The 57,671-nt window shown below is 37.8% G+C and carries 57 protein-coding genes, 1 other RNA gene and 2 pseudogenes (1 of these 60 running past the window's edge); 47 read left to right on the top strand and 13 right to left on the bottom strand.

What is annotated here, in order from left to right:
• The 23 genes and pseudogenes from BLW31_RS20400 to BLW31_RS20280 form a co-directional block, all read left to right on the top strand.
• Window positions 1-495, top strand: partial view of a DUF1972 domain-containing protein gene (locus BLW31_RS20400; RefSeq protein WP_010538581.1) — the end only. The gene continues 579 nt to the left of window position 1, outside the view; 495 of the gene's 1,074 nt are visible here — the last part of the coding sequence; its start codon lies beyond the left edge, outside the window; it ends in the stop codon at window positions 493-495.
• A 143-nt stretch (window positions 496-638) separates the two neighbouring features.
• Window positions 639-1,187: a dTDP-4-dehydrorhamnose 3,5-epimerase gene (rfbC, locus tag BLW31_RS20395; RefSeq protein WP_010538580.1), complete on the top strand. Its 549-nt coding sequence runs from the start codon at window positions 639-641 to the stop codon at window positions 1,185-1,187.
• 660 nt (window positions 1,188-1,847) lie between these two features.
• Window positions 1,848-3,218: pseudogene (locus tag BLW31_RS20390) on the top strand (BT4734/BF3469 family protein); the annotation flags it as partial.
• A 29-nt stretch (window positions 3,219-3,247) separates the two neighbouring features.
• Window positions 3,248-5,011, top strand: a complete 1,764-nt coding sequence (locus BLW31_RS20385) for a recombinase family protein (RefSeq protein ID WP_004321960.1) — start codon at window positions 3,248-3,250, stop codon at window positions 5,009-5,011.
• Between the two features lie 214 nt (window positions 5,012-5,225).
• Entirely contained in the window at window positions 5,226-5,414 is a 189-nt protein-coding gene (locus BLW31_RS24940; RefSeq protein WP_010538578.1) for a hypothetical protein, read from the top strand.
• Window positions 5,415-5,438: 24 nt separating this feature from the next.
• Window positions 5,439-6,191, top strand: coding sequence for a hypothetical protein (locus tag BLW31_RS20375; RefSeq protein WP_009038835.1), 753 nt, complete (start codon window positions 5,439-5,441; stop codon window positions 6,189-6,191).
• Window positions 6,192-6,723: 532 nt separating this feature from the next.
• Entirely contained in the window at window positions 6,724-7,716 is a 993-nt protein-coding gene (locus tag BLW31_RS20365; protein ID WP_010538576.1) for a hypothetical protein, read from the top strand.
• 692 nt (window positions 7,717-8,408) lie between these two features.
• On the top strand, window positions 8,409-9,434 hold the full coding sequence (locus BLW31_RS20360) for a DUF3871 family protein (protein WP_010538575.1): 1,026 nt from the start codon (window positions 8,409-8,411) through the stop codon (window positions 9,432-9,434).
• A gap of 283 nt (window positions 9,435-9,717) precedes the next feature.
• On the top strand, window positions 9,718-10,353 hold the full coding sequence (locus BLW31_RS20350; protein ID WP_072067139.1) for a recombinase family protein: 636 nt from the start codon (window positions 9,718-9,720) through the stop codon (window positions 10,351-10,353).
• 576 nt (window positions 10,354-10,929) lie between these two features.
• Window positions 10,930-11,415, top strand: a complete 486-nt coding sequence (locus tag BLW31_RS20345; protein ID WP_004321951.1) for a hypothetical protein — start codon at window positions 10,930-10,932, stop codon at window positions 11,413-11,415.
• A 12-nt stretch (window positions 11,416-11,427) separates the two neighbouring features.
• Complete coding sequence (locus BLW31_RS20340; protein WP_004321949.1) at window positions 11,428-11,667, top strand: hypothetical protein; 240 nt, start codon at window positions 11,428-11,430, stop codon at window positions 11,665-11,667.
• Between the two features lie 12 nt (window positions 11,668-11,679).
• A complete protein-coding gene (locus BLW31_RS20335; RefSeq protein ID WP_004321947.1) occupies window positions 11,680-12,051 on the top strand; it encodes a hypothetical protein in 372 nt (123 codons plus the stop codon).
• 9 nt (window positions 12,052-12,060) lie between these two features.
• The gene (locus tag BLW31_RS24550; RefSeq protein WP_004321945.1) at window positions 12,061-12,213 is read left to right on the top strand and encodes a hypothetical protein; all 153 of its coding nucleotides are present in this window, start codon (window positions 12,061-12,063) and stop codon (window positions 12,211-12,213) included.
• 25 nt (window positions 12,214-12,238) lie between these two features.
• Window positions 12,239-12,901, top strand: a complete 663-nt coding sequence (locus BLW31_RS20330) for a hypothetical protein (RefSeq protein WP_010538573.1) — start codon at window positions 12,239-12,241, stop codon at window positions 12,899-12,901.
• A gap of 97 nt (window positions 12,902-12,998) precedes the next feature.
• The gene (locus BLW31_RS20325) at window positions 12,999-13,604 is read left to right on the top strand and encodes a hypothetical protein (protein WP_004310244.1); all 606 of its coding nucleotides are present in this window, start codon (window positions 12,999-13,001) and stop codon (window positions 13,602-13,604) included.
• Window positions 13,605-13,611: 7 nt separating this feature from the next.
• Complete coding sequence (locus tag BLW31_RS20320) at window positions 13,612-14,907, top strand: hypothetical protein (RefSeq protein WP_004310246.1); 1,296 nt, start codon at window positions 13,612-13,614, stop codon at window positions 14,905-14,907.
• Window positions 14,908-15,362: 455 nt separating this feature from the next.
• Complete coding sequence (locus BLW31_RS20310) at window positions 15,363-16,061, top strand: DUF4468 domain-containing protein (RefSeq protein ID WP_229066710.1); 699 nt, start codon at window positions 15,363-15,365, stop codon at window positions 16,059-16,061.
• Between the two features lie 434 nt (window positions 16,062-16,495).
• Window positions 16,496-16,789, top strand: a complete 294-nt coding sequence (locus tag BLW31_RS20305) for a hypothetical protein (RefSeq protein WP_004321934.1) — start codon at window positions 16,496-16,498, stop codon at window positions 16,787-16,789.
• 51 nt (window positions 16,790-16,840) lie between these two features.
• Entirely contained in the window at window positions 16,841-17,494 is a 654-nt protein-coding gene (locus BLW31_RS20300) for a hypothetical protein (protein ID WP_004321931.1), read from the top strand.
• A gap of 134 nt (window positions 17,495-17,628) precedes the next feature.
• Window positions 17,629-18,375, top strand: a pseudogene (locus BLW31_RS20295) (VapE domain-containing protein); the annotation flags it as partial.
• 14 nt (window positions 18,376-18,389) lie between these two features.
• On the top strand, window positions 18,390-18,599 hold the full coding sequence (locus BLW31_RS20290; RefSeq protein WP_010538569.1) for a hypothetical protein: 210 nt from the start codon (window positions 18,390-18,392) through the stop codon (window positions 18,597-18,599).
• Window positions 18,600-18,712: 113 nt separating this feature from the next.
• Window positions 18,713-19,240: a DUF805 domain-containing protein gene (locus tag BLW31_RS20285; protein ID WP_010538568.1), complete on the top strand. Its 528-nt coding sequence runs from the start codon at window positions 18,713-18,715 to the stop codon at window positions 19,238-19,240.
• A 103-nt stretch (window positions 19,241-19,343) separates the two neighbouring features.
• Window positions 19,344-19,718: a RidA family protein gene (locus BLW31_RS20280; RefSeq protein WP_010538567.1), complete on the top strand. Its 375-nt coding sequence runs from the start codon at window positions 19,344-19,346 to the stop codon at window positions 19,716-19,718.
• Here the strand turns inward: BLW31_RS20280 and BLW31_RS20275 are convergent.
• Window positions 19,686-21,161: a bifunctional folylpolyglutamate synthase/dihydrofolate synthase gene (locus BLW31_RS20275; protein ID WP_010538566.1), complete on the bottom strand. Its 1,476-nt coding sequence runs from the start codon at window positions 21,159-21,161 to the stop codon at window positions 19,686-19,688. The genes BLW31_RS20280 and BLW31_RS20275 overlap by 33 nt on opposite strands.
• Window positions 21,162-21,292: 131 nt before the next feature.
• Between BLW31_RS20275 and BLW31_RS20270 the strand changes: the two genes are divergently transcribed.
• Window positions 21,293-22,618, top strand: a complete 1,326-nt coding sequence (locus tag BLW31_RS20270) for a PhoH family protein (protein ID WP_010538565.1) — start codon at window positions 21,293-21,295, stop codon at window positions 22,616-22,618.
• A 102-nt stretch (window positions 22,619-22,720) separates the two neighbouring features.
• Here the strand turns inward: BLW31_RS20270 and BLW31_RS20265 are convergent, their stop codons facing one another.
• From BLW31_RS20265 to BLW31_RS20250, 4 genes are all read right to left on the bottom strand, one after another.
• Entirely contained in the window at window positions 22,721-23,701 is a 981-nt protein-coding gene (locus BLW31_RS20265) for a dihydroorotate dehydrogenase-like protein (protein WP_010538564.1), read from the bottom strand.
• Window positions 23,702-23,716: 15 nt separating this feature from the next.
• On the bottom strand, window positions 23,717-24,391 hold the full coding sequence (locus BLW31_RS20260) for a YggS family pyridoxal phosphate-dependent enzyme (RefSeq protein WP_010538563.1): 675 nt from the start codon (window positions 24,389-24,391) through the stop codon (window positions 23,717-23,719).
• Between the two features lie 6 nt (window positions 24,392-24,397).
• On the bottom strand, window positions 24,398-24,877 hold the full coding sequence (locus BLW31_RS20255; protein ID WP_008762440.1) for a DUF4494 domain-containing protein: 480 nt from the start codon (window positions 24,875-24,877) through the stop codon (window positions 24,398-24,400).
• A gap of 83 nt (window positions 24,878-24,960) precedes the next feature.
• A complete protein-coding gene (locus BLW31_RS20250) occupies window positions 24,961-25,524 on the bottom strand; it encodes an HdeD family acid-resistance protein (protein ID WP_010538562.1) in 564 nt (187 codons plus the stop codon).
• A 136-nt stretch (window positions 25,525-25,660) separates the two neighbouring features.
• Between BLW31_RS20250 and tpx the strand changes: the two genes are divergently transcribed.
• The gene (tpx, locus tag BLW31_RS20245) at window positions 25,661-26,164 is read left to right on the top strand and encodes a thiol peroxidase (RefSeq protein ID WP_010538561.1); all 504 of its coding nucleotides are present in this window, start codon (window positions 25,661-25,663) and stop codon (window positions 26,162-26,164) included.
• Between the two features lie 119 nt (window positions 26,165-26,283).
• Window positions 26,284-27,168, top strand: coding sequence for a DUF3078 domain-containing protein (locus tag BLW31_RS20240; protein ID WP_010538560.1), 885 nt, complete (start codon window positions 26,284-26,286; stop codon window positions 27,166-27,168).
• Window positions 27,169-27,256: 88 nt separating this feature from the next.
• Here the strand turns inward: BLW31_RS20240 and BLW31_RS20235 are convergent, their stop codons facing one another.
• From BLW31_RS20235 to BLW31_RS20220, 4 genes are all read right to left on the bottom strand, one after another.
• On the bottom strand, window positions 27,257-27,895 hold the full coding sequence (locus tag BLW31_RS20235) for a DedA family protein (RefSeq protein ID WP_010538559.1): 639 nt from the start codon (window positions 27,893-27,895) through the stop codon (window positions 27,257-27,259).
• 30 nt (window positions 27,896-27,925) lie between these two features.
• A complete protein-coding gene (locus tag BLW31_RS20230) occupies window positions 27,926-29,362 on the bottom strand; it encodes a tetratricopeptide repeat protein (RefSeq protein ID WP_010538558.1) in 1,437 nt (478 codons plus the stop codon).
• 197 nt (window positions 29,363-29,559) lie between these two features.
• Window positions 29,560-31,299, bottom strand: coding sequence for a glutamine--tRNA ligase/YqeY domain fusion protein (locus BLW31_RS20225; RefSeq protein WP_010538557.1), 1,740 nt, complete (start codon window positions 31,297-31,299; stop codon window positions 29,560-29,562).
• 51 nt (window positions 31,300-31,350) lie between these two features.
• Entirely contained in the window at window positions 31,351-32,163 is an 813-nt protein-coding gene (locus tag BLW31_RS20220) for a PstS family phosphate ABC transporter substrate-binding protein (protein WP_010538556.1), read from the bottom strand.
• A gap of 176 nt (window positions 32,164-32,339) precedes the next feature.
• Here BLW31_RS20220 and pstC point away from each other — a divergent pair, with 176 nt between their 5' ends.
• The 5 genes from pstC (at window position 32,340) to BLW31_RS23870 (ending at window position 38,080) form a co-directional block, all read left to right on the top strand.
• Complete coding sequence (gene pstC, locus BLW31_RS20215; protein WP_010538555.1) at window positions 32,340-33,536, top strand: phosphate ABC transporter permease subunit PstC; 1,197 nt, start codon at window positions 32,340-32,342, stop codon at window positions 33,534-33,536.
• Window position 33,537: 1 nt separating this feature from the next.
• On the top strand, window positions 33,538-34,413 hold the full coding sequence (gene pstA, locus BLW31_RS20210; RefSeq protein ID WP_010538554.1) for a phosphate ABC transporter permease PstA: 876 nt from the start codon (window positions 33,538-33,540) through the stop codon (window positions 34,411-34,413).
• 7 nt (window positions 34,414-34,420) lie between these two features.
• Window positions 34,421-35,179 (top strand): phosphate ABC transporter ATP-binding protein PstB, encoded by a 759-nt coding sequence (gene pstB, locus BLW31_RS20205; protein WP_010538553.1) that lies wholly within the window; start codon window positions 34,421-34,423, stop codon window positions 35,177-35,179.
• 57 nt (window positions 35,180-35,236) lie between these two features.
• On the top strand, window positions 35,237-35,926 hold the full coding sequence (phoU, locus tag BLW31_RS20200; RefSeq protein ID WP_010538552.1) for a phosphate signaling complex protein PhoU: 690 nt from the start codon (window positions 35,237-35,239) through the stop codon (window positions 35,924-35,926).
• A gap of 450 nt (window positions 35,927-36,376) precedes the next feature.
• Window positions 36,377-38,080 (top strand): tyrosine-type recombinase/integrase, encoded by a 1,704-nt coding sequence (locus BLW31_RS23870; RefSeq protein WP_010538551.1) that lies wholly within the window; start codon window positions 36,377-36,379, stop codon window positions 38,078-38,080.
• A gap of 128 nt (window positions 38,081-38,208) precedes the next feature.
• Here the strand turns inward: BLW31_RS23870 and BLW31_RS20185 are convergent, their stop codons facing one another.
• Entirely contained in the window at window positions 38,209-39,030 is an 822-nt protein-coding gene (locus BLW31_RS20185; protein ID WP_074759659.1) for a hypothetical protein, read from the bottom strand.
• 138 nt (window positions 39,031-39,168) lie between these two features.
• Between BLW31_RS20185 and BLW31_RS20180 the strand changes: the two genes are divergently transcribed.
• On the top strand, window positions 39,169-39,540 hold the full coding sequence (locus BLW31_RS20180) for an NUMOD3 domain-containing DNA-binding protein (protein WP_074759658.1): 372 nt from the start codon (window positions 39,169-39,171) through the stop codon (window positions 39,538-39,540).
• A 40-nt stretch (window positions 39,541-39,580) separates the two neighbouring features.
• On the opposite strand, the gene BLW31_RS20175 is transcribed toward BLW31_RS20180, so the two are convergent.
• The gene (locus tag BLW31_RS20175) at window positions 39,581-39,856 is read right to left on the bottom strand and encodes a hypothetical protein (RefSeq protein ID WP_010538548.1); all 276 of its coding nucleotides are present in this window, start codon (window positions 39,854-39,856) and stop codon (window positions 39,581-39,583) included.
• A 158-nt stretch (window positions 39,857-40,014) separates the two neighbouring features.
• Here BLW31_RS20175 and BLW31_RS20170 point away from each other — a divergent pair, with 158 nt between their 5' ends.
• The 8 genes from BLW31_RS20170 to BLW31_RS20135 all read left to right on the top strand — a co-directional run bounded on the left by BLW31_RS20170 (window position 40,015) and on the right by BLW31_RS20135 (window position 47,525).
• On the top strand, window positions 40,015-40,314 hold the full coding sequence (locus BLW31_RS20170) for a hypothetical protein (RefSeq protein WP_010538547.1): 300 nt from the start codon (window positions 40,015-40,017) through the stop codon (window positions 40,312-40,314).
• 111 nt (window positions 40,315-40,425) lie between these two features.
• A complete protein-coding gene (locus BLW31_RS20165) occupies window positions 40,426-41,013 on the top strand; it encodes a tyrosine-type recombinase/integrase (RefSeq protein WP_010538546.1) in 588 nt (195 codons plus the stop codon).
• 335 nt (window positions 41,014-41,348) lie between these two features.
• Window positions 41,349-42,011, top strand: coding sequence for a hypothetical protein (locus BLW31_RS20160; protein WP_141565424.1), 663 nt, complete (start codon window positions 41,349-41,351; stop codon window positions 42,009-42,011).
• A gap of 15 nt (window positions 42,012-42,026) precedes the next feature.
• Window positions 42,027-43,295 (top strand): leucine-rich repeat domain-containing protein, encoded by a 1,269-nt coding sequence (locus BLW31_RS20155; RefSeq protein WP_010538544.1) that lies wholly within the window; start codon window positions 42,027-42,029, stop codon window positions 43,293-43,295.
• 16 nt (window positions 43,296-43,311) lie between these two features.
• Window positions 43,312-43,920: a hypothetical protein gene (locus BLW31_RS20150; RefSeq protein WP_010538543.1), complete on the top strand. Its 609-nt coding sequence runs from the start codon at window positions 43,312-43,314 to the stop codon at window positions 43,918-43,920.
• An 824-nt stretch (window positions 43,921-44,744) separates the two neighbouring features.
• A complete protein-coding gene (locus tag BLW31_RS20145) occupies window positions 44,745-45,710 on the top strand; it encodes an AAA family ATPase (protein ID WP_010538542.1) in 966 nt (321 codons plus the stop codon).
• A gap of 617 nt (window positions 45,711-46,327) precedes the next feature.
• The gene (locus tag BLW31_RS20140) at window positions 46,328-46,930 is read left to right on the top strand and encodes a riboflavin synthase (protein ID WP_010538541.1); all 603 of its coding nucleotides are present in this window, start codon (window positions 46,328-46,330) and stop codon (window positions 46,928-46,930) included.
• 58 nt (window positions 46,931-46,988) lie between these two features.
• Window positions 46,989-47,525: a nitroreductase family protein gene (locus BLW31_RS20135; protein WP_010538540.1), complete on the top strand. Its 537-nt coding sequence runs from the start codon at window positions 46,989-46,991 to the stop codon at window positions 47,523-47,525.
• Between the two features lie 235 nt (window positions 47,526-47,760).
• Here the strand turns inward: BLW31_RS20135 and BLW31_RS20130 are convergent, their stop codons facing one another.
• A complete protein-coding gene (locus BLW31_RS20130; protein ID WP_010538539.1) occupies window positions 47,761-49,080 on the bottom strand; it encodes a YihY/virulence factor BrkB family protein in 1,320 nt (439 codons plus the stop codon).
• 34 nt (window positions 49,081-49,114) lie between these two features.
• An RNA gene (gene rnpB / locus BLW31_RS20125) (RNase P RNA component class A) lies at window positions 49,115-49,475 on the bottom strand.
• A 98-nt stretch (window positions 49,476-49,573) separates the two neighbouring features.
• On the opposite strand from rnpB, the gene BLW31_RS20120 reads away from it, so the two are divergent.
• From BLW31_RS20120 to BLW31_RS20090, 7 genes are all read left to right on the top strand, one after another.
• Window positions 49,574-50,560 (top strand): C40 family peptidase, encoded by a 987-nt coding sequence (locus BLW31_RS20120; RefSeq protein WP_010538538.1) that lies wholly within the window; start codon window positions 49,574-49,576, stop codon window positions 50,558-50,560.
• An 18-nt stretch (window positions 50,561-50,578) separates the two neighbouring features.
• Window positions 50,579-51,730 carry a dipeptide epimerase gene (locus BLW31_RS20115; protein WP_010538537.1) on the top strand — a complete coding sequence of 384 codons (1,152 nt, stop codon included), beginning with the start codon at window positions 50,579-50,581 and terminating at the stop codon, window positions 51,728-51,730.
• Between the two features lie 219 nt (window positions 51,731-51,949).
• Window positions 51,950-53,485 carry a trypsin-like peptidase domain-containing protein gene (locus BLW31_RS20110; protein WP_010538536.1) on the top strand — a complete coding sequence of 512 codons (1,536 nt, stop codon included), beginning with the start codon at window positions 51,950-51,952 and terminating at the stop codon, window positions 53,483-53,485.
• A 182-nt stretch (window positions 53,486-53,667) separates the two neighbouring features.
• On the top strand, window positions 53,668-54,528 hold the full coding sequence (locus BLW31_RS20105; RefSeq protein WP_002561589.1) for a sigma-70 family RNA polymerase sigma factor: 861 nt from the start codon (window positions 53,668-53,670) through the stop codon (window positions 54,526-54,528).
• Window positions 54,529-54,661: 133 nt separating this feature from the next.
• Entirely contained in the window at window positions 54,662-55,318 is a 657-nt protein-coding gene (locus tag BLW31_RS20100; protein WP_010538535.1) for a murein L,D-transpeptidase catalytic domain-containing protein, read from the top strand.
• Between the two features lie 76 nt (window positions 55,319-55,394).
• Window positions 55,395-55,796, top strand: coding sequence for a hypothetical protein (locus BLW31_RS20095; RefSeq protein WP_008762460.1), 402 nt, complete (start codon window positions 55,395-55,397; stop codon window positions 55,794-55,796).
• An 84-nt stretch (window positions 55,797-55,880) separates the two neighbouring features.
• Entirely contained in the window at window positions 55,881-57,098 is a 1,218-nt protein-coding gene (locus BLW31_RS20090) for a clostripain-related cysteine peptidase (protein ID WP_010538534.1), read from the top strand.
• The last annotated feature ends 573 nt before the right edge of the window (window positions 57,099-57,671 follow it).

Below are 57,671 nucleotides of genomic sequence, written 5' to 3'. Positions count from 1 at the left end.
AAAGAAGAATATTCATTTACAGTTTGTCGTATAGAGCCCGAAAATAATGTTCACATTGTGTTAGAAGCATTTGCTCATTCAAAAAGAAATCTGCTTATTGTTGGAAATTGGGAAAAGAATGAATATGGTATACATTTGCTGCATCAATATAAGAATTATACTAATATAAAAATGCTTTCTCCAATATATGATATTAGTATTCTTAATATTCTACGTTCTAATTGCTCGTTTTATATACATGGGCATAGTGCGGGAGGAACTAATCCTTCTTTAGTTGAAGCTATGTTTTTTGGAAAACCCATTATTGCATTTGATGTAATATACAATAGAGAGACAACAGAAAATAAAGCTGATTACTTTTCTTCTGTGGAAGAGTTAGAACGATTATTATCTCAAAATCGTGATTATTATTGTAATTCAAGAAGTATGTACGAAATAGCAAATAGAAAATATCGATGGAAAATAATAGCAGAACAATATGAAGCTTTATATTGAGTTTATGGAGTTGATGTTTATAGTATTAATAATTCATATGGATATTTTAGCATAGTGAGCAATTTATGATATTTTGCTTCTTAATTGGTGAATTGGGATAAAATGTTTACTATATATTAATGGTTTTTTAGATAGGATAGATGATGGAAGTTGTAGAAACTAATATAGAAGGAGTGATTATTATCGAACCCCGTATTTTTAAAGACGATCGGGGCTATTTCTTTGAATCATTTTCTCAAAGAGAATTTGAGGAAAAGGTTTGTAAAACGACCTTTGTTCAAGATAATGAAAGCAAGTCCGGTTATGGAGTATTGAGAGGACTACATTTCCAGAAACCTCCTTTTGCTCAAAGTAAATTAGTGCGAGTTATAAAAGGGGCAGTGTTAGATGTTGCTGTTGATATAAGAAAAGGTTCTCCTACATTTGGGCAATATGTATCAGTGGAGTTAACTGGTGATAATCATCGTCAGTTTTTTATTCCTCGTGGATTTGCTCATGGATTTAGTGTTTTAAGTGAAGAGGTTATTTTTCAGTATAAATGTGACAACTTCTATTCACCTCAGAGTGAAGGAGCAATAGCCTGGAATGATCCGGATTTAAATATTGATTGGCGTATTCCTGTTGAAGAAGTGATACTTTCTGAAAAAGACAGTAAGCATCCAAAGTTGAAAGATTTGCAGTGTGTATTTTAAAGTTTACTTCATTTGTAATTAGCTTGTTAATTCAACTCTTAGAGTTTTAAAACCACATTTTTGTCATCATCCGTCACTTCAACTGTTAACCAGTTATCAATCAATGAACTAAAAGTGACGGCAACCAGTGACGGCAAAGTGACGACAGAATAAATCAAAATTTTGCCGTCACTTTTCTTTTTATGTAGAGTTTAGATATTCAATTGATAATTGGATACTTATTACTAAGAGAGTTTACCGAATGCTTATTTCTGAACTATACTGCGTGCATTAGAACAAACACCAGTAACCTTATTATGCAGACAAGGCTTGACTAATATATTTTGTATGATGCATGTTCCCGTTCCACGTACGTGAAACATTCGGACCACGTATGTGAACCCACGGGATCACGTACATGAACCGATGGAACCACGTACGTGAACCGATGGAACCACGTACGTGAAGCGATTTTTTATTACTATAAAGATACATAAAACAAGCGTTGAAAAGAACTTGCTAAAACCGTATTCTACTATTAAATCGAGGAGCTTATGTAAAATTATAAGCCCAAAAATTAATTTAAAAGAATAACGCCAAAATCCTTTATAACTCGATATTTAATGACTACCTTTGAGACTCATAACCGTTTATAAATATAAAAAACAGGATAAGGTAGAAATGAAGATAACACAAATAAGAGAAACAGAAAGTGCGGAAGCAATTAGTGTATTTAATTTTGAATCGTTTGTAGAGAAAATAAAAGTAGAGACCAAAGCGCGTCCGGTATCCGGATTTCGTGAGGCTCTGCATTATGTCTTGCCCGGTGAACCTTGTCATCTTTCGGGCAAACTACCTAAAATAATTCCGGCAGTCGCATGCGGACGTGTCAATGGGGTGAAGCGGATGAAGGCTTACAATGGCATTGTTGAGTTGAGTGTCGGTCCCCTTGCAGGAAAGGCTGAGGTGGAGATCGTAAAGAAGAAAGCGGCGGAACTTCCGCAAACCAAACTTGCATTTATGGGATCGAGCGGAAAGACCGTCAAGATATGGACCTATTTTACCCGACCGGACGGGACATTGCCCCAGACACAGGAAGAAGCAGAGATATTTCATGCACATGCGTACCGGCTGGCGGTGAAATGTTATCAACCTCAGCTTCCTTTTGATATTCAGATGAAAGAACCGCTCTTGGATCAGTATTCCCGGTTGAGCTATGACCCCGAATTATTTTATCGGGAGGATGCGGTACCTTTCTATCTTTCCCAGCCTTTCGGAATGCCTGCCGAGAACAGTTATCGGGAAAAAACGATTGCAGAGAAGTCTCCGTTAAGTCGTGCCGTACCGGGGTATGATACGGAAGATGCGTTGGCTGTGCTGTATGAGGCGGCTTTGAGGAAGACATTTGAGGAAATGGAAGATGGCTGGAAGCGGGATGATGATTTGCAGCCGCTGGTGGTGAGGTTGGCGGAGAATTGTTTTCATTCCGGTATTCCGGAGGAAGAAGTGGTACGTCGGACCATTCACCGCTATTACAGGCAGCAACAGTCGCTGCTGGTCAGAGAAATGATAGGCAATGTGTATAAAGAATGCAAGGGATTCGGCAAGAAAGACTTGCTGACCAAAGAACAGCATCTGAATCTGCAAACAGAGGAATTTATGAATCGCCGATATGAATTCCGATATAATACACAGGTAGGAGAGGTGGAGTACCGCGATCGCTGCTCGTTCTTTTTTCGTTTTCGTCCTGTAGATAAGCGGATACAGAACAGTATTTTACTGGATGCCCAGAGCGAAGGAATTTCTGTATGGGATCGGGATATTGACAGATATCTGCATTCCAACCGCATTGCTGTCTATAATCCGTTGGAAGAGTTTCTTTTTCATTTGCCCAATTGGGATGGAAAGGACCGGATTGCAGAACTGGCAGGCAGAGTTCCTTGCGAAAACATACATTGGATGATGCTTTTTCATCGGTGGTTCCTCAATATGGTAGCTCATTGGCGCGGATATGACAATAAACATTTGCACATAATACTACCATTTATTATCTTTGTACTATATTAAAATAGCCAAGATTTATGAGAGGTGCAATTTACAGTAGAGTATCTACAGAAATACAAGATTATGGTAAGCAAACGGATGAATTGAAGGATTATGCTGCCCGTAATAATATTGAGGTAAAATATATTTTTGAAGAGAAAGTTTCTGGTTTTAAAGATGATAGAACAGAATTTAAGAAACTAGAGAAATTAACTAAAAATGATATTGATATTATTTTAGTGTGGGAATTATCCAGGCTTTCTCGAAGGTCTATCTTCATTCAGCAAACGGTGAAGAATTTCGCTAATAAGGGAATCTGTATCTTTACTAAAAAAGAAGGTCTCTATACTTTGAATGATGACGGCACGGAAAATAAGAACGCAATGTTTACCATTGGAGTAATATCAATGATAGCAGAGCAAGAAATAGAGACTTTGAAAGAACGAACAATTTCCAGTAAAAGAAGATATATTCTAAAAGAAGGTCATAGTTATACTCCTATAGCTCCCTATGGCTATAATTATAATTCGATAACAAAACAATTAACAATAAATGAAGATGAAGCAAAAGTTGTTAGAAGAATGTATCAACTATCTATAGACGGAGTATCAACCAATAGGATTAGTAAGATTTTAACTAGTGAGGGTATAAAAACAAAGAAGGGCAATCCTAATTGGAGTTTAGCAACAGTAAGAGATATATTGCATAATCCTGTATATAAAGGAGTGCCGAAATATACAATGACTATTAGAAATAAAAAAGTTGTTGAGTTAGTTTCAGCACCACCAATAGTAAGTGAAGAAGTATTTGAACAATCTGAAAAGGAATTGACTGAAAGAAGGAATAGAAGTAAGTCTGAAATGGTTAATAAACCATTGTTAAGAGCATTGATATTTTGTACAGATTGTGGTAGAAGGTATATATGCAACAGTGGTAGAAATATATATGCCTGCCAAACGAGGTTTGATAACATTAGAGCTAATTATGTTGCAGATTGTCATAGTGCAGGTATTAGTGCAACCAATATTGAACCTATAATTTGGAATTTAGTTGAGAGACTATTTAAGAGTACTATTGCATCCAGCAAGGCACAAGAACGGATTGAACCCTATCAAGAGCAATTATCTAAATTGTCAGAGTCGAAAAACAATTTTGAGATGCAAAGAGATAAAATCAATAAAGATGCAGCTAAGCTATTTGATACCCTTCTTTTAATTAGAGACACTAACCCTACAGTGTTTACTAGCAAAATGGAGGATTTTAACAAAATGAGTACGGAAGCTAACAATTATCAAAAAGAAATAGACATTATTGAAAGTAAAAAACAGGCAATTCAAAGAAGGATAAAAGCCATTGAGGAAATTAAAGACATAGATATTACGGATGAATCGGAAAAATATGACATACTTCATAAAGTAATTGAAGCTATCAAGATTTATTCCGTAAAAACGAATCAAAAGGTATTCACAGTATTATTTGCCAGTGGGCTTGAATATAATGTTCTTTATAATGTGAACAAACCCAAGTTTAGAATAGAATACGCTTTTGCCAGTGACGAAACTATTACTTTTAATAAGAAAGATAAATTGTTGATAAACAAGCTCCATTCTTCTGTAAGGGATATATTGCCTGATTTTTCTATAACTGCTGGAAATAATGATATGTTTGATAATGATGTATGTGGTGACTATAGTTTTCAAGAAGTGTGGGATTTACTAGAAAAATACAATAAAACAGAAGTCCTTAGAGAGTGGAAACCAGACTACACAAAGAGAACAATCAATAGGAGAAGCAAAAAGTAACAATCTTTTAATGTACATACTTCTTATCGGTTTGATATTCAGTAATCACACTTTATTAATACTTCTAGTCGATTTTTTCAGTTTGTGGTACTAGTATTAGGTCACTCCCTAAAAACTTAGTACCTTTGTATCAATATATTACAAATAGTATATAAGATAGCACAGGCACAAAAGATACACTATTTTATCACCATTTTTTATTTAAAACACTACTATGCAAACATTCACCTATGAAGAAATCAGAAAAAAAGCATTGTTACATGGAGTTTCAGATAACAAGGTACACATCGGTATGTGGGCTAGTTTGAACGGCTACATTAAGACTAGAAAACAGATAAAGAAGAAGGTATATACTATATATTATGCACCACAAGTACAGATTTTCAAGACATACAGATTTTAACTTAGAATATAAACAGCAATAATTATGGGCTTAAATAAAGCTGGTGGAGAAATGTATGAATTTGTAACGCACACATGGAATACAGTAAAAGGCGACTGTTTCCATAATTGTAGATATTGTTATATGAAAAAGGATATAAGGCACAATGAATTTGCTAATGAACCTAGATTGGATTATAATGAATTTAGAACAGATTTAGGAAGTAACAATTTCATATTTGTGGGGAGTGGCATAGACTTGTTTGCCAATGACATTCCGAATAGCTGGATAGTCAAGACATTGGATTATTGTAATGCTGCATGTAATACACTATTCTTTAGCAATAGATACTTATTCCAATCTAAAAATCCAAAGAGGATATTGGAATTTATTAAACATCCAGTGTTTAAATATTCAACTGTTTGTACTACAATTGAAACAAATAGATTTTATAAAGATGTGATGCAATGTTCTCCAAAAATCGAAGATAGAGTAAAAGCTATGGAAGATATAGCAGATTTAGACATAGATACCTATGTAACAGTTGAGCCAATTATGGATTTTGATTTGGATGAAATGGTTGACTTCATAAGACGTTGCAAGCCAAAGCAGGTCAATATAGGTAAGAATACTAATAAGATGATTCAGTTGCTAGAACCACCCAAGAATAAAGTATCAAGCCTTATTAATGAATTACAGAGTTTTACGAATGTGCATATCAAAAACAATATAAAAGATTGGATTACATATAATTGTTTGCAAGAACATCAGACTATACAACGGCAAATATCCGTGTAAATATTTTACCTCTAAACAATTATTTGATTAGGGAAAACAGGGATTAGGAATCTATCTGCAAAATTAAACTCTACAACACAAAAAGAAACCAAAATATTCTTTGGCAATCACAAGTACAGAAAATTAGTAAGAAAAAGAGGTATCTATTTTAATGACCAAAGTAATCCCGTTGCCAATACGATATACTTCCTAGTACGGTTGCAAACTAAACAAGATTTTTATAAAGTGTCAGATTCTCGTTTTTCAAAGTGTCAGATACTCAAGGATAATATACTAATACAAAATATACTAATATCCATAGGGGTACACCCCGTTTTTCGTATTTTATATATGATACTACACAAACCAACAGGAATAATTTTTAAGAATAGAAAAGAAGCTAAGATATTTTTTGGTACTTCACGATACAGGAAGATAGAAAAAGAAAAACAGGAGATTGTTTTGATTGATAACCACGACTTCATAGCTACTGATGAAATATATAACGGTAAACAAAGACCTGATACGTATTCCTCAAAGTAAAAGTGCCAATATGGAAGCATTATTACTTTATTATATACGGACTAAATGCAATAAAGAATGTGCTTCCGCTATTGGCGAGAAAAAGATGCAAGAAGAACTAAATTTATCTGAAAGTACAGTTGAGGGCTATATTGGCAAATTGAAAGAATATAAATCAATATTATCCATAAAAACTTTGAATCCCAATAATGAAGAGGATAAAAAAGAAATTGATAAAGCTCTTGGTGTACCTTATGAGGGAGATAAACGGAAAAAGAATTTATACTATTTCCATGAACCACAAAGATTCTACTTTTTAAATCCACAGTTTATATACAGGACAGATATTGAGAACGAGATAAAAGGCTTTTTAATTCGTCTTGCTTGTTTATGTGACATAGGTACTACTAAGATTTATACTCCTATTTGCAGAAAGGAGAAAGCAAATATAAAGTCCATAGCAGAAGAGTTAAAGATGTGCAGGGAGAAAGCTAAAAGTTTATTGAGTAGGTGTGAGAATTTAGGATTAATAAGAGCTATACCACGTGGGTATATCATTTTAGAAGATTCCTTTCTACTTAATCTCAATGGTACATTAGAAGATAGGGTATATAATAGTATATATAAGTATTGTTTAGAAAAAGAAGTAGTACCACCGAATAGATATGAATTTAGTAGCAAAGGTAATCCAATGGAATGTGACGGGCTTCTAATGTGTGCTCCTTATATATTTGACAGGTGGAATATATATAATGCAAAAGCAGTAAGATGTAAAGAATATCCCCCTTTAATGTTTGAAGCTTATATAAACGCTATTCTTTTACCCATGAGATTTCCAACACTTCCAGAAGAACCACATTGGGAGTATTTTAAAAAAGTATTTTTAAACATAAATACAAAGGCAAGAAAGCCACAAATAGTAGAGATGTGTATAAACAATGAAAGTGAATATCCGTTTATAGCAGCTAGAAGTATTTATCCCGAAAAGTTACAAAAATCAGCAGTTTGGGATTGTGACGATTGAACCTAGTTTATTAGAAAACTCGATAAATGAAGTATAGGAAAAGATGCTTACTAAGGTCAAATAAGCTCATTATAGAGACTTTGACGAATAAATTAGTCTACTCCCAACTAAAAACAAAAATAGCCGCAAGCGAGTACACTTACAAATGTGCTCAACTGCGGCTTTTTTTGTGGAACTTCTAAATTCTTGTCTAATACAAGGGATATAGCAGTTCGCAATTTTAAATATGGGAGTTAATTTTCCCAATGGAAGTGTGGGAAAATGCAACTATGACCTGTTTGATTTACATATAATTCAAGGAGTTGAACCATTGCCAAACAGGTAGTTCTTGATTTTTAAGAATACCCAAAGTTACTCATAATAAACAAGGTAAAAAAATAAACAATACTCAATTTCTGATATTACTACTTAGCATATCTTTATATGGCAGTATAATACTCTCCTTTCTATTATAGTGCATAGTAATACATAGGCACGCAATAAAGTATAGGTACTTTATATATAATACCCCCTACCTGTTAAAATAAGAGCTTAAATATATATCAGCTTACTTCTCCTATGATTTACTGAATTGAAAGTTACGTACGGGTGAAAAGAGTAGTTCTAACGTCCCCCTAGGGTAGTTGGATAGAAAACGAAATATATTTCAATCCACGTAATCAATTTATAAATCATTTAAAATTTTATTCGTTATGAGAAATCTACAAATTATTGGCAATGTGCCACAGGTAAGAAGAGAAAGTAACTTTGGTGAGTATGCAGAAGAAGCGGTAATAATCGAAGAACAACCAAAAGTTAAAAAAGAGAATCCTCATTTCTTGGAAGCTAATACACTAGAGGTAACAATGCAACATTTGAAAGAAGATTGTATTACACCCGTATTTGCTAAAGATAATGAGCTTACAATTCCTCACCCTGCATTTATTGATACTGTTTATGACGCTGCAAATGCATTTTTCAGTGGTGAAAGCATTGATAAGCCCGATATTCGTGTAAGTCACATTATCAAGGGGAGAATACCCGAAGCAATACACAAACCTGCAAATCAACTTCTTGAAAGTGATAAGACTATCTACTACGAAAGATGTGCTTTTATTATTCAGATTCCTACGATTTTCGAAACAGTGAACGGAAATAAGCTAATTCTTACTATTGGTGGTGTTCGTGCTTATAATCATACCAATTTGTATAGCAAGAAGGGAGCAGAAAGGTTTAAAGTATTTATTGGCTTTATTTGTAAAGTTTGCACAAACTTGTGTGTATCAACAGACGGTTTTCTTAGCTGTTTGGAAGTTACTAATACAAGGGATTTATATCAAACTGTATTAGAGATGTTTAATAAATACGACACAGCCAAACACATACACTTAATGCAAACACTTGGTAACTCATATCTCACAGAACATCAATTTTGCCAATTACTTGGGAGAATGAGACTTTATCAATCATTACCACAGGGTTATCAGAAAGATATTCCTAAAATGCTTATTACTGATTCGCAAATAAATACAGTTGCAAAAGCATATATCAATGATAAGAACTTTGGGAGCTTGGGGAATGATATTAGTATGTGGAAATTGTATAATCTATTGACAGGAGCAAATAAGAGCAGTTATATAGATTCATTCTTGGATAGAGCGGTAAATGCTACCGAAATAGCAACGGGAATAAATGCCGCTTTGCATGGAGACACTAAATATAAGTGGTTTATTGATTGATTAAACAGGGGGATATTCAGAAATGGGTATTCTCCTATTTTATTAACTGCGTAAAACAAAGAATCATGTTTTATTATAAGATACTTGTTTGGCTCTTTTTTGTGGTATTGGCTATGATTAGTGCGTGTGTGCCGTTGATATGGCTTGTGATTTTTATAGGTTTATGGGATATTGAGGAAGCGAATAAACCTCGTTAGTGTTCAAAATAGAAATGTGTTCAAATAAATCTGCAAAGGTGGTTTGAACACATTCTTTCATGTTATCAATTTAATCAAAGAATAAAATGAAAACAGCCGTAATATACGCTCGTGTTTCGTCAAGTAATGACAGACAGGACACGAGCAGACAAATAGAGGATTTAAAGAAATATGCTATTTCACAGGATATAGAAATAGTGAATATATTCCAGGAGCATATTTCAGGTGCAAAGAAAATAGAGGAAAGACAGATTTTAGGAGAATGTTTGGAATACTGTAAACGTGAATCTGTGGATATTCTACTTTTGTCTGAATTGTCAAGACTAGGAAGAAGTACATTACAGGTTCTTCGCTCTTTGGATATATTGCATGAATCGAAAGTATCGGTTTACATACAGAACTTGGGCTTATATACTTTGCAACCAAATGGGGAAGTTAATCCAATAGCTTCTATCATGGTGACAGTACTTGCAGAAATGGCAAATATCGAAAGAAGCAATATCCAATATCGTTTGAATAGTGGTAGAGCGAATTATATTGCTAAAGGTGGCAAGCTTGGCAGAAAGACAGGTTCAACCAAAACGGATGATAAGAAAAAAGAAGAATATAAGGAAGTCATTGCTTTACTAAGAAAAGGCTATTCAATCAGAAATATAGCTAAGCTACAAAGTATTGGTATTTCCACCGTTCAACGGATAAAAAATCAGTTTATAAAGCCATAATCATAAAATATCGGTGGGGTGGAAAAATTCAGAGATTTAGTTTTTATATGGGTAGTCTTGAATTTTTCCACTACCATAAATTTATAAAGCAGAAATAACCCTCAACTTTTAATAAACAATAGTTCTTGCTATTACAAACGCTTTTCGTAACTTTGTGGCAATTTCAGATACCTAATGTGTTGGGGCTGAAAGGACATATTAGTTAACGAAGAGCGTTTAAGATATTATCTCATATTGGAATCTGGACAATTTCGAAGGTTGAAGATAATAGGCAAGAACGCTCACGTCAATGTTATATACCTATCTTGTTAAGATAGTCTATATATCGTTTGGCGTGGGCTATTGTTTATTATTCAACCTTGGGCAGTCCAGAGCCTCAATATGATAATATTCAATAGTTCCCACGCTTTTCTCATTGTGTAATACTATCCAAAGGGAACAGGGTAGATAAAACGATATATAACTACGAATCAGACATTAAGAAACAACTTTTGCTACTATCTTTTAAGTAGCCAACTCATTTTTTGAGCAGCTTATACTACAAATTAAATTATTAATCAAAAAATAAAAAGCAATATGAAAAAACTATTTATTGGATTATCCTTTATATTTTCGTTTATACTATTTTCCTGTAATAACATCCAAAGTAATCAAAGAGTAGATGATAAGGAAGAACAAAAACAAACGACAACAAAAGAAGAAGTGCGTAATAATATAGCAAAATATCTTGTGATTGAACGTGAAGAGCCTCAGCCTGTTGGAAGCGCAGTAAGATTGAACAACAAGAAAGAGAATGTTTTTCAAGCTACTTTTTTTGATATTTCCGTTTTCTCTGCATTGTTAGCACAATGGGGAGTTAAACCACCCACATATTGGGTTTTGAAGAATTATTCGGATTTTACTATAGATAAGGTTGTCATGGAATATGTTGATACAGAAGGAAATGTACAAGTATTGACCGAAACTTTTTTAGCAGGAAATACCAAAAGGCAGTTGATTGATGTAAACAAAGGTGGAAAGCCATACATAATTACTATAAAAAGTAAAGCTCTAGATTTATAAATACAAGACAATATGGAAAGAAAAATAGTATTAGCAATATTTGCACCTGCACTTGTTGCATTGGCAATGAGAATAGCACTTTTTGTATTGGCACTTCCTATTTTTGGTATTGCGTTTATAGAACCATCTTTTCAATATGATGCAGAAGAACTTGCGGGATTCAATATGTTTATATGGGATGAATCATGGCTATACTGGATATTGGTTTTATTGGGAACATTCTATGTTGAAATGAAAATTTTTAATGATTAATTCGTTCTTTATATGGTAAAATATATATTTTTATTTGTCTTTGCACTATTTACGAATATTGGAATAATGGCTCAATCTCCACAGTCCCCTAAAAGAACTGTCTTAGATTTTACGCCTAAAGTTCCGCAAGAAGTCATTAACCTTGCATTGGAAAGAGTTAAACAGAAAGAAGTTGCTTGTTTTAATAATGGAGCAATTCAAAAAAAGAAGTATAAGATTATAAATTATACTACTTCAGTAGCTGTTGATATGAAATATAATGTTTGGGTAGAAGTCGTTGACCCTTGTAATGATATTGCTAAGAAACTTTGGATTCAATATAAAAAAATTAAGGAGGGACAGTACGTTTGCACAAAAGATACTTTTTATACTAGTAAATATTAACTAAATCTTATGGGAGTAGTAATAGGAATTGTAATTTATGCAATAATAGCATATATTACCTGTCCACGTAAAGAAAATGGGAGTTTTGAAGAGGGTGCGGTAGTAATGTATATTATCGTTCCTGTTGTGGTTTTGGCGATTTATCTTATATGTAATAATTGATATTTTATAGAGAATGGTATTCTTCATGAAGAATATATATGCGATTTACATATTACTATTAATGCTATTACTATCTTGTACTAGTAAAAAGGATAGTAATATACAGGCTACTATTGCTAGCTTATCTATATATGATAATCATCCTACTTTGGATATATCAGAAGCTAAGCATTTGCAATGGGTGGATTCGGTATTAGGAGTAAAAGGTGTGAAATTGATTGATTATAGAAATGGGATATACGAATATGATGATACAAGGTTTTATTGGAATAGGACTTTTGATTATTTCTTGATATATCCCTCTAACTTTACACATGGAGAAGAATCAGATTTAAGTAATGGCAATCATTTCGTAAATGAAGATAGTACAATCTGTTTGAATGTGTATGCTACATACTTCGATGTTTTTAAAGATGATTATTCGCTTCATGAATGGTTTGATATAATGATTGATACAGAAATAGAACAAGGCAATAGAATTGTCAAGAAAGATATTACAGACCATAGTTATACTATTGAAGGCAATACTAAGGGTGATAGATATTTTTACAGTAAAGCTATTTGTAAGAAGGCTTATGAGCGTGAGATTATTGTAACAGTGAAGTTGGAGTATACGAGGTCTGTTAAAAAGCAAGCAGAAGAAATAGTTGACAACAATATTCACTTATATAATCTACCAAGAGAATAATAAAATTGCAGTTTATTTCTTTAGTTGAAATTGATATTAGGAATGATATGAGAAATAACCAATAATACATTTGTCAAATATTATTTTAAGTACAAATATGGAAGGTTGGATAGTGTTAGGATTAATATTGATAGTTATCGCATATTTCTTTGGTAGAATAGGGTTCGCTGTTGAGGAAGACAAAGAACGGTCAGAATATGCAAAAACAAATGAAACTATAGATAAGGCGATTAATGCAGAAGATAACAAGACACGGAATTTAGTTATCAATACATTAAAAGAGATTGGTTGTCAACCAGAAGTTGATGATAAGGATAGAATCTGTTTTAAATACCAAGGTGAGGAGTTTTTTATAGATGCAGATAATGACTATCTGTTTGTCACTCTTTGGGATACTTGGTGGCTATGTGTCGATTTGGATAATGCCAATGTTGAGCATTTGAAGGAAGCAATAAATCTGAATAACATAAGAAATATTGTTTCCACTGTTTATTCCATAGATGAAGATAATAAGCAAATGGGAGTACATTGCAAGGCAGTAATTCTATTTGTTCCTTCCATAATAAATATAGGAGATTATTTGAAAATTGTACTGGATGATTGCTTCAAAGCTCATGACTTACTAAAAGAACAGTTTATACGTCTTAATTTTAAACAAGAAAAACATGAAAGCCCACGGGTAGTCGTTAAAGGATTTAATTAATAATATCATGAAGAAGTTTTTTAGTTCCATATTTAATGCTCATCCTCAAGTAAAGAACATCTCTAAAGATAAAGAGGATGATTTGATTGATAGATTGGAAAATGAAACGTATCTATCAAATGAATTTAGATTTCAACACCAAAATGAAAAGTATCAATTACGAGCCACTCCTAATGAGAAAGTAACTTTAGGGGTACTACTTAATAGAACTTTTGACATAAGGCAAGAAGAGGTTTCTGATTTATATATTGTCACAGACAACATTCATGAGAAAAAAGGGATACTTGTTGTAGACAGCAATGAAATCTGGAGTTTTGATTTATGCAATGCAGTCCTTATCAAACAGGACAATGGAGATATGGGCTATAGATTTAGTGAAAATGTCATTTTGTCTATTTCCTATAGGAAGGGATATGTCAAACAAGAAGATGATGATAAGTCCATTAGCAGAGTGAACGACAATATCATTGTACACCTAAGAGGATGTGGAGGTGGAAAGGAAACATGGTTTATCCGTGCATCTATCATGTTACCAACATTCAGCCATGAAGGAGATAAGACATATGCCAGAAATGCGAATCAACCTCAAACACTGAGTGTTTTGTTTGCCTATGACCATACAAGCCCACAGCAAAGGATAGAGGAATATAAGGCTATTCATGACAAAGCAATTGAAAAATTCAACAATGGAGAAGAATTGGATTTTTATGAATATTGTATTATGTCTCAAATGACGCTTGCCATTGGAAAGGATTTTTATTGGGGTAATGAAGTTTTGAAAGAAAATAGATATTGGGATGCAATTGTGTATTTGGAAAATGTATATCATGCTTTGAGAGAAAGTTGGCTAAGGGGTAGCATTACAGATGATGATAAAAGAATGTTTTATCAAACCTGTTATCTCATTGGATATTGCTATGCAGAAATGGGTTTATATGAGAAAGCCCTTTTCTTTCTGGAAATAGTTCGTCCCTTAAATAACATTAGATACAACATAGAATACATAAATTGTTTGGCAAATAGTAGAGATATAAGAGCAATTAATACAATCCATAATGAACTTAATCAATTGGCGCAGTTAAAAGAAAGTGAGATTACGGATGGCATTATATTTTATCACAATTTCCTACGTAGGAGAAGAGCATATACTTTTGTTGATATGGGACGGTTGGATGATGCAGAGGAAGCATTTAAGGAAATGCTGAATGAAGATGCAAATAAGGAATATGCCAAAGGTGAACTGGAGTATATTCAAGAATTGAAAAAACTAAAAGGCATAAATAATATTGCATCAGAAGAATAATATGAAGGTAGAATTATTAAATAAGAAATAATGGGAATTATATTACTTAAAATGCCTCAATGGCTAATTAGTGTGTTTAATTGGTTTACACTATCTTCTATGAAAAAGATAATTATTACCCAAATGCTCATAGCTATTATAATTACTATGTTTGATAAGGCATGCGAGATAATACTAAAAGGACCTTGTGTTTGGGATATACAAGATGTTGTGGCATTCATCATATTAGATACCGTATTAATAATTAAACAAATGAATTATTTGTAAATATTGAGTAAAACAGCATTTGAAGAAATTCATTTGCTGTTTTTTTTATTGTTCTATCAATAATTACAACACATCTTTTACAACAAGGCTTGTTAGAAAATATATATAATAAAATCTGATTAATTAATTTGTTTTTTGTACATTTGAACACAAAAATACATCATACTAATAGTAAGCTTCAAGTCAACATGAAAAAGATTATTTTTATAATGTTATTAGGATTAGTCTGTAATACAATTAATGCCCAAATTGTAACTAAACAAGAATTAGAAGAATATACTAATATAGGGGATATGTCTTGGTCAGCTAAGGCTAAGGAGCTATCTAATGAATATAAGCTGAATGAATTGGGTGAACTATCATTATCGGTTATAAAAGAGTATAAAGGTCAGTCCAAATCTCAATTATATCGCAAAATTATAGATTGGGTCATATCTATGTCTTCTGATGCAAAGTCAGCTATACAGGTTTCAAATGAGGAAGAAGGAACAATCATGGCACGTTGTTATCTGCCTAATATTGCAAAACGGACTATGGGAGATAACTCATATAGAGTAAGTATTCGACCACTTATTAAATTTGATTTTAAAGAAGAACGTATTCGAATGACATATACTTTACAGAACTATGAGGTATTAAAGATAAATGACGATAGTGGATATGTCATAATGTTTGGTGGTGGTTTTGGTGTAACAGGTAATGGCGTTACTAAAGATACCCAAATATGGGCACTTTCTGATTGCTTTCCATTTGCAGAAAACAGACAACATCCTAAAGTGACCTCATCACGAGCTTTTGTTTATTCACTATCATGTTATAAAATCCTTGTAGACAAAATTGATACAGTTCTAAAGAAGCCATTGCAAACAAGTGATGATGATTGGTAATTACCCTATAAATGTAACTTTGACATTTTGAATTAAATATCTCTTTGGTATGGTGGAAACTAACATGGTTATCACCATTTGAAGAAATTCATTTGCTATTTTTATTTTTACAGAAATTCAATACTAATACATCAATCAGTATTAATATGGTCACTAATAAGTTGGCTATTATTACAGTTATATTTTATACTATAATAATAGATATACTAGTTCTAGTATTAATAGGATTAGTATAATAATGTTGGGTATTAATATGGAGGGCTTTTTCTTAAAAAGCTATACTATCATAGCTTTTTTTACATAGAGTGTTCAAATTTTGTTGGAATTTGTTTGTGTTATTATAATAATATACTACATTTGTGGCGGAATTTGTAGATAGCACTATCTTCTGAATAGCCAGTAATAGTGCTGGCATAATTAAAATTATAATAATTATGGAATTAACAAATTCAACAAATGTATTGGAAGCATTAGTGTCTAACAACCGTAGTGAACTGGGCAAAACTTTTGGTGTCGGTATGTTTGTTTCAGAAACAGATACTCCCGAGCAAGTTAAAGCTAAATGTAAGAGCTTTGTCGCAAGATTTGAGACTTATATAGCTAACTTGAATGTAATCATTAATTCGGGGGATGAACTTGCTTCTGAAATGAGAAAAGCTAGGGTTAAACGTCTATATTCAGCTCTTGATGAGAATGAAAAAGAAGATATAAAGGCACTATTGAACTAATGCATTAAATTTAGGCTAGCTTCGGCTAGCCTTTTTTATTCCAATTATACTATGGGTAGACCTATTATTAAATTTTCAAAACGGTATGGTAAAGTATTAGGTAGTATTAATCCAGACAATCACTATCCTTTATATATGTTTATGTATATCATTATAATGTATGCTTTAGAGAATAATTCGGCTTTTAATGCTTTATCAAAACATAAATTATCTGCTATACACTTTATTAGGATGCAGGTAGATTGCTGTTTGGAAGTTTATGCTTGTCTCTTATATAGAGATAAAGAACGTTTCTTTAAATATTTCATGGACGGCAAACCTACTAATAAACTTTGTATAGGTAAACAATATCTTACTGCCGGCTATCTTTGCGGAGAATTAAATAAGAGATATTCCGGAATATCAGAAATATACAAAGAGGGCTGCAAGTGGGTTCATCCTAGTAAAGTTATGTTTAGATTTACAGCTCCTCAATATGACCAGACTAAGTCTGATATGTTTTTTATAGGTTATAAAGATAAGCACTATTATGACGATGAAGAACAATTAAGGGATATATATAAAGATATGTTATTAGTAAATCAAATACTATATGAATTACTAAAGGAGTTAGTGGCACCTTATAAAATGGCACATAGTAAAGAACTAAAAATAGGGAAGTTTTTTAAGTCGAAGAAGAAAATGAGATTTCAGTTTTATGAATAGTGAGATAGAATCTACTATGTTTTTATAAGCGGTATTATTATAATAAAGCTGATTATCAGAAATGGTAATTAGCTATTTTATTGTAAATTAATATTAAAACGCGATATGGTAGTATTATGTGTAAGTGAAAATAGGACAAACAGCATGCGAACAGTACATCTCCACTCTTGGTAGGTGCGCAAGGTACACGTAAGTCTACCTTCTGCCGGGATCTGATACCGCCGGAACTTCGCGGTTATTACACTGATAGTATCGACTTTGGCCGCAAGCGGGATGCAGAGATGTATTTGAATCGCTTTGCGCTGATCAATATTGATGAATTTGATCAGGTGACGTTGACACAACAGGGATTTTTGAAGCATATTCTTCAGAAACCGGTGGTGAATCTTCGCAAACCTTATGGTAATTCGATACAGGAACTTCGGCGTTATGCCTCGTTTATAGGAACCAGCAATCAGAAGGATTTGCTGACTGACCCTTCCGGCAGCCGCCGTTTCATCTGTATAGAAGTAACCGATACTATTGATACGACCCGTCCCATTGACTACGGACAGTTGTATGCACAGGCTATGTATGAGATTTATCATGGAGAACGCTACTGGTTTGATGATGAAGATGAAGCCGTTATGACGGAAAGCAATCAGGAGTTTGAACAGACTCCGCCAATGGTGCAGTTGTTCTATCGTTACTTTAGGGGTGCTGAGGATCATGAGGAAGGAGAATACTTGTATTTAATGGATATATTGAATTATTTGCAGAAGAAATCGACTATTCCTTTGTCTTCCAATAAGGTCAATTACTTTGGAAGGTTGCTGCAAAAAGCGGGGATACCCTCGAAACATACGAATAGGGGAAGGCTCTATAAGGTCGTAAAATTATAAAATGTAGAAAGCATTTGCCGGTACTTCAGTATCCGAATGATACAGATGCCGGCAAAGCTGTGGTACGGAGTGACGGCAAAATACCGGAGGATTTTACCGTCACTTTGTCGTCACTGCTTGTCATTACTCCTATATGGTTGTATATCAGTGTTTTGATTTTGAAAGTGACGGATGATGGCAAAATACATGTTTTTTTCTTAGAATGTATGTATGGGATTAATTAAATATTGATACATACTTTTTGGCATAAAAGCTTTCTTTATTTAATTTATTTTATATCTTTGCTAGTGTATCAAGATTACAATCAACTATTTATTCACATAAACTTAGTAAAATTATGTTCAAAGCTCCTTTTTCTTTTGACGGTCGTATTCGCAGGATCGAATATTTCCTGTCTGGTATTATCGGTGGTATCGTTTTTGGTATTGCCTATTCTCTGGGATTAGCTACTTTATTTCTTGGTGCGGCTGCCGGTTCTGCAGGTGGTTCTGTTTTCGGTATCCTGATTGGTTTCGTGGCAGGTATTGCCTCCCTGTGGTTTTCTTTGGCACAGGGCGTTAAGCGTTTGCACGACTTGAACAAATCCGGCTGGCTGATTCTGATTTGCTGTGTTCCTATCATTGGTTGGGTATTCGGCCTTTATATGTTGTTTGCCGATGGTACGGTAGGTCCTAACCAGTATGGTGAAGATCCGAAAAACCGTATGCCGTATCAGCCACAGCCTGCTTCTGTCAATGTAACGGTGAACGTGTCGAGAGACGGAGTAAAGGTGGATCAGACGGTGAAAGCCACTCCTGCCGAAGCATCGGCTGAAACTTCAGCTGAAGCTCCTGCTGAAGAAGAAAAAACAGAAAAAGCTGAATAGTCTTTAATAAGAAGAAATATGGTTGCCTCTTGCAAAATTCGTTTTGCGGGAGGCATTTTTTTGCTACCTTTGAGGATTGGTAAACAAAAAAAGAAAGATAAATATGAAAAAAGTAATTTGCAGTGAAAAAGCGCCGGGAGCTATCGGACCTTATAGTCAGGCGATAGAAGCCAATGGAATGGTATTTGTATCCGGTCAGTTGCCTATTGATGCGGCTACCGGAAAGATGGCGGAAGGAATTGAAGAACAGGCACGCCAGTCGCTGGAGAATATAAAACACATCCTGGAAGAGACAGGTTTGACAATGGGAAACATTGTGAAAACGACTGTATTCCTCCAGGATATGTCATTGTTCGCCGGGATGAACGGTGTATATGCTACGTATTTTGACGGAGCTTTTCCGGCACGTTCGGCAGTTGCTGTAAAGGCTTTGCCGAAGGATGCGTTAGTAGAGATTGAGTGTATCGCGGTTCGCTAACAAATCGGCAACAATAAAGTTACTGCCTCCCACGAAGATAAAGTCTTTAGGGGGGCAGTTTTCTTTTGCCGCCCGCACGGCGTCTGCTACGGTAGGATAGGAGGTACCCTTCAGTCCCGCTTCCGAAGCCATTTTCATCAGCTCATCTTCCGGCAGCGCACGCTTCACGCTCGCTTTGGTGAAATAGTAGGTGGCGTCTTTCGGCAACAGTTCCAGGACGCTGCTGATATCTTTGTCATTGACCATGCCGAATACAATATGCAGTTCCTGATTTAATTTATTGTGTATATAGTTAAGCTGCTGACGGATACATTTGAAGCCGTCGGCATTGTGACCTGTGTCGCAGATGACGTCGGGGTAGCTCTGGAGCTTTTGCCAGCGTCCCATCAGACCGGTCATTTCGCATACGTCAGAGAATCCGGTATGGTAATCCTTCTTGCTGATTTCATATCCCCGGTTCTTCAGAATCTCCAGGGCTGCGAGGATCGTGAGGCAATTTTCTGTCTGACAGAGGCCGCTCAGTTCGTAGTAGAGTCCCGTCATAAAACTGGAATTATGAATCAATATCGCGTCTTTTCTTTTATCAATGATTCTGTCTATGGCGTGTATGGCGTCGGTCGGGTTGATAAGAGAGACAAATTGCATCATTTTCATCGGAAGCTCCTGTATCTGCTGAAGTTTTATTTCCTCCTCCAATAACTCCTGCAACTCGGCTCTGGATTCTTTCAGGGTATCATAGGGGGCATATCTCACATTGGTGCAACTCTTTAATTCTTCCGCGAAGACGATGCAGGCATTCATAGCCTTGGCTTTCATCGTGAAGACTCTTTTCACTGCTCCTGATACTTTACCCACTATTACCGGAATGTCTTCTTTGATGATTCCTGCTTTTTCTTTGGCGATTTTAGTCAGTGTGTTGCCCAGATATTGCATATGATCCCAACCGATATTGGTAATGACACACAGATCGGGGGTGATGATATTGGTACAGTCCAGACGTCCGCCCATACCTACTTCGATTACAGCTACATCTACCTGCTGGTCGGCAAAGTAGCGGAATGCCATTGCTGTGGTGAGTTCGAAGAAAGAGGGGTGCAGAGGTTCGAAGAAAGAACGGTGTTCTTCTACAAAGCTGACTACATAATCTTCGGGAATCATTTCACCGTTGATACGGATACGCTCGCGGAAGTCAATCAGATGCGGGGAAGTAAATAGCCCGACTTTGTATCCTGCTGCTTGCAGTACGGCTGCGATCGTGTGTGAACAGGAGCCTTTTCCATTTGTTCCGGCGATGTGAATCGTTCTGAATTGTTGATGCGGATGACCTAAATGTTCGTCCAATTTGTGTGTTGTCTCTAAACCCGGCTTATATGCTTTTCCACCAATTTGCTGAAACATAGGTGTACTTTCATATAAGTACTTTAAAGTGTTCTGATAATCCATGTTTTATAATATTTAACTCCGGGCAATCTTTATTGCTCGCAAAATTGTTTATCTTTAGAACCATCAATTCAACCGATAGCGGAGGATTGATGAATCAGACTGCAAATATCAACATTAAATTCTAAGAAATCATGGGAACTAAGAAAAATTTTGTAATTGACACAAATGTTATTCTTCACGACTACAATTGCTTGAAGAATTTTCAGGAAAATGATATTCATCTTCCCCTTGTCGTACTGGAAGAACTGGACAAGTTCAAGAAAGGAAACGAGCAGATAAATTTCAATGCCCGTGAATTTGTCCGGGAACTGGATTTGCTGACGAGTGACGAGCTGTTCTCCCAAGGGGTGAGTCTGGGAGAAGGAATGGGTCGCCTGTTTGTAGTTCCCGGAAATGTGGATGCTCCCAAAGTGCATGAGTCTTTTCCGGTGAAGAAACCCGACCATCTGATACTGGCAGCTGTTGAATATCTGGCAGCCAAATATCCGAAAACTCCGGCTATATTGGTGACCAAGGACGTAAACTTGCGTATGAAAGCCCGTTCTATCGGTATTACCAGTGAGGACTATATCACAGATAAGGTATCCAATGTCGATATATTCGAGAAATCCAATGAGATCTTTGAAAATGTAGATCCGGCATTGATCGATCGCATCTATTCATCTAAAGAGGGCATTGATCTGAGCGAATTTGACTTTAAGGATGTCATTCACCCTAACGAATGCTTCGTTTTAAAGAGTGATCGTAACAGTGTACTGGCGCGCTACAATCCTTTTACTCATTCCATTTGCCGGGTAACGAAAGGACGTAATTATGGTATTGAGCCCCGTAATGCCGAACAGAGTTTCGCTTTCGAGATACTGAATGATCCGAACGTCAAATTAGTGGCATTGACCGGAAAAGCGGGAACAGGTAAGACATTGCTGGCTTTGGCAGCAGCTTTAGGCAAGTTGACTGACTATAAGCAGATATTGCTGGCACGTCCGGTAGTGGCATTGTCCAACAAGGATATCGGTTTTCTTCCGGGGGATGCCCAGGAAAAAGTGGCTCCTTACATGCAGCCGCTATTCGATAATCTGAATGTGATCAAGCGTCAGTTTGCCGCCAACTCGACCGAAGTGAAGCGTATCGAAGATATGCAGAAAAGCGAGCAGCTGGTGATTGAAGCATTGGCATTTATCCGCGGACGTAGTTTGAGCGAAATGTACTGTATCATTGACGAAGCGCAGAACCTTACCCCGAATGAAATAAAAACGATTATTACCCGTGCAGGTGAAGGTACGAAGATGGTATTCACAGGAGATATCCAGCAGATTGACCAGCCTTATCTGGATAGCCAGTCCAATGGTCTTGTGTATATGATCGACCGTATGAAAGACCAGAATATCTTTGCACATGTCAATCTGGTGAAAGGGGAACGTAGTCAGTTGAGTGAGTTGGCTAGCAACTTGTTATAAAAATGAAGAAATAAGAATGAAGAAAAAAGAATGAAGAATTACTTGCAGCATAAATGCGCTAGCGAATTCTTCATTCTTCATTTCCCCAAAGTTCTTCATTTTTTAGGCTTCTTTCTTTCCGAAGTATTTCAGGAATTGGGTACGTTCGAATGTATTGATACCTTGAACGTCTTTAATATTCAGCTTTCCTTTGAATTGAGCGATATTATTGAAACCTTTGCGTTCCATCCATGCGGAGAGGAAACGGGTGGATTCTCCGATAAATGCATTCGTATTCTGATAGATAGCACTGCAAACTTCTACGGCTGAAGCACCGGCAAGGATTACTTTTACTACCGCTTCCGGATTGGCGACACCGCCGGAGGCTGCATAATCGATTTTGTTTACCACTGAAGAAGCGATTCCAATCCAGCGGAGAGGAGTGGCAAGGTCGGCGGAGGTGCTGAACACTTCACCGGATACTTGTTCCATATTCTCAATGTTGATGTCCGGCTGGTAGAAACGGTTGAAAAGAACCACTGCAGCTGCTCCGTTAGCATATAGCTGGTCGATCAGGGCTACGGGGTTGGTCAGGTTGTCACCCAGTTTCATAATAACCGGAATGGTTACCGTTTGTTTGATATGACGCAGAATGTCGATGTGACGCTGCTCAAATGAGCCATACGTATATTGCACATCCGATTGCAATGCCAGAATATTGATTTCCAGTGCATCGGCGCCGGCCTCTTGTATCTGTTTGGCAAAGTCTACCCATTCCGAGTCTGAATAGCAGTTGATGCTGGCTATGATGGGAATAGAACACTCTTTCTTGCTTTCCTTGATTAAAGTGAGATATTCAGCTAACTTATGTTCACGGATATATTCTTCCAGATAATCACTTGCTTCCGGATAAAAAGCGGGGTCTTTCAGTTGATCCGCTTCCAGCATAATTTGCTCTTCAAACAGAGATTTCAGTACAATGGCACCTGCTCCTGCTTCTGCCAGTCTCTTATTCTTGCCGGCACTGTTGGTCAGTCCCGAGCTACTGATAATGATTGGGTTTCTGAGAGAAAGCCCTGCGAAAGTAGTTTTTAAATCGGTCATGGTAATAATGATTGATTAAGTATTATAGTTTCTTTCTCCGAATATCTTGCTTCCGACCCGCACTAAAGTACTTCCTGCAGCGATTGCTTCGTGATAGTCGTGTGACATACCCATCGACAATTCGCGGAAAGTATCCGAATCGGCAAACCAGTTTGCTTTTATTTCCTGAAAGAGCCTATTCAGTAAACAAAATTCCCGGTTAATTTGTTCAACATCGTCGGTGTTGCTTGCCATTCCCATCAATCCGCAGATGCGTATGTGAGACAGCTCTTTCCATTCGCCGGCATGTAGCATGTCTTTGCATTCTTCGGGGCTGAAACCGAATTTGGTTTCTTCTTGGGCAACGTGAATTTGTATCAGGCAGTTCACGATACGTCCCGCCTTGGCTGCTTGCTTGTTGACTTCCGCCAGTAGCTTATAAGTGTCGATCCCGTGTATCATTTCTACGTAGGGAATCATGTACTTAATCTTATTTGTCTGCAAGTGCCCGATAAAATGCCATTCGATGTCTTTCGGCAAAGTTTCGTATTTAGCTGTCATTTCCTGCACTTTGCTTTCTCCGAAAATACGCTGTCCCGCCTGATAAGCCTCTTCTATCGCTTCATTGGGGTGGAATTTTGAGACAGCAACCAGCCGGACTCCTTGTGGGAGTTCGGCCAGCACTTGCTTTAGATTGTCAGCAATACTCATGGTTACTTATGCTTTTGACGGATCAAATTCCGGTTTGTCATTCGGTCCGGCGCTATAAGGATATACATCCATCAGCGGAGTTTCTGATACCATACCGATTTGATAGTCAGCCATTGTTCCTTTCATGCCCTCGTCCAGTTTCTTCACTGCGTCGCGCAAGTCGGCAGCCTGAACCAGCACTTGGGTAGAAGTCTTTTTCTCGGCGCCGCTTTTCTCGTCAAGGGTGATAAAGATCAGTTTGCACTTAAACCAGCGGTCAGCGCTTTCTTCATCGCTGGGGAAAAGTTCGCTATAGTTGGCACGTTTGATGTCCGATACTGTAAATTCTCCTGTGATAAATGGAGTCATCTCCTCGATAATACGTGCTTCTGCTTCTGTAAAGCTGAGTGCATCTACCAGATAAGGTTCCGTTACTTTCTTCTGCATTCCGTTTTCCATTGTTTTCTCGTAACGGATTTTGCACTCAAACCAAGTATGCATTGCCATAATTTTTCTTCTTTTTTAGTTTATTGATTCGTGTAAATTGCCTACAAAGATAAACAAAATACGAAGTAACTGCCGAAAGATTTTTATTTTCTTTTATGCAGATTTCTCAATTCGAACGAAAGCATGACGCGGAAAAGTCCGATGATGAAGAAAGTAAAGGAGATCATGTAGACTACGTATAATGCGCCTACTGCCGGTTGCCACAATATGATCAGGGCGCAGATAATGGCAAGGATGCCGAAAGCCATGTACCAGCCCCAGTCGCGAGTGCCGTAACGTTTGAGGTCGATGGAGTAGCCGGTGGAGGAGAAGCCCCGGAACATAAGCCAGAAGGCGATGATAAACGGAATGACTTCCATGCTGACCATCGGATAGGCGATCAGGTAAATACCTAAAATAAGGTCGATGATTCCTCCCACCAGATACCAGCCCCAACTGGGTACTCCCTTGCGGTTACTGAGAGAGAATATGATTTCGAGAATACCACTTATCAGCATCGATATGCTGAAAACGATGCTCAATGCGACATAGCTACTGAGGGGTGAGAACATAAGCCAAAGGGCGACAATGATATACACAATTCCTAATAAAAGAGAAGTCCACCAGTTTTTTACTGAGTGCTGGATCTCGTTGAATACAGTTTCCATACGTTTTAAATTTTAAATGAATATTCTGTGAATTTGTGGAGGAATAACAAATTGATTTTAGAAAAGGTTTTCGTGTGAACATATTCCGGGGATAAGTTGTTTTTATTATAAAGTAATTTTAAAATGTAAATGCAATATGGCAACAACAAATTTCAAAGGACAACCGGTGAAACTGATCGGTGAATTTATACAAGTAGGTAAAGTCGCTCCTGACTTTGAGTTAGTAAAAACTGATTTGTCTTCTTTCTCTCTGAAAGACCTGAACGGCAAAAATGTAATTCTAAATATTTTTCCAAGTCTGGATACGAGCGTTTGTGCAACATCGGTACGCAAATTTAATAAAATGGGAGCAGGCCTCAAAGATACGGTCGTACTGGCTATTTCCAAAGACCTTCCTTTTGCTCATGCACGCTTTTGCACGACTGAAGGCATTGAGAACGTAATTCCATTGTCTGACTTCCGCTTCTCTGACTTCGACGAGAGCTACGGACTGCGTATGGCAGACGGACCGCTGGCAGGATTACTGGCACGTGCAGTAGTCGTGATCGGTAAAGACGGCAAGGTAGCTTATACGGAACTTGTTCCGGAGATTACTCAGGAACCGGACTATGACAAAGCATTAGCGGCAGTTAAAGAATAAGTATTAAGTAATAAGTATTAAGTATTATTCCATGCGGTTGGTACCAATAGTACAATAAGCGGCTTCGATTAATACTTAATACTTATTACCTAATTACTTTTTTCCTAAACCTCAACCACATGGACAAAATTCGATTTTTCTTCATCGCCCTGTTAGGCATGGGCGCTGCCCACTTGTCGGCTCAAACCGCCGATAGTACAAAAACTTCTCCCTGGACAACGGAAGGTTTTGCCGGACTCAAACTGACGCAAGTAAGCCTGACCAACTGGTCTGCCGGAGGTGATAACTCCGTCGCTTTTGACTTGCAAGGTACTTATCAAGCTAATTATAAAAAAGGAAAGCATATATGGAATAACCGCCTTGAACTGGCTTATGGATTGAATAAGACAGGGGAGGACGGCATGAGAAAAGCCAATGATAAAATATATTTGAATACCAACTATGGTTATTCTATCGCCAAAAACTGGTATGCGAGTGCATTTGCCACTTTTCAGACGCAATTCTCACCCGGATATGACTATTCTGTCAATAAGGATGTCGCTATCTCCGAATTTATGTCGCCGGGCTATTTGACCACCGGTCTGGGATTTACGTATGATCCGGGAAAGATTTTCACGGTTGTATTGTCTCCTGCTTCCTGGCGCGGAACCTTTGTTCTGAATGACCGTTTGTCTGACGAAGGTGCCTTTGGAGTAGATCCCGGCAAGCATCTGTTGTCGAGCTTCGGTGCCAACCTGAAAGGGGAGGTGAAATATGAATTCTTGAAGAATATGACTGTATACTCCCGTCTGGACCTGTATTCTGATTATTTGCATAAACCTCAGAATATCGATGTCAACTGGGAAATACAGATAAATATGGCAATTAATAAATGGTTTTCCACCACACTGACCACTAATATGGTATATGACGATGATATCAAGATCGTTCAAAAAGACGGCAGTAAGGGATCTCGCCTGCAATTCAAAGAGGTGTTAGGCGTGGGAGTGCAATTTAATTTCTAATTTAGGTATTAAGTATTAGGTATTAAGCCATGCGGATAAGCTCATAAACAGCAGCTTCGGTTAATACTTAATACCTAATACTTAATACTTATTTTTTCTTCATTCCTTTATAGACCAGGAAGCCTACGATGAATATTCCGATGGCGATGAAGCAATAGCCGATTTCGTGGCTGTATTCTGTAACTTTGGCGATCAGTTGTTCTTCGCTTTCGATGCCGGGCACTGTTGACAGGTAATAACCGATAACAGCCAGGATGGTGTTCCATAATCCGGCTCCTATGGTAGTGTACAGCAGGAAGGTGTGCATTTTCATGCGGGCAAGTCCTGCCGGTATGGAAATTAGCTGACGTACTGCCGGAATCAATCGACCGATGAATGTGGAGAGTGCGCCATGCTTGTCGAAATACGATTCGGCATGCTGTACTTTTGCTTCGTCAATCAGACACATATGGCCGATACGGCTGTTGGCAAACTTATAAATGATGGGGCGTCCCAGCCATTTTGCCAGATAATAGTTGATTAATGCTCCGATATCTGCACCGATGGTGGCAAACAAGACTACCAGATAAATATTAAGCTCGTCATTGACAGCTGCCTTGTAAGCCGCCGGCGGGATGATCACTTCCGACGGGAAGGGGATGAAGGAGCTTTCTATAGTCATTAATAAAGTGATTGTCCAATAATTCAGGTGTTCCAGACACCACTGGATAAAAGCTACTGATTCCATATGTTTTTGGGCTAAAGTTTATTAATATGATTAGTTGTTTCCTTTCTCTTTCTTCATGCGTTCCCATACTTCTCTCAGCATCTGTTCTCCTTCTTCCGTTTGGTTGGGGCGGGATAACAGGTCCAGAATGATATCTTCGCTGATGGGATGCTCACTTTCATTGTTGTACTTGAAGAAGTCGTCTATTTCATTATGCATCAGGCTGAGGACACTCAGTTTCTCTGCGATGTCCGCATAGTTGGGATCAATCCGGTATGCCTCCTGAAAACAGAGCTTGGCCTGATATAAGTACTCTGCGTCCGAATAGGCCGAGGCTACCATATACCACATTTCCGCACTTGGTTCCATTGTCAGTGCTTTATCAAAAGATTTGACCGCTTTTTTCTTTTGATTTTCCTGTATGTAGAGTTTGCCTTCTGCCAGATAGATGGCAGGATCATCCGGTTGGATGGCTATGGCTTTTTTGCATAGCTGATGCGCTTCCTCGTACTTGCCCAGTCGGGAGGCGGCTACGGCTTTATTGGTATAAGTATCTATCAATAAGGGAGAATTGCCGAGACCCTCTTCTATAAAGCGGTCGATGACACGTTGGTAGTAATCGTCGGCTTCTTTCCATGCTTCTTTGTTGGAATATGTAAGCCCCAGAAACATATAACCCATTTCGGGAGGAAGAGCTTTGTACTTTATTGCCTTTTTATAATCTTCAATGGCGGCATCTGAATTGTTCAGGTAGAAATAGCTATGTCCGCGATAGGCGTAAGCTTCTCCACATTTGTCGTCGGCAGCCAGTGCAAAGTCGCAGGCTTCGATTGCTTTTTCACAGTCTTCGGCTGCAAAGCGGCATTTGGCAAGCCCTACCCAGTAGCTGGCGTTGTAGGGGTCGATGTCGATCAGTTGATTGTAGAAAGTTGATGCGGCTTCGAGCTGGTTGGTACCTGTGAGGTAGTCCGCCATAACCGCCATGAAATCTTCTTTTTTGCCATGACGGGGAGCACCCTTGTCCAGCCATTCTTTGGCGGCTTCGGGGTATCCCATATCCATATAAAGATAGACGATGTTGATGATCGTTTCCAGTTCATCAGCATCTTCTATAGTATCCAGTACATTTCGGGCGTTTTCCAGTTGTCCTTCGTTCAGCATAAGTTCCGCTTTCAGCATTTTCACATCTGTATCATATTCGTCTGTAATACTTTCCACCACTTTTTTTGCCAGAGGAATTTTGCCGGTATCCAGATAAAGATAAGCTTGCTCTACCAGTAGATCTGTACTGTCGGGATGCAGGTGGAGGCCGTAAGTTATGACTTCTTGCGCTTCGTTGAATTTACGTCCGGCGGCATATTGGTCAGCAATGTCGGCTAATTGGTCTCCGTCCAGATAGAGTTGCCGGTTTTCCGCTCTGGCCGTTTCATATTGAGCGATTAACTCGTTCAGTTCTTTATTTGCGGACGGTGAATTTTTTCTCCCCATTCTGATTTATTTTGATTTGAATAAGACAGTGCTAAAAGAGGTTTTAGGCACGGATTACACAAATTACACGGAACTGAAAGTTGATGTAACTTAGAACCGTGTTAATCCGTGTAATCCGTGCCTGAAAATATCAGTAAGCTATTTTTCGGCTTTTGGCACTGTGTCTTTTTGTTGTTACCAAGCCTGTGAAGGCTGAATTATTTATTGATTTTACCCCAGGTATCTTTTAATCCTACCGTACGGTTGAATACAAGTTTCTCCGGAGTCGAGTCTTTGTCTATATTGAAATAGCCGATGCGTTGGAATTGCAGGTATGAGAGTACAGGCAAGGTTGCCGCAAACTTCTCGATATAGCAATTCGGAAGAACTTTCAGAGAATCCGGATTGATGATTTCCTTCATTGCTTCCAGAGCTTCGCATTTCTTTGCTTCGCGGATAGCAGCCAGTTCATCGCGTGGGTTTTCTACTTTCCACAGACGGTCGTAGAGGCGCACTTCTGCTTGCAGGCAGTGGTTGCAGCTTACCCAGTGGAGCGTACCTTTCACTTTACGGTTGGCATCCGGCATACCGCTGCGGGTATTTGCATCATATTCGCAATATACTTCTGTGATCACACCGTTTTCATCCTTCTTGCATCCGGTACATTTCACGATGTAAGCGTTTTTGAGGCGTACTTCCTGTCCCGGAGTCATGCGGAAATATTTCTTGGGCGCGTCTTCCATGAAGTCTTCGCGTTCCATCCATAATTCGCGGCTGAACTCAATCATATGGCTTCCGGCTTCCGGATCTTCCGGATTGTTGATGGCTTCCAGTTGTTCTACTTGTCCTTCCGGATAGTTGGTGATGATGAGTTTCACCGGGTTGATGACAGCGGATATACGGGTAGCACGGCTGTTCAGATCGTCGCGGACAGAGCTTTCCAGCAATGCGATATCGTTCAGTGCGTCGTAAGTGGTGTAACCGATCTTATCGATAAATTTATGGATAGACTCCGGAGAGTAACCACGACGGCGAAAACCGCAGATAGTCGGCATACGGGGGTCGTCCCATCCGTTCACCAGTCCTTCTTTTACCAGCGTCAGCAGGTTACGTTTGCTCATCAGCGTGTAGCTCAGGTTCAGTTTGTTGAACTCAGTCTGACGGGGACGGTTGTCGTTCAGGTCCTTGCCTTCTTTCAGCCAGTCGATGAAGAGGTCGTAGAGCGGACGGTGCACCACAAACTCAAGTGTACACAGAGAGTGAGTTACTCCTTCAAAGAAGTCACTCTGTCCGTGGGCGAAGTCATACATCGGATAAGCCTTCCAGGTAGTGCCTGTACGGTGGTGCGGATGTTTTACGACACGATAGATGATCGGGTCGCGGAAGTGCATGTTAGGATTGGCCATGTCGATTTTGGCACGGAGTACCATAGCACCTTCTTCTATTTCACCGCTGTTCATCTTCTTGAAAAGTTCCAGACTTTCTTCGATAGGGCGGTCGCGGTAAGGGCTGTTCACACCTGCCTGGGTGGGAGTACCTTTTTGTTGGGCAATCTGTTCGGCAGTTTGCTCGTCAATATATGCTTTTCCTTCCTCGATGAGGCGGATGGCGAAGTCCCATAATTGCTGGAAATAGTCGGAAGCGTAGTATTCGTTTCCCCATTGGTAGCCCAGCCATTGAATATCTTCTTTGATGGCTTCTACATATTCCACATCCTCTTTGGTCGGATTTGTGTCGTCGAAACGAAGGTTACATACGCCGCCATGCTTGGCAGCGATGCCGAAGTCAAGGCAAATAGCTTTGGCATGACCGATGTGAAGGTATCCGTTCGGTTCGGGCGGGAAGCGGGTCTGCACTTTTCCACCATTTTTACCTTCCTTCAAATCCTTCTCTACTGCCTGTTCAATAAAGTTCAGGCTTTTCTTATCGCCTGTGTCTTCGTTTTTAATATCTGTCATAACGTTAAAATGTTAACTCTATTTATAGGCTACAAAAGTAGGACATTTTTTTTATTTTACTGGAATATAACCGCTCTTTTTTATAATCTCCTGCCCTTCGGGTGAAAGAATGAAGTCAATCAGAGGAGCTACCTGTTCTTTATTCTTCACATTATAGTAGTAATAAAGGGGGCGGACGATGGGATAAGTTTTGTTCGTTGCGTTCTCCACCGTCGGAGCGGCATAGTGGCTTCCGTCATATGATACGGAAAGCGTCTTGGTGCGCGGAGATACATAAGCCAGGCCGACATATCCGATAGCTCCTTTCGTCTGGCTGACGGATTGGATGATGGCACCTGTGGCGGGCATGGAAAGGCTGCCTGCCATATAATTTTTATTTTTCAGCACGTTTTCCTTGAAGAACTCATAAGTACCCGAAGAAGTTTCGCGGGAGTAGACTACTATTTTGCGGTCGTCGCCGCCTACCTGTTTCCAGTTGGTGATTTTTCCCCGGAAGATGTCTTCCAGTTGCTGGCGGGTGAGCTGTTTCACCGGATTGGAAGGATGCACCACTACGGCAAGGGCATCGTAGGCTACGATGACTTCGTCCACCTCTTGTCCGGCTTCCTTGGTTTTCATCTTTTCGCTGAATTTGATTGGACGGGAAGCCATGGCGATATCCGTCGTATTGTCCATCAGTGCAGAGATACCGACACCGGTTCCTCCGCCGGTGACTGTGACCCGTGCATCCGGCTGCAGATTCATAAATCGCTCTGCTGTTTGTTGGGCAACAGGCAATACAGTGTCGCTGCCTTTGATGCGCTGTGCGTTGGCGCTGAGAGACAGAAGGGAAAGGGCGATTAATAAATTTCTTCTCACTTTCATAATTATTCTTTTTATTGTTGGTGCAAATAAAACAATCACATATTACATTTTTGTTTCAGATAAGCGGGAAATAGTGTTTGTAACACAAATGTAACAGCATTGAAATACTTCCTTCAAACATTAGTCACACCTCCTTAATAAGGAGTCGCTTTCTTTGCATCAGAAAACCAATAGGTATGAAGAAGATTTTTGAGAAGATAATAGAAGGAATTTTGACTTGTAGCGGTTTCGTAACAAGTATTACTATCCTGCTGATCGTACTTTTCCTGTTTACAGAGGCTTTCGGGCTGTTCAATAGTAAAGTGATTGAAGAAGGGTATGTGTTGGCTTTGAACAAAAGTAATCGGGTAAATACGCTGAGTCCTGCTCAGATAAAGGATGTTTTCGACGAAGAGATAACAAACTGGAAAGAACTCGGTGGGGAGGATCTCCCTATCCGGGTTTTTCGTTTGGAAGACATCACGGAGTATTATACAGAGGAAGAACTCGGACCCGCTTATGAGTATGCCGGTGAAAGAATCATGCAACTGGTGGAGAAGACGCCCGGCATTGTAGCTTTTGTCCCGCAGAAATTTATAGTGCAGCCTGATGCGGTGCATTTTATCAAGGATAATACCATTTCGGTAAAAGATGTTTTTGCAGGTGCCGAGTGGTTCCCGACAGCTACTCCTGCTCCATTATTCGGATTTCTGCCGTTGATTGCGGGCACCTTGTGGGTAAGTCTGTTCGCTATCCTCTTTGCACTTCCGTTCGGACTTTCGGTATCTATCTATATGTCTGAGGTTGCTAATCCGAAGGTGCGCAACTGGCTGAAACCGATCATTGAACTGTTGAGTGGTATTCCTTCGGTGGTTTACGGTTTTTTCGGTTTGATTGTCGTTGTCCCGCTGATTCAGAAATTCTTTGATCTGCCGGTAGGGGAGAGTGGTTTGGCAGGAAGTATCATTCTGGCTATCATGGCGCTGCCTACTATTATAACAGTGACCGAAGATGCCATGCGGAACTGTCCGCGTTCGATGCGGGAAGCGAGTCTGGCTTTGGGAGCTTCGCAGTGGCAGACTATATATAAGGTAGTGATTCCCTATTCGATCTCCGGAATTACTTCCGGAGTAGTGCTGGGCATCGGGCGGGCTATCGGAGAGACGATGGCAGTGCTGATGGTGACGGGTAATGCTGCAGTGATACCGACAACGATTCTCGAACCGCTCCGGACCATTCCGGCAACGATTGCAGCGGAACTGGGAGAAGCTCCGGCAGGCGGACCGCATTACGAAGCGTTGTTCCTGTTGGGCGTCGTACTGTTCTTTATTACATTAATCATCAACTTTAGCGTGGAGTATATCTCTTCTAGAGGAATAAAACGTAGCAAGTAACATGGAAATACGAAGTAATAATAAAGCGAAACACCGTTCTCAGAAACTGGCTTTCGGAATTTTCCGGTTGTTGAGTCTCTGTATTGTGCTGATTTTGTTTGCGATCCTCGGTTTCATTATATATAAAGGTGCGGGGGCTGTCAGTTGGGAGTTTATCACGTCCGCTCCTACGGATGGGATGACCGGCGGAGGCATCTGGCCGGCTATCGTCGGTACCTTCTATCTGATGGCAGGCAGTGCGCTTTTCGCTTTCCCGGTGGGAGTGATGAGTGGCATCTACATGAATGAATATGCACCGAAAGGGAAGCTGGTACGCTTTATCCGGGTGATGACGAATAACCTGAGCGGAATTCCTTCTATCGTTTTCGGTCTGTTCGGTATGGCTCTGTTTGTCAATTACATGGGATTCGGTGACAGTATTCTGGCTGGTTCTTTGACATTAGGTTTACTTTGCGTACCTTTGGTTATCCGTACTACGGAGGAGGCGTTGAAAGCAATTCCCGACAGCATGCGTGAAGGAAGCCGGGCATTGGGAGCTACCAGGTTGCAGACGATCTGGCATGTGATTCTTCCGATGGGGATGCCGAACATCATTACAGGATTAATTCTGGCTTTGGGACGTGTTTCGGGTGAGACGGCACCGATTCTGTTTACTTGTGCCGCTTACTTCCTGCCGCAATTACCTGCAAGCATTCTGGATCAGTGTATGGCATTGCCGTATCACCTGTATGTGATTTCTACCAGCGGAACGGATATGGAAGCACAGTTACCGTTGGCTTATGGTACCGCTTTGGTGCTGATAGTGATTATCCTTCTGGTTAATCTGCTGGCAAATGCATTGAGAAAATATTTTGAGAAAAGAGTAAAAACGAATTGATTAGTATATGGATACAGTAAAAATAGATACACGCGATGTCAACTTCTGGTATGGTGACTTTCATGCCTTGAAGGGGATCAGCATGCAGATTGAAGAAAAGTCTGTAGTTGCCTTTATCGGACCGTCGGGATGTGGTAAATCGACTTTCCTCCGTCTTTTCAACCGGATGAACGACTTGATTCCTGCTACTCGCTTGGAAGGGGAGATCCGGATTGACGGACATAATATTTATGCCAAAGGAGTGGAAGTGGATGAACTTCGAAAGAATGTGGGAATGGTTTTTCAGCGTCCTAATCCTTTCCCGAAAAGTATATTCGAGAATGTAGCTTATGGGCTCCGTGTCAATGGGGTGAAAGATAATGCTTTCATTCGTCAGCGGGTAGAGGAGACACTGAAAGGGGCTGCGCTTTGGGATGAGGTCAAAGATAAGTTGAAGGAATCTGCCTATGCTTTGTCCGGTGGACAGCAGCAGCGTCTTTGCATTGCCCGTGCAATGGCGGTATCTCCTTCGGTATTGCTGATGGACGAACCAGCTTCCGCACTCGATCCTATTTCTACGGCTAAAGTAGAGGAATTGATTCATGAACTGAAGAAGGATTATACCATTGTAATCGTGACGCATAATATGCAGCAGGCCGCCCGTGTCAGCGACAAAACGGCTTTCTTTTATCTGGGAGAGATGGTGGAATATGATGATACGAAGAAGATATTCACCAATCCGGAAAAAGAGGCTACTCAGAATTATATAACCGGTCGTTTCGGTTAAGTATTGCCGGAGTGTTTGCAGAAAACAGAATATTAATCATTTATATATAAAGAGACTATGGTAAAGTTTATAGAATCGGAGCTTATTCTATTGAAGAAAGAAGTGGATGAAATGTGGACATTGGTGTACAATCAGCTTGACCGTGCGGGGGAGGCCGTGATGACGCTTGATAAAGAACTGGCACAGCAAGTGATGGTGCGCGAACGTCGGGTGAATGCCTTTGAACTGAAGATAGACAGTGATATAGAGGATATCATCGCATTGTACAATCCGGTAGCGATTGACCTCCGTTTTGTACTGGCAATGCTGAAAATCAATACGAATCTGGAACGTCTGGGAGACTTTGCAGAAGGTATAGCCCGTTTCGTTATCCGCTGCAAGGAACCGGTGCTGGATGCCGATTTGCTGGCCCGTCTGCGCCTGGGAGAGATGCAGGCAGAGGTTTTATCGATGCTGGAACTGGCGAAACGTGCCTTGAACGAAGAAAATATTGAGATGGCGACTGCGGTATTTGGTAAAGACAACCTGTTGGATGACATTAATGCGGAAGCAACGGGTATTCTGGCAGATTATATCCGTGAACATCCGGAAACGGCTCATACTTGTGTAGACTTGGTTGGCGTGTTCCGGAAATTGGAACGTTCAGGTGACCACATTACCAACATTGCAGAGGAAATAGTATTCTTTATTGATGCAAAAGTCTTAAAACATAGCGGAAAAGTAGACGAAAACTATCCAAAATCGTAATTTTTTGCATGTTTTTAAACAAAAATTAGGGCTACTTAGAAAATAGTCCTATATTTGTCACCTGTAACGGACAAGTTACGGGCGTTTTTACTGCAAATGATAATAAATCCAAAGATATTTCAAAAAGATGTTATATGACATGTTTTATAATTTGGAGAATAACAGTAAAAGCGACTATATTTGCACCGTTATCCTGAAAACAATCTTTTTACCTTAAAAAAAAACTAATACCTATTGAAAACTGAAAAATGGAGCTTTGTGAAAAGCCCCATTTTTTATATCCTTACATTTTTGGCGCTTTAAAATATTGATTATCAGTGGTGTATAAAATTTTGGCTTTGAAAAAGGTACACACGTAAATAACTTTAAGTACCAATTTTAAGTACCATTTTTAGAACCATTTAGAGTTGTGAAAATGTAAGTGCTTGATAATCAGTCGGGATAAAAAAGATGGAAAAACAGCTTTTTGTAAAATTAAGCCTGAACTTCAATTTAAGAAGTGTCAAGGACAAGTCTGTAATGGCAATAATTTATGCAGTTGTAAATTTCAAGGGTCAACAATTTAAGGTGAATACCAATATGAAAGTCTATAAACTTAATTGGGATTACAGGAATCAGAAGGCTAAAGTAGAGCCTTATTTGACTAAACAAGAAAATTTGAATAATAGTATCGCCAACAAAAAAATCATTGAAATTAGGGAGAAATTTGAGGAATTGAAGTTATCTTTGTCTAATAAGTCAATTGACAACATTACACTAGAGTATATAAAACAAAGTTTATTCAGTACAAAAGCAAAATATACTATGACTAATAAGATAGAAGAAGCTGTGACTGTTCAAAAGGAAAAAACGATAAAGAGAAAACCTTCAACTAAAGAGGTGGATGGCGATACTCCAGCCAGTTTAATTTTCACCAAAGTTATTGTCGAGCATTATAAGGCTAGTCAAGGTACGACTCAAAAGGCTAGTACTATTAAAGAGTTCTGTGAATTTTTGAAAAAAAATGGTGGTGATAGGTTATCTAGCGTTAGCAAGGTCAATCTCTCAAAATATGAAATGACACTAAAAGATAAAAAATGGAAAACTATAAAAACGAAGATTGGGCACATTATGTCTGTCATTAGAAAGGCACGTGAATTTGACTTGTTTCCTAAAAATATTAATGAAGGGATTGAGGATTATAAGCTAAGAACGAAGAAAATTCTCGATGATGATGCAACATCACGTTTTGCGTTAACTGATGGTGAACTTCAATTATTAATGCAGTGTGACGATAAATTGAACAAAAGAGAAATAGAAATAAGAGATTTGTTCATTCTTCAAGCAGAAATGGGACAGCGAGTTTCAAAATTGATAGATATTGTTAGAAATCAAAATTATACGATTGAAGATGATTTTATTAATTGTGCGAAGACAGAGAAAGGCAGCAAGGCAGTTAGCATACATTTGAATGAGAGAATTAAATCATTAATAGATAAATATAAAGACACAGAGTTTACTTTATTTAAAAATAAGCAGAAGCATTCAAATAAAGAAGAAGTTAGAGATATTACAATCGAAAATTATATAACAAGAGAAATTAAAACAATTGCAGAAAAAGCGGGATTGACGAGAACGCATAATTATCAAGTTCAGACAGGCGATACGTTAGAGGAACGTAGTGATAGAATATGTGACATTATAGTCAGCCATACTGCACGTCATACTTTTATTACCAATAGGCTTGAAGAAGGATGGAAGGCGGAAATGATACAACTTGTTACAGGACAATCAAAAGAAATTATAGAAAAAAATTATAATCATATTAGAAAAGAAGTAGTAAAAGATAAAATTAGAAAGTTTGCGAAAGACAAAGTAGAAAATGAAACTAAAGAACTAACTATTGAACAATCTATTAGAGAAGCTAAAGCTGTGCTAACGTTTTTCAATGTTCCAGCATATAAATTTGTCGATTGCGTTGATATTTCTAAATTATGGAGAATGGTGGGACAACTTCAAGGACAGATGCTTGCAGCAGGATATAAATTAGAAGATGTAAAGCGTTTATATAATGCTCCAAAGGAATTATCACAAAAAGTTAAAATGCTGCACGATACATTTTTGATGATAACAAATAAAGATTTGAATGAAGTGTTAGATGTGGATACTATTTGATTAGTATGCTTGGATTGTAATATGAGGGGGAGGGGTATCCCCCCCCTTATGTACCCTGTTATTGGATGTATGAATTGAAGTAAGTCCATTTCGTTCATACTGTTGGCTTTGCATCTTTGGGATATTTTTTATTGAGCTACAACTTGATATGCTTCTTTAAATTTAGGTACAATGTTTAATATCGCTTTCTTTACTTCTTCTCGTGTAAGTTCATTACTCCAAGATTTGAGCTCAAAACAGATGTCTTCAATATTTGGTCTTTCTTGCCTGAATTGAGAAAGTATATCTTTTAAAACTGCATGTTCCTTATCTGTGAAATATGTTTTGTGTTCATAGCATTCTTCAAAAACAATACATCTAAATATATCTAAAATCTCATTTTCACTGTTGTCACAAGTTTCTTTTCTTGTAAATTCAGGCAAATAACAATTAGGTGTAGTAGTGCAATTTGCACTATCATTATTATTAATATCTTTATCTATAGTATTTATTATATCTGATTTATTTAAAGTAGTAGTGCAATTTGTTTCATTTTTTGCATCCAATTTGGAATAGGTATAGGTAAGCGTTTCTTTACGTGTAACCTTATGTATTCTCATTGCGGGATGATTCAGTTCTTCAAGAGACAGTTTGTCATAGGCTAATATAGTATTCCAATTTATTCTATATTTATTGCTTTCTTTTTTGGATGAAGATGGAATTATATCTATCATGTTGCCTCTAAATAATCCTTCAATCGTTTCGTTCACTACATTCCTTTTGTAACCGATTCGGCTTTCAATTTCTGCATTAGCTGTATAAAAAAAGCCATTTGAATCTAAACGTCCTTTGTCCTTCCAATAATTTTCTTTTTGTATGAGTATTATTAATACTGCTAAACATAATGCATCGCACGCATAAGCGGCTTTATATGGAACCGCTATAAATTGATAATCTACCTTTTCCTTCATAATTTCTTTTTTCTCAAACGTATATATTTTTTTATTGAAAACCAACTTTTTGTTAATTAATTACTATTTATGAAAGGAAAGTAGTTGAAGTTACTTAATTTTTTCTTTAATAAATATATACTAAATGTAAAAAGGAAGATGGAAGATAAATATTTAGCTCAATCATATGTAGATATGAAAAAGAAACAATCACAGAAAAAGGAAGGTAGTTTGAATCCAATGTATAATAAATGTCATACTAGTGCCACCAAGAAGAAAATTAGCGACAGTCAAAAAAAACGTTGGAAGGCAATCAAACAGGCTATAAAAGAGGAACTTGGAAAAACTGATATAATAGCTCGTAAAGACTTATTGAATCAGGCTCTAAATACAAATACCATCTCATTTAGAGATGTTCAACAAGCTCGTAATTTTGTTACAATAATGACTAGTGAAGATAGAAAAGTACTTGAAGATTATCTAAAACCGATTGTTTATGAGATTGTTAAATGTTATTTGGAACACGTCTAGTATGTAATTCATTATGGGGTATGTATTGAAAATCAGCTATTTATGCTGTGTTAGTACGGTTCGTTTCATCACTTTTTTCTTTTTTTCGCCCTCTATTTCCTTCTTTGGAAAGCAAAACACCTTTCCTGATTATACATTTCGTATTTTGATATGGTTTCTCGCTAGATAATTTATAATTTCTCAATGCACCATAGCTAATTCCTATTATTTCTGCACTAAAATATTCATAGATATTAGCTATTGAGCCAAAATAATGGTGTTCACCACTAGTTAGTTCCAAATGAATCACTGTTCTTTCCTTCTTTTCTGCACTCATAATCTCAACTTTGCTACAAAAATAATAAATATATTACATATAATAAATAAATGTCATAAATTTAACTTTGATTAACTGTGAAATATTGCACTAATTAAATATATGTCATATCTTTGCAGGGTAATAAGAAACAAGATTAATACTTAAATATTAGAGATATGACAACTATGGATAAAGTAGAGAAAGCACTCCAAATGATTAACGAACATGACTGGTGGTGGGCATGGGCAGAGTATTCTGATAATGCACGTGATAAAGCGTATGGGCACATGAGAGTATTTGTGGAGTTTATCGCTGAAATCTCTGATGTAACTATCGCTTCTACCTTACGTGAGTTATGGGAAGTTACCGCTCACAAGGCTTGGACGGATGATAAAGAAAAGAAAGCTAAGTATGAATCTATAAGGGTAGAATTGATGAACGCTATTTTACCATTAGAAGTAAAAATGGCTGCATAAAGCAATATTCACTTCTGTAATTATTGAATATAGATTGATTATCAATAGTTTAACAAAATAAAGTTTCATAGTTAGTTCACAAACTATGAAATTCACTAAAAAATGAATGTTATGAGTTTAAAAAATAGTTATGTGACAAGTGATTACGTTGAGTGGGACACAATGCTTGCATTGATTCATAAATTATATAGGAACCAAGAATATCGGATGAGTTTACTGATTGGTTGTGGCTCTTTTTTCGGTCTACGCATTTCAGATTTACTCACTTTGACATGGTCTATGTTATTGGATAGTGATTCTTTTATTATAATTGAAAAGAAAACAAAAAAAAGAAGAGAAATAAAAGTTAATTATGGATTTCAAAAGCATATTTTAGATTGTTACAAAAAACTTAATATTAAAGATAAAAATGAGAAATGTTTTATAAGTCGCAAAAGAACTGTATATAGTGTCCAGCGGATAAATAATCTTTTCAAGGAGATTAAAGTGAAATATAATTTAAAAGTTGAGCATTTCAGCACGCATTCTATGAGAAAAACTTTTGGAAGAAAAATAGTTGAGGCTTCTAAAGAGAATAGTGAATTTGCATTAATTAAATTGGCAGAACTTTTTAATCATGCGGATGTACAAACTACAAGACGTTATTTGGGGCTTCGGTCTGAAGAGCTTTTAGAAGCATATAATTTGCTAAGTTTTTAATTAAAAACGGTATCTTTGTAAAAAATAATAGCCCACATGAATATTATTTGCTAAATAATTTCTATTTTTGCAATACTACAATTGTAGTAGACATAAATTATAGGAAGCGTTTAGCGTATTTCGTGCCAAGAATCTCGACCCTTCAAAGCACAGCGGAATAGAAATAACGTTCCCTTTGTGGTGTATATGTACAACCTTACATATAACGCAAAGTGTGGGCTATTTTTCTTATCTCTGTGCGGCAGTCGAGAGCCTTTGGCAAGATAAGCTAAGTAGGCTCACACTTCTTTTATTATAACCCCTCTTTTAGAGCCGATTGAGATATTTTGTATACTATGAAGCGTTTAACTAGCGTTTTGCTATTATCAATTGTACCTATATGGCTTTGCGCTCAAGTACCAGCACCTTATTCTAAGCATGAATTGCTCTATAGGAATTGTATTTCTTTCATGGAAGTACTTATTCCTATAGTTTTAATCGGTTTTTTATTTTATTATGTGCAAAATCGATATCCCTGTAATTTTAGTTTTCTTAATGCCACTTTTCAATTCATAAAAAGGATTCATTGGAAAACAATACTAATTATATGTCTTATAATCGGAGGGATAGGTTATTTTACTACAAAAGATGAAGATGAAAAGCACACTTCTATTTCAGAATATCAAGATTATTTTTTGAATCAAGAGAACTATGATAAGGAGAGTGAATTAAAGAATATGTCCAAACAATTAAATAGGGTTGTAGGAACTTGGGTGTTATATGAAGGTATCCAACCACTTGTTAGAATAGATATCAATAGTGATTATTCAGCAGATATGACAGTTTATGATAGTAATGGAAATCCTGTTATTCAAAACTCATATACAGACTGTATAATTAACGATAGCTATATATACTTTGTAAATGATGGGGATAATATGCAGAAAGCACCTAAAGTAAGGCTTGATGGTGGAAATATAAAATCGATAGATAATGGTAGAAATTTTATTAGAAAGTAAGATACAATAAATATTATGAAAAAGTACGGAATACCAATATTGATAACAGTGCTGATGTCTTGTGTTGTTTCTTGTGAAAAAACAACTTGTAATATACAAATAACGGACGAGGGAACCTTACAAAAACTTATTGGAAGAAATATTAGAACAGTTAAAGAATTAACCTTATCTGGCACACTCAATGCAGAAGATTTTCATATAATTAGAAATGCTAATCACCTACACTTTTTAGACATTTCTAATTGCGATTTACAATATTTGCCAGATTCCGCTCTTGCTCATTGTGACAGCTTAAAAGAAGTAATACTACCTAAAGGATTAGTTAATACAGGTGATTTTACTTTTGTTGGATGTAACCTTTTGGAAAAAGTGATACTCCCTGCGTCTGTCACAGAGATAGGGATGAAATGTTTTTCTGGTTGCCAAAAACTTAATCCAATCTTATTAAACAATAATCTCTCAATTATAAGACCAGGTGCTTTTGAACAATGTTGTTTCACAGAAATAGAATTACCTGACAAATTAGAGGTCATTTCTGAAGAAACATTTAAAGAATGCGTTAATTTAAAATCTATCGTAATACCAGATAAGGTAACAGAACTGCGTTCAAAAGCCTTTAGTGGCTGCTTTAATTTAGAATCTGTATCACTTCCATCACAAGTAAAAAGAATTGGTCAAGAGTGTTTTTATCTATGTAGTTCTCTACAAAATATTAATTTAAAAAATGTAGATAAAATTGAGGAAAATGCCTTTGCCCAATGTACCTCTTTAAAACAGGTCGATATAAAAAACGACCTATTTCTTTCTAATAATTCATTTGAAGGGTGTCCAGCGATTAGTTGCTATCAGATAAATGATGTTTCAACAATTTTTAAAAGAATTGAAAATTCATATTTATCCGAACTTCAAGGAAGATATCGTATTAGTACAATTGATGGATATGTAGAGAATGGGATTATTGACATTGCTGAACAGCGTATAACAATTCGTGGTAATGCCATGTACCAATTTATTTCAGGACCAATGTTTCAATCTGCAAATAGTGAAATGGCAAAATATATAGATATATATAATTTTAATAATGTAGAACAAGATGTTAAAACCAGTACTTACACATGCCTAAAAAATGCATCCATTAGATTGCATTTTATACAGTTAATAAATGGAATGCCACAATGGGAAGCAGACCGTAATTGTGGGTCTAATAATATACTTATCTGGATAAAGAATGGAAATTTAAATATCTCTTTTCTAGGGAAAAACATAATGGCAAGCAAATTATAATTTAAAACAATATAATATGAAGAATTTTTATTTGTTATTTTTTGTATCGTTACTTTTATTTTCATGTAACCAAAGAGGAACCAAGAATAGTGATGATAACAACCTGTCTCCAAAACAAAAAATTAGAAGTATAAAAGACGAAGTAAGTTACACTGATATAGAGGGAAATATGATGTACGGATACAGTACAGCTTATTATTTCGATGATAAAGGGAATCTTACAGAAAGGCGAAATTGGGGAGAAGAAGGAGAATCTATAGAATATTATAAAAACGGTTTATGTATAAAAGAAGTGGACGTTAATAGTACAAAAACAGTAGATTATATTTATGAAGAAGTTGGGGATAGCCTAAAAATTTATTATACAATAGCATTTAATAGCACACAAGAAAAATATGATAAAAAATATGATAAAACAATTTCTATAGATGAAAAAAAACAGTACGACAGCTTATTGCTTTCACTTATAAGCAAGCCAGAATATGCTGATAAAGATAAAAATATCTTGTATAAATATCAAGAATACGACAAATACGGGAATTGGACAAAACGTACTTATAATCAAGATTACTACGAAAGAACAGAACAAGTTGTATCTATACGTGAAATACAATATTATGAATAACAGTCCTGTAAAAAGTGCGAACTATAGCTAATGTAGTTCGCATTTTCTTTTCTAATATTCACAAATCTAGGAAGTGAATATCGGAAATATATATAATGTTTTGTTTTTCAGTGGTTTACGTTTAAATACGTAAAATAACCATAAAACAATGTTCACTTTTATTTCTTTTACTAAGTTTTTGAATATCATTCTAGGTTGGATAATATTAAAGTAATAGTCCGTTTATGATATTTTCCTTTTTTAAAAGGAGAAGTGGCAGTAAATATGCAAGGTGCGAACTTTAAAACAGTTCGCGCAGTTCGCATAGTTCGCACTTTTATACAAAAAAGTCTCCAATATAATGGAGACTTTTTCATTTCTATGTTATAGAATTGATTACCAAGATTTAATATTGTCTATTTAAAAAAAATTAACTATAAATTTTAATATCCAAAGGCGACAATACTCTTCCTTTTTACAGGAACTTATTATGATGCAAATATCGTAAAAAAACTCTGATATTCAATAATTAAAGTATAATAATTAACTTCCTTTAGTACTGTTTTTTAGGAAACTTTCCGTTCAATCGTGAAATTTGCAAATAAAACAAGAAAAAAATGTGCACAATTTATTCTTGTGATACGAGATAGTTCATCCTAAAAACTATTATCTGGTACGAAACATTTAGGATATTGGTGATATACAACAATAGTTTCGTATTTTTTGAGAAAATGTGTTCATAATGTGTGGAGGGTGCCTTATGACGTAGAAAAATGTCGATAATTTAGTTATTGATATTGTGAATTACATCCTCATAGTATTAAACAATATTTTAATTAAAAATAATGGATAAAAAGATAAATGAAATAGCATTTTGGAATATGACGGCTAATGACGTCATGCGTATTGGGGCAAGCATGGAAGACACTCAATCATTATATAAAGAACTTTGGTATGAAAATGAAATTTGCGTTTTGTTCGCAGAATCGAATGTGGGCAAATCAATACTTGCCATGCAAATAGGAGAGCACATTGCTGGTAATGGAAAAAATGTTGTTTATTTAGATTACGAACTATCTATTAAGCAATTCTACAAGAGATATTCTAATGAAAAAACTGGTGAAATGTACCTTTTTTCTGATAAACTAATTCATCCAGACTTAAGAATAGAACAGATATGTTCAGAAGAAGAGGTAGAGGAACGTTTTTTCAGATTAGTTGAAATTAAAGCTAAAGAAGGAGTGAAAATTTTTATTTTAGATAATATGACATACCTATGCAAAAACATAGAAAACGGTCAATATGCCATGACATTTATAAAAAAATTGAGAGGTTTAAAAATGCAATATGGATTGAGTTTTCTAATTATCGCTCACACTCCTAAACGCGCTGTAAATAAACCAATCGCTAAGGATGACTTAGCTGGTTCCAAAAAGATAATGAATTTCATAGATAGTTGTTTCGCAATGGGTAAATCTACCCATGACAGAGATATTGTGTACATCAAGCAGATTAAAGTTAGAGAAGGAGAATTTGTTTACCATGAAGATAATGTATTATTATGTAGAAGAGAAAAAGTAAATAACTTCCTTTGCTTCGTTGAGTGCGGTTATGCAACAGAATCTGATTTATTAGACATTAAAAATAAACAGCGAGATAAAACTGAAATGAAAAACTTAGTATACGCTTTGTACAATCAAGGTTATAGTTTCAGAAAAATAGCCAAAGAGATAGGGTTTATATCTGATAAAACAGTTGGAAAATGGATACAACAATATATGCAAACAGGAAATAATAATATAGGGTGCTAAGCAATATGTCACATTTTTCAATAAATGAATGAGATTGATAATTTTGTTTAGGATGAGGCTTGAAAAATTATTGTACTTAAATTGTGTAAAGAATATTGGGGTATACTGTTTTTTCCGTATCTTTGCAGTATAAGTACCATTTTTAGAACCAAAAGTTAAAATGTGTTTAATTTGTTGATTCTCAATATAGTGTGAAAAGCCCCATTTTTTTTGCTCTATACTGAAGGCCAGGAAGTTGCGTTATACGGTGTTTGAGAGAGGGGATTCTTCTTTGCGTCTATTGCTTTTCTGTCGATTTCATGGATCATATATCGTATCATTTCCTACATTTTAGTGATTTCGAAGCTTTCTTCGGATGGGAACAAATCAGGCTATCAATATTATTCAGAGTGTTGATTAGAAAGTTCGGAATTTATTCACAAGTTAACCTTTGCAATATATGAAAAAAAACAGAAAGTTTTCCAACTTCCTTCCTTATTCGTATCTTTGTGCTATTATATTAGCGCAGCTGTTGATGAAAGAGCTAATATATTAGTATAGTTGGCTAAAAGGTTTAGAAGCTCTCTTATTTCCCTTTTTAGTCAGTCTTTTATTGTAGAACATTAATAATTAACATTATGTTTTCTGGAATCGTAGAAGAGTATGCTACCTTGGTAGCACTGGTGAAAGACCAGGAGAATATACACTTTACATTTAAGTGTTCGTTTGTAAATGAGCTGAAGATTGATCAGAGTATTTCTCACAATGGAGTATGCCTGACGGTAGTGAACTTGACCGATGATACGTATACGGTAACTGCCATGAAAGAAACGCTGGACCGTTCGAATCTTGGTTTGCTGAAAGTGGGCGATAAGGTGAATGTAGAGCGCAGCATGATGATGAATGGCCGTCTGGACGGACATATCGTACAGGGGCATGTGGACCAGACCGCTACTTGTGTGGAAATAAAGGATGCGGACGGAAGCTGGTATTTTACATTCAAATATGCATTTGATAAGGAAATGGCGAAACGTGGCTATATCACAGTGGATAAGGGTTCAGTCACTGTAAATGGTGTCAGCTTGACGGTATGTAATCCGACGGATGATACTTTTCAGGTAGCTATTATTCCTTATACTTATGAGCATACTAACTTTCATACGTTCGAGATCGGTAGCGTAGTGAACATTGAGTTTGATATCATCGGCAAGTATATCAGCCGGATGATTCAATATAAATAGTTCAATTGGGAATTGTTAGCTTCAATCGTAATTTATAAATCGTAAAACCCTAATTTGGATGGATTTTCTGCAATTAGTGTTGTCTCGCCAAAGTGACCGGGCATATGATAAAGGTCGTCCGGTAGAAGCGGAGAAGCTGGAACGGATTCTGGAAGCTGCCCGTCTGTCTCCTTCTGCCTGCAATGCGCAGCCGTGGAAGTTTGTGGTAGTGACAGATCATGAGCTGGCTTTAAAAGTAGGTAAGGCAGCAGCTGGACTAGGGATGAATAAGTTTGCTAAAGATGCCCCTGTGCATATTCTGATAGTGGAAGAGTTTGCCAATATTACATCCCTGCTTGGAGGTAAAGTAAAGGATAAGCATTTCCCGTTGATTGATATTGGTATTGCTGCCGCTCATATTACATTAGCTGCCGAAAGTGAAGGACTGGGGTCTTGTATTTTGGGATGGTTTGATGAAAAAGAGATAAAGCAATTGACTGGGATTCCTGCTTCTAAACGCTTGCTGTTGGATATCGCTATCGGGTATCCGGTGAAAGAAAAACGAAAGAAGATGAGAAAGACGAAAGAAAAGGTCATTTCTTATAATCGGTATTAATTGAAAAAAATGTATATTCCATACTTTTGAGAAGTAGATATATAAGAAAAAGCCTCGTTGGCTTAAAAGGAACGGCCTCTTCCTTTTAAACCAACGAGGCTTTCCTTTAAAACCAACGCACTGTTTCTTTTAAACTAAAAAGTATTCGTTGTAAGATGTTGACTATTAGTTGTTTACGAATATGGGCGCTTATGAGTATTTTTCTAGTAAAAAACAGATACAACAAAGCTTGTTTTTACAGATCTTTCAGTAGTACTTTACTTGCTTTCTTATAGTATTCTTCTCTGGATTCAGTCAGTACTTTCCACTCGTCATTGAACTCTTCATCCTTGTCTATCTTAAAGTTTTCGGAGCCGTACGTATCCAGGCGGTCAAGCAGAATCGCTACATTCAGTTGGTTGATATCCATTGAAGGCTGATAGCCGATATCTTCACTTTTCTGGTCGGTCACTACTTCGTGAATCAGATCTATCTCTTGCAACTGATAAAGTACTTGATTGGTCAGTCGGATCGGGATTTGGTGTTCTTCCGATATCTCCATGGCCGTATAAGGCGGCTCGTTTTTTTCAAACCGTTTGGCGATCAGTGACATGATAAGGATAGAAATGAAATCACGGTAACGTCTGCTGATGTTACGGGTGTCCTGATCGAAACTAAAACTGCGGATATTTTGTCCGGCATAGGTCAATTCGGCTCCAAACAAACAGATTGTCCAAGAAATTTGCAGCCATAGCAGAAACAAGGGGAGGGCGGCAAAGCTACCGTAAATAGCATTGTATTTCGATACCCATAACTGGCTGTTGATATACAAGAACTGGAAAGCCTGGTAAGCGGAGCCTGCCAAAATGCCTGCAATCAGTGCATGTTTGAATTTCACTTTCGTGTTGGGCATGAAAATGTAGAGTCCGGTGAACATCAGCCAGGTTAAGACAAATGGGATCAGGCGTATTGCGAATTTCATGACAGGAGCCAGTAAAACGAAATCGTCCATCTGCTTGAGTACAGTACTTACAAATAAAGAAAGTCCTCCCGAAACGACAATCAGAATCGGCATGAGCAGAAACATCGAGAAGTAGTCTGTTATCTTGCGGTACATGGAGCGTGCTTTCTTGACTTCCCAAATACGGTTGAAGGTGATTTCGATGTTACTCACCAGATTAATAACGGTCCATAACAACATCACCAGACCTACTCCAATGAAAATACCGCCTTTGGTTTGAGACAGGTAGGAGTTGACAAACGAAAGAATAGCTTCTGTCGTTTCGGTGTTTCCTCCGAAGCCGCTGCGGAACTGATGCTCCATCAGATTATCAAATCCGAATCCGCGGGCTACGGCAAAAAGGATAGCAAGTATAGGTACAATAGCAAGCAGTGTACTATATGTCAGTGCTGAGGCCTTATTAGCCATCCGGTCTTTGGTAAATCGATTGATGCAGAGATAGACGGTTTTAATAATATTGTAGAGCGAGAACTTCGTCCTAGTCACTTCATCTTCCGTGATGCGCCAGATGTCATACGTGATGAATTTCCATATATCGGTGATTTTCTTCTTCATGGCTCAGAATTTAAAAAGCAGTTTAAAAAAGAAAAAAAGCAGTCAGCCTATAAGCCGAGTTCTGTACCTTATATAATAAGGTGCCTGTCATTTATCTGAGTGGCGTGTCACCACGACACTTTAGCGGTCTACCCTCCGACATGGAGCGAGCAACTCTCATAACGCCGGTTTACATGACCTTACAACTCCTAAGACGTACAGCCCACATGTCACCATGCTGCTGGTAGGCTCTTACCCCACCTTCTCACCCTTACCTCTCCCCGAAAGGAGCGGCGGTTATTTTCTTCTACGTTACTCTACCCTCGCGGACAGCTTTCTGTTAGGAAGTAGGATGCTCTGTGTTGCCCGGACTTTCCTCCTGCACGAAACGCGCACGCGACAGACCAGCCAACTGCTTTAGACTGCAAAAGTACGTCATTTATTTTGTTTTAGCCAAAGAAAGTGTCACAAATAGAAATAATTTCTACCTTTGCTATCATTAAATCATGATTCAATGAAGAAAAATATCCTTTTTTTCTATTGCTTGCTGGTAGTAGCAGTAGTTAGTCTGAAAGCTCAGGAAATACGCCCCATGCCTGCTGATTCAGCTTATGGGGTAGTACACATTTCTGTTTGTAATATGCGTGATGAAGGTAAGTTTACTTCCGGAATGAGCACGCAGGCACTGCTTGGGATGCCGGTCAAGGTATTGCAATACACCGACTGGTACGAGATTCAGACTCCGGATGACTATACGGGATGGGTGCATCGGATGGTGATTACGCCGATGTCGAAAGAGAAATATGATGAATGGAACCGTGCAGAGAAGATTGTGGTGACTTCCCACTACGGATTTACGTATGAAAAACCGGATGACGACTCGCAGACCGTATCGGATGTTGTTGCCGGCAATCGCCTGAAGTGGGAGGGAAGTAAAGGGCATTTTTACAAGGTGTCTTATCCGGATGGCCGCCAGGCCTATATCTCCAAACATATTTCACAACCAGAGAGTAAATGGAGAGCTTCGTTGAAACAAGATGCTGAAAGTATTATTAAAACTGCTTATACAATGATCGGAATTCCCTATCTATGGGCGGGGACTTCTTCGAAAGGAGTTGATTGCAGCGGGCTGGTCCGGACCGTACTCTTTATGCATGATATTATCATCCCAAGGGATGCGTCACAACAGGCTTATGTAGGCGAACGCATTGAGATAGCCCCTGATTTCTCCAACGTGCAACGCGGAGACCTCGTCTTCTTCGGTCGTAAAGCTACAGCCGACCGTAAAGAAGGCATCTCACACGTCGGCATCTACCTGGGTAATAAACGCTTCATCCATGCCTTGGGAGACGTACATATCAGCAGCTTTGATCCCGAAGACGAGCGCTACGATGAGTTCAATACCGGTCGTCTGCTTTTTGCCACTCGTTTCCTGCCCTATATAAATAAGGAGAAAGGCATGAATACCACCGACCATAACCTCTATTATCTATATCACTAACCATTATCCATTAAACAAATGCCAAATAGAAGAGATTTTCTGAAAACGGCTGCCTTTGCGACTTTAGGTTCCGGAATAGCTGTCAGTCAGGTATTGGCGGGAGAATGTATGCCTTCTGCTATTCATGTTAATAAATATGGTATAGGGGGAAAGATGAAAATGACTTTTTTCCCTTATGAGTTAAAGTTGAGGCATGTCTTTACGGTAGCCACTTATTCGCGTACTACTACGCCCGATGTGCAGGTAGAGATCGAATATGAAGGGGTGACCGGGTATGGAGAAGCGTCTATGCCCCCTTATCTCGGAGAAACAGTGGAGTCGGTAATGAACTTCCTTAAAAAAGTAAATCTGGAGCAATTCAGCGATCCTTTTCAATTAGAGGACATTTTGTCATACGTTGACAGTCTGTCGCCTAAAGACACGGCAGCAAAAGCTGCGGTGGATATTGCCCTTCATGACTTGGTGGGAAAGCTGCTGGGAGCGCCTTGGTATAAGATATGGGGATTGAACAAAGAGAAGACGCCTTCTACCACCTTTACGATTGGTATTGATACGCCCGATGTGGTCCGTGCGAAAACAAAAGAATGTGCCGGTCTGTTTAATATATTAAAGGTGAAGCTGGGAAGAGACAATGATAAGGAAATGATAGAGACAATCCGTTCGGTAACGGACCTGCCGATAGCCGTTGATGCTAACCAGGGCTGGAAAGACCGCCAATATGCACTCGATATGATTCATTGGCTGAAAGAGAAAGGGATTGTGATGATAGAGCAGCCTATGCCGAAAGAGCAGTTGGATGACATTGCCTGGGTGACGCAACAAAGTCCTTTGCTTGTATTTGCCGACGAGTCGTTGCAGCGTTTAGGGGATGTAGCCGCTTTGAAAGGTGCATTTACGGGAATCAATATTAAATTGATGAAATGTACCGGAATGCGTGAAGCATGGAAGATGGTCACGCTGGCACATGCTTTGGGAATGCGCGTGATGGTGGGGTGTATGACGGAGACTTCGTGTGCGATATCTGCCGCCTCGCAATTTTCTCCGGCAGTCGATTTTGCCGACCTTGATGGAAACCTGCTTATCTCCAACGACCGCTTCAAAGGAGTGGAAGTGGTGAATGGAAAAATCACATTGAATGACTTACCCGGAATTGGTGTCATGAAAATCTGATCTTACTGAATGAATGTCAGACTGTTAAAGCCATCTGACATACAACGAATGTAAATTTGTCAGTTGCTGTCGTTAAGCGCTGTTAAGCCCTAAATATTCTCTGTTAAAAGAGGACAAAAAAGAGTGACAAGTAGAATAAGTGAACGATATTTGTTATTATTTTAACGTCGTAAAAGTTAAAACAATGTCAGATATTAACATTTTAAAGAATTATAAATCATGAAACAGACAACAAAGAACATTCTGGGAGTAGGAGCAATTATTCTTCTGAGCTCAGGAGTTGCAGGATTGACAACTTACAAATTGTTGCAATCTAACGAAGCTGCCAAGGAAACATCTTTTAATGAGATGTTCAAGCAGAATCCCAATGTCAAATTGGCTGCTTTTGATGCGGTAAACGCTCAGCCGGTTGATTTGACACAAGCTGCTGAGAACTCCCTTCATGCTGTTGTACATATAAGATCTACGCAAGAATCCAAAACTAAAACGATTCAGCAGGCACCGGATATTTTCGATTTCTTCTTCGGTGACGGACGTGGACAACAGCGTCAGGTACAAACCCAGCCTCGCGTAGGTTTTGGCTCGGGAGTGATTATCTCTAAAGACGGTTATATCGTAACCAACAATCACGTGATTGAAGGTGCAGATGAAATCAGTGTGAAGCTGAATGACAATCGTGAGTTTAAAGGACGTGTAATCGGTACTGACCCGAGCACTGACCTTGCATTAGTGAAAATAGAAGGAGATGATCTGCCGACTATTCCGGTAGGTGACTCTGATGCACTGAAAGTAGGCGAGTGGGTATTGGCAGTAGGTAACCCGTTCAATCTTAACTCTACTGTAACTGCCGGTATCGTCAGCGCAAAGGCTCGTTCATTGGGTGTATATAATGGTGGTATAGAATCTTTTATCCAGACAGACGCTGCCATTAACCAGGGAAATAGTGGTGGTGCACTGGTCAATGCTAAGGGAGAACTGGTAGGTATCAACTCTGTACTTTCTTCTCCGACCGGAGCTTATGCCGGATATGGATTTGCTATTCCGACCAGCATTATGACGAAGGTTATTGCTGACCTGAAACAATATGGAACTGTGCAGCGTGCTTTGCTCGGTATCCGTGGAGGATCTATTGGCAGCAGCTTGATGGACGACAGACAACCGATTGATAAGTCCGGTACTACTTTGGCAGATAAAGCTAAGGCACTGGGTGTAGTAGAAGGAGTCTGGGTTTCTGAAATCGTTGAAGGTGGTTCGGCTGCAGGTGCTGATATCAAAGTCGATGACGTAATTATCGGTCTGGATAATAAGAAGGTTTCAAATATGGCCGACTTGCAGGAAGCTCTTGCTAAACATCGTCCTGGGGATAAGGTGAAAGTAAAACTGATGCGTGATAAGAAGGAAAAGACTGTTGAAGTAACGTTGAAGAACGAACAAGGCACAACGAAGATTGTAAAAGACGCAGGTATGGACATCCTGGGTGCTGCATTCAAAGAATTGCCGGATGACTTGAAGAAACAGTTGAACCTCGGTTATGGCCTGCAAGTGACAGGTGTTTCTTCCGGTAAGATGTCAGATGCAGGAGTCCGCAAAGGCTTCATCATCCTGAAAGCTAATGACCAGCCGATGCGCAAAGTCAGTGATCTGGAAGAAGCAATGAAAGCTGCTGTTAAGTCTCCGAATCAGGTATTGTTCCTGACAGGTGTATTCCCATCCGGTAAACGCGGATACTTTGCAGTTGATCTGACTCAGGAATAAACTATAAATTAAGGTAAGAAGATTGTAGGATAAGCTAATGAAATAGAAAAAGGATGCCGTCACACAACTTGTCGGCATTCTTTTTTGTTTTATTAGTTGAAAATATAGTGAAAAAGTTGCCTAAATATGTATGTTAACAAATTATTTGTCGTAACTTTGCACTCCAAATCTGTTTTTAAAGAATGAGACAACTAAAGATTACCAAAAGTATCACTAACAGAGAGAGCGCTTCTCTTGACAAGTATTTGCAGGAAATCGGTCGTGAGGACCTGATTACAGTCGAGGAAGAAGTGGAACTCGCTCAGCGCATTCGTAAGGGTGACCGTGTAGCATTGGAAAAACTGACACGTGCCAATCTTCGTTTCGTCGTATCTGTGGCTAAGCAGTACCAGAACCAGGGTTTGAGTTTGCCTGACTTGATTAATGAAGGCAATTTAGGACTGATCAAAGCCGCCGAAAAGTTTGATGAAACACGTGGATTCAAGTTTATCAGCTACGCTGTATGGTGGATTCGTCAGTCTATTCTGCAAGCATTGGCAGAGCAGTCGCGTATTGTTCGTCTCCCGTTGAATCAGGTAGGTTCGCTGAATAAGATCAGCAAAGCCTTCTCAAAGTTCGAACAGGAAAACGAACGGCGTCCGTCTCCCGAAGAGTTGGCAGATGAGCTGGAAATTCCGGTTGACAAGATCTCTGATACGCTAAAGGTATCCGGCCGTCATATTTCGGTGGATGCACCTTTTGTGGAAGGAGAAGACAACAGCCTGCTGGATGTGTTGGTTAATGACGATTCGCCTATGGCGGACCGCTCTCTGGTTAATGAGTCTCTTGCGAGGGAAATTGATAGAGCTCTTTCTACGTTAACCGATAGAGAAAAAGAAATCATTCAGATGTTTTTCGGTATCGGACAACAAGAAATGACATTGGAAGAAATCGGCGATAAGTTTGGTCTCACACGTGAGCGCGTTCGCCAGATTAAAGAAAAAGCAATTAGAAGACTAAGACAAAGTAATCGTAGTAAATTGCTCAAATCCTACTTGGGATAAGTGAGGAATATCAGTTTCTGAAAGAAAAAAAGAATTAGAGTCGCATAAGTTACACTTCTTGGAGTAATCATCTGAAGAAGGTACTTATGCGACTTTTTACTTAGCTGTTGTTTATCTTATACTATGCAAATTTATGAAGAAGTCTGTTCTGATATTATTCACTCTTGTGGGGATTTGTATTGGCTTTGTCGCTTACGGACGATGTACTGGGACCGCTGGTGAGCCTGCAGTTGGGACTGTTGCATCTCATGCCGTTCCTTCGCCCTCCAGCAAAGAACAGCGTTTGCAAGAGAAAGCTCTTGCTGCGAAAGCCTATTGTATAGAGAATGGATTTAATACGAATTATTGTTTTCTGATAGATTTCAGTATTCCTTCCGGTAAAAAACGTTTCTTTGTCTGGGACTTCAAAGGTGACTCCATCAAATATTCAAGTCTCTGTGCTCATGGATATGGCAAGGAGAGCACGTTGAAAAAGCCGGTATATAGTAATGTGGAAGGGAGTTATTGTTCTTCTTTGGGAAAGTATAAGGTCGGAATTCGCTCATATAGCAAATGGGGAATTAATGTGCATTATAAATTACATGGGCTGGAGCCGACAAATAGCAATGCTTTCAAACGATATATCGTACTGCATTCTTATACTCCGGTGCCGGCTTCGGAGATATCCCCCATGTATCTTCCATTAGGTATTAGCCAGGGGTGTCCTGTGATTTGTGACGAGGTGATGCGTAAAGTGGATGCTCTGCTAAAAGTCGAAAAGAAGTCCGTGTTATTATGGATATATGAATAGAAATACTAAATCTTAATGATAAATAGATGATATTTCTTCTTTTTTGTTACCTTTGCCACAATTAAAAATTTATGATATGAAATACGTAAAAATACTATTTGCAATGGCACTTGTGTTGACAATGTGCTCGGCTTTCTCTTTAAAGAAAGACCACTCTAAAACAGTTTATGCCTTCGGAATTGCTGCCTCCTTTACGGATACGGTTGTGTATTTTACGGATATTCAGATATTGGATAGTGCGAAGGTTAGCAAGGAAGGTTTCCTCACTCATCGTGATTTGTATAGCTATCAGTTGAAGAACTATGTGGAAGATAACGGACTGCAGCAGAATAGTACATGTATGATCTATTTCTCAGAAAACAGAAAGAAGCTGGAGAAAGAAGCAACGAAAATTCTGAGTAAATATAAAAGGAACAGGAATACAACAGTGACACGGATTGATACTGATAAGTTCCATTTTATAAAACCGGAAGAGTAAGAGATTTATTGTTAATATGATAAGAGATGCAAGTTTGCATCTCTTATTTTTTTATCTTTGCGGTCATAACAAATTGGAAATCTAATGAAAAATATTAAAATATTATCCTTTCTTGTAGGTTTGGCCGCATTATTTGCTGCTTGTGAGAATAATGATAATGAGGGACCTGTAACCCCTGAGCCACGTGAGCAGGTAGGACGTACCGTACTGGTGTATATTGTAGGAGATGCAGGAGATTCTAATGAATTGTCTGACCTTTTTAAGATCAATTTTAGCGATATGAAAGCGGGCATGGAAGAGGTTGATTATTCAAAATGTAATTTGGTTGTTTACAGTGAGATGAAAAATGACTTACCTCATTTGATTTCATTGAAACAGAAGAATGGTAAAGTAGTAGCAGATACTCTTTTTACTTATGCAGAACAGAATCCTTTAGATAAAGAAGTTATGTCTAAAGTTATTGCTCAAACAGTCGATTATTTCCCTGCAGATAGCTATGGCTTTGTATTTTTGTCTCATAGTTCTTCGTGGGTATCGGCTAGTAATAATGCAAATTCTCGTTCAATCGGGTATTATCGTAAAACTCAGATGAATATTCCGGATTTTCGTGAAGCGTTATTTTCAGCTTTTCCAAAACCGTTAAAGTTCATATTGTTTGACTCATGTAATATGCAATCTGTGGAAGTCGCCTATGAACTTCGTGACTGTGCTGAATATTTTATTGGTTCTCCGACTGAAATTCCTGGTCCTGGTGCCCCCTATAAAGCAGTAGTGCCGGAAATGTTTACTGAAACAAATTTGGCGATGAATATAGCAGAGGCATATTACGGGTATTATGAAAAACTTTATACAGGGGTTAGTCCTATTAGTAATGAGAATTGGACAGGAGGCATTGCTACTTCTGTGATAAAGAGTGACGCTTTGGATAATCTGGCAGCGGCAACTAAGACAATTATTCCTAAATATATTCAAGATAAAAGGGAAGTAAATCGCAGTGGTCTATTGGCTTATGATTTTAATGATGATGCCAATTACGATTTTGATGAACTGATTCAGTATTTGACTGGTGGAGCGGATAATGCAGAGTATCAATCTTGGCGAATAGCTTTTGATAATGCAGTAGTGTATCGGAAGACAACTTCTAAAAATTATTCTGGTATTATTCGTCGTATGTTCACAATGGAAGGTTCGGAAGGTCTTTCTACTTATATTCCTAATGGTGAAAGTAATTCTAAGATGAATACTTTTTATCGTACCTTGTCATGGTATTCTGCAGCGGGCTGGAATGCAACAGGATGGTGATTTTGTGAAAAGGTAGATACACTTGGAAGTACTTGCCATATTCTTCTAAAAACTTAGTGACACTATGTCGTTATTATAGTGACAGTATCTTTGTTGGATGGTGTCACTATCGTAACAGGATAGTGTCACTATCTTTTTTTAATGATATAACTATATAATAATGTATATAGATTCTTCCTACTTTTAAAGCTATAAAGAAAAAATCTCTTTTCGACATCCTTGTCAATCAGTAAGTTATATTTTTATTCAAAAAAAACTTTGAAAAAAGAGTAGTATATATTTGGATATTGTCATTAAGTTCTCTACTTTTGCACCCGCTTTGCTAGAGAGACAGAGCCTAACAATTGACATTCTGCTAGAGAATATGGCTTCAGAAAATAAAAACAAAAAAACTTCGAAAAAGTTTGGATGTTATCTGAAAAAGTTCTTATCTTTGCATCCGCTTTCGCTAAGAAAGCTGCGTGGTAGAAGTCACGTTAGTTCTTTGAAATATTGATAAACAATACAAGTAGTACAAGAAAAAATAGAACCGTCAATGCTTGTTGGATACATAGCAGTATGTATCTGATGACA

It is taken from the genome of Bacteroides faecis MAJ27 (assembly GCF_900106755.1).
Lineage (GTDB): Bacteria > Bacteroidota > Bacteroidia > Bacteroidales > Bacteroidaceae > Bacteroides > Bacteroides faecis.
The sequence above is the reverse complement of the archived record's forward strand: the minus strand, read 5'-3'. Positions and strand labels throughout refer to the sequence as shown.

Bases quoted from the DNA above. Each gene is read 5' to 3' on its own strand.
- BLW31_RS20225 (WP_010538557.1), bottom strand. From the start codon at position 31,299: ATGACAGATATTAAAAACGAAGACACAGGCGATAAGAAAAGCCTGAAC.
- BLW31_RS24550 (WP_004321945.1), top strand. From the start codon at position 12,061: ATGGGAGTAGTAATAGGAATTGTAATTTATGCAATAATAGCATATATT.
- pstB (WP_010538553.1), top strand. From the start codon at position 34,421: ATGGATACAGTAAAAATAGATACACGCGATGTCAACTTCTGGTATGGT.
- BLW31_RS20100 (WP_010538535.1), top strand. From the start codon at position 54,662: ATGAAGAAGTCTGTTCTGATATTATTCACTCTTGTGGGGATTTGTATT.
- pstC (WP_010538555.1), top strand. From the start codon at position 32,340: ATGAAGAAGATTTTTGAGAAGATAATAGAAGGAATTTTGACTTGTAGC.
- BLW31_RS20250 (WP_010538562.1), bottom strand. From the start codon at position 25,524: ATGGAAACTGTATTCAACGAGATCCAGCACTCAGTAAAAAACTGGTGG.
- BLW31_RS20175 (WP_010538548.1), bottom strand. From the start codon at position 39,856: ATGAGTGCAGAAAAGAAGGAAAGAACAGTGATTCATTTGGAACTAACT.
- pstA (WP_010538554.1), top strand. From the start codon at position 33,538: ATGGAAATACGAAGTAATAATAAAGCGAAACACCGTTCTCAGAAACTG.
- BLW31_RS20090 (WP_010538534.1), top strand. From the start codon at position 55,881: ATGAAAAATATTAAAATATTATCCTTTCTTGTAGGTTTGGCCGCATTA.
- BLW31_RS20105 (WP_002561589.1), top strand. From the start codon at position 53,668: ATGAGACAACTAAAGATTACCAAAAGTATCACTAACAGAGAGAGCGCT.
- BLW31_RS20150 (WP_010538543.1), top strand. From the start codon at position 43,312: ATGAAGAATTTTTATTTGTTATTTTTTGTATCGTTACTTTTATTTTCA.
- BLW31_RS20130 (WP_010538539.1), bottom strand. From the start codon at position 49,080: ATGAAGAAGAAAATCACCGATATATGGAAATTCATCACGTATGACATC.
- BLW31_RS20265 (WP_010538564.1), bottom strand. From the start codon at position 23,701: ATGACCGATTTAAAAACTACTTTCGCAGGGCTTTCTCTCAGAAACCCA.
- BLW31_RS20115 (WP_010538537.1), top strand. From the start codon at position 50,579: ATGCCAAATAGAAGAGATTTTCTGAAAACGGCTGCCTTTGCGACTTTA.
- BLW31_RS20255 (WP_008762440.1), bottom strand. From the start codon at position 24,877: ATGGCAATGCATACTTGGTTTGAGTGCAAAATCCGTTACGAGAAAACA.
- BLW31_RS20280 (WP_010538567.1), top strand. From the start codon at position 19,344: ATGAAAAAAGTAATTTGCAGTGAAAAAGCGCCGGGAGCTATCGGACCT.
- BLW31_RS20185 (WP_074759659.1), bottom strand. From the start codon at position 39,030: ATGAAGGAAAAGGTAGATTATCAATTTATAGCGGTTCCATATAAAGCC.
- BLW31_RS20385 (WP_004321960.1), top strand. From the start codon at position 3,248: ATGAGAGGTGCAATTTACAGTAGAGTATCTACAGAAATACAAGATTAT.
- BLW31_RS20345 (WP_004321951.1), top strand. From the start codon at position 10,930: ATGAAAAAACTATTTATTGGATTATCCTTTATATTTTCGTTTATACTA.
- BLW31_RS20305 (WP_004321934.1), top strand. From the start codon at position 16,496: ATGGAATTAACAAATTCAACAAATGTATTGGAAGCATTAGTGTCTAAC.
- BLW31_RS24940 (WP_010538578.1), top strand. From the start codon at position 5,226: ATGCAAACATTCACCTATGAAGAAATCAGAAAAAAAGCATTGTTACAT.
- BLW31_RS20160 (WP_141565424.1), top strand. From the start codon at position 41,349: ATGAAGCGTTTAACTAGCGTTTTGCTATTATCAATTGTACCTATATGG.
- BLW31_RS20330 (WP_010538573.1), top strand. From the start codon at position 12,239: ATGAAGAATATATATGCGATTTACATATTACTATTAATGCTATTACTA.
- BLW31_RS20135 (WP_010538540.1), top strand. From the start codon at position 46,989: ATGGATTTTCTGCAATTAGTGTTGTCTCGCCAAAGTGACCGGGCATAT.
- BLW31_RS20340 (WP_004321949.1), top strand. From the start codon at position 11,428: ATGGAAAGAAAAATAGTATTAGCAATATTTGCACCTGCACTTGTTGCA.
- BLW31_RS20260 (WP_010538563.1), bottom strand. From the start codon at position 24,391: ATGAGTATTGCTGACAATCTAAAGCAAGTGCTGGCCGAACTCCCACAA.
- BLW31_RS20310 (WP_229066710.1), top strand. From the start codon at position 15,363: ATGAAAAAGATTATTTTTATAATGTTATTAGGATTAGTCTGTAATACA.
- BLW31_RS23870 (WP_010538551.1), top strand. From the start codon at position 36,377: ATGGAAAAACAGCTTTTTGTAAAATTAAGCCTGAACTTCAATTTAAGA.
- BLW31_RS20095 (WP_008762460.1), top strand. From the start codon at position 55,395: ATGAAATACGTAAAAATACTATTTGCAATGGCACTTGTGTTGACAATG.
- BLW31_RS20165 (WP_010538546.1), top strand. From the start codon at position 40,426: ATGAGTTTAAAAAATAGTTATGTGACAAGTGATTACGTTGAGTGGGAC.
- BLW31_RS20375 (WP_009038835.1), top strand. From the start codon at position 5,439: ATGGGCTTAAATAAAGCTGGTGGAGAAATGTATGAATTTGTAACGCAC.
- BLW31_RS20350 (WP_072067139.1), top strand. From the start codon at position 9,718: ATGAAAACAGCCGTAATATACGCTCGTGTTTCGTCAAGTAATGACAGA.
- BLW31_RS20270 (WP_010538565.1), top strand. From the start codon at position 21,293: ATGGGAACTAAGAAAAATTTTGTAATTGACACAAATGTTATTCTTCAC.
- BLW31_RS20220 (WP_010538556.1), bottom strand. From the start codon at position 32,163: ATGAAAGTGAGAAGAAATTTATTAATCGCCCTTTCCCTTCTGTCTCTC.
- rfbC (WP_010538580.1), top strand. From the start codon at position 639: ATGGAAGTTGTAGAAACTAATATAGAAGGAGTGATTATTATCGAACCC.
- phoU (WP_010538552.1), top strand. From the start codon at position 35,237: ATGGTAAAGTTTATAGAATCGGAGCTTATTCTATTGAAGAAAGAAGTG.
- BLW31_RS20240 (WP_010538560.1), top strand. From the start codon at position 26,284: ATGGACAAAATTCGATTTTTCTTCATCGCCCTGTTAGGCATGGGCGCT.
- BLW31_RS20145 (WP_010538542.1), top strand. From the start codon at position 44,745: ATGGATAAAAAGATAAATGAAATAGCATTTTGGAATATGACGGCTAAT.
- BLW31_RS20285 (WP_010538568.1), top strand. From the start codon at position 18,713: ATGTTCAAAGCTCCTTTTTCTTTTGACGGTCGTATTCGCAGGATCGAA.
- tpx (WP_010538561.1), top strand. From the start codon at position 25,661: ATGGCAACAACAAATTTCAAAGGACAACCGGTGAAACTGATCGGTGAA.
- BLW31_RS20110 (WP_010538536.1), top strand. From the start codon at position 51,950: ATGAAACAGACAACAAAGAACATTCTGGGAGTAGGAGCAATTATTCTT.
- BLW31_RS20325 (WP_004310244.1), top strand. From the start codon at position 12,999: ATGGAAGGTTGGATAGTGTTAGGATTAATATTGATAGTTATCGCATAT.
- BLW31_RS20360 (WP_010538575.1), top strand. From the start codon at position 8,409: ATGAGAAATCTACAAATTATTGGCAATGTGCCACAGGTAAGAAGAGAA.
- BLW31_RS20155 (WP_010538544.1), top strand. From the start codon at position 42,027: ATGAAAAAGTACGGAATACCAATATTGATAACAGTGCTGATGTCTTGT.
- BLW31_RS20170 (WP_010538547.1), top strand. From the start codon at position 40,015: ATGACAACTATGGATAAAGTAGAGAAAGCACTCCAAATGATTAACGAA.
- BLW31_RS20230 (WP_010538558.1), bottom strand. From the start codon at position 29,362: ATGGGGAGAAAAAATTCACCGTCCGCAAATAAAGAACTGAACGAGTTA.
- BLW31_RS20235 (WP_010538559.1), bottom strand. From the start codon at position 27,895: ATGGAATCAGTAGCTTTTATCCAGTGGTGTCTGGAACACCTGAATTAT.
- BLW31_RS20275 (WP_010538566.1), bottom strand. From the start codon at position 21,161: ATGGATTATCAGAACACTTTAAAGTACTTATATGAAAGTACACCTATG.
- BLW31_RS20320 (WP_004310246.1), top strand. From the start codon at position 13,612: ATGAAGAAGTTTTTTAGTTCCATATTTAATGCTCATCCTCAAGTAAAG.
- BLW31_RS20140 (WP_010538541.1), top strand. From the start codon at position 46,328: ATGTTTTCTGGAATCGTAGAAGAGTATGCTACCTTGGTAGCACTGGTG.
- BLW31_RS20120 (WP_010538538.1), top strand. From the start codon at position 49,574: ATGAAGAAAAATATCCTTTTTTTCTATTGCTTGCTGGTAGTAGCAGTA.
- BLW31_RS20300 (WP_004321931.1), top strand. From the start codon at position 16,841: ATGGGTAGACCTATTATTAAATTTTCAAAACGGTATGGTAAAGTATTA.
- BLW31_RS20335 (WP_004321947.1), top strand. From the start codon at position 11,680: ATGGTAAAATATATATTTTTATTTGTCTTTGCACTATTTACGAATATT.
- BLW31_RS20365 (WP_010538576.1), top strand. From the start codon at position 6,724: ATGGAAGCATTATTACTTTATTATATACGGACTAAATGCAATAAAGAA.
- BLW31_RS20180 (WP_074759658.1), top strand. From the start codon at position 39,169: ATGGAAGATAAATATTTAGCTCAATCATATGTAGATATGAAAAAGAAA.